This is a genomic window from Pseudomonas sp. NFACC46-3 (assembly GCF_900114515.1).
GTDB lineage: Bacteria > Pseudomonadota > Gammaproteobacteria > Pseudomonadales > Pseudomonadaceae > Aquipseudomonas > Aquipseudomonas fluorescens_Q.
Window position 1 is genome coordinate 38,428 of the sequence record NZ_FOTH01000004.1, and the last position, 54,610, is coordinate 93,037.

44 protein-coding genes and 2 pseudogenes are annotated in these 54,610 nt (G+C 60.3%); 22 read left to right on the forward strand and 24 right to left on the reverse strand.

Annotated elements, in window-relative coordinates:
* Positions 1-3,707 (reverse strand): retention module-containing protein (locus BM300_RS07005; protein WP_139232344.1); only part of this gene is annotated, 3,707 nt, incomplete at its 3' end.
* A 455-nt stretch (positions 3,708-4,162) separates the two neighbouring features.
* On the opposite strand from BM300_RS07005, the gene BM300_RS07010 reads away from it, so the two are divergent.
* The 3 genes from BM300_RS07010 to BM300_RS07020 all read left to right on the forward strand — a co-directional run bounded on the left by BM300_RS07010 (position 4,163) and on the right by BM300_RS07020 (position 9,320).
* Positions 4,163-5,521: a TolC family outer membrane protein gene (locus tag BM300_RS07010; RefSeq protein ID WP_092462404.1), complete on the forward strand. Its 1,359-nt coding sequence runs from the start codon at positions 4,163-4,165 to the stop codon at positions 5,519-5,521.
* Between the two features lie 30 nt (positions 5,522-5,551).
* Entirely contained in the window at positions 5,552-7,711 is a 2,160-nt protein-coding gene (locus BM300_RS07015; protein WP_092462468.1) for a type I secretion system permease/ATPase, read from the forward strand.
* A gap of 244 nt (positions 7,712-7,955) precedes the next feature.
* The gene (locus BM300_RS07020; RefSeq protein ID WP_072341479.1) at positions 7,956-9,320 is read left to right on the forward strand and encodes an HlyD family type I secretion periplasmic adaptor subunit; all 1,365 of its coding nucleotides are present in this window, start codon (positions 7,956-7,958) and stop codon (positions 9,318-9,320) included.
* Positions 9,321-9,505: 185 nt separating this feature from the next.
* Here BM300_RS07020 and BM300_RS07025 read toward each other — a convergent pair whose 3' ends face one another.
* Both BM300_RS07025 and BM300_RS07030 read right to left on the reverse strand, forming a co-directional pair.
* Positions 9,506-10,102, reverse strand: coding sequence for a tRNA-uridine aminocarboxypropyltransferase (locus BM300_RS07025; protein ID WP_092224821.1), 597 nt, complete (start codon positions 10,100-10,102; stop codon positions 9,506-9,508).
* Positions 10,103-10,104: 2 nt separating this feature from the next.
* Positions 10,105-10,998 (reverse strand): LysR family transcriptional regulator, encoded by an 894-nt coding sequence (locus BM300_RS07030; RefSeq protein ID WP_003184133.1) that lies wholly within the window; start codon positions 10,996-10,998, stop codon positions 10,105-10,107.
* Between the two features lie 332 nt (positions 10,999-11,330).
* Here BM300_RS07030 and speB point away from each other — a divergent pair, with 332 nt between their 5' ends.
* From speB to BM300_RS07050, 4 genes are all read left to right on the forward strand, one after another.
* A complete protein-coding gene (speB, locus tag BM300_RS07035; protein WP_003198979.1) occupies positions 11,331-12,281 on the forward strand; it encodes an agmatinase in 951 nt (316 codons plus the stop codon).
* Positions 12,282-12,290: 9 nt separating this feature from the next.
* A complete protein-coding gene (locus BM300_RS07040) occupies positions 12,291-12,716 on the forward strand; it encodes a YybH family protein (RefSeq protein ID WP_092224823.1) in 426 nt (141 codons plus the stop codon).
* Positions 12,717-12,767: 51 nt separating this feature from the next.
* A complete protein-coding gene (locus BM300_RS07045) occupies positions 12,768-14,282 on the forward strand; it encodes a purine-cytosine permease family protein (protein ID WP_256572705.1) in 1,515 nt (504 codons plus the stop codon).
* Positions 14,283-14,476: 194 nt separating this feature from the next.
* The gene (locus BM300_RS07050; protein ID WP_092462406.1) at positions 14,477-15,865 is read left to right on the forward strand and encodes a sodium:solute symporter family protein; all 1,389 of its coding nucleotides are present in this window, start codon (positions 14,477-14,479) and stop codon (positions 15,863-15,865) included.
* Between the two features lie 252 nt (positions 15,866-16,117).
* Here BM300_RS07050 and BM300_RS31330 read toward each other — a convergent pair whose 3' ends face one another.
* Both BM300_RS31330 and BM300_RS07055 read right to left on the reverse strand, forming a co-directional pair.
* Positions 16,118-16,246: a PA1414 family protein gene (locus tag BM300_RS31330; protein WP_256222727.1), complete on the reverse strand. Its 129-nt coding sequence runs from the start codon at positions 16,244-16,246 to the stop codon at positions 16,118-16,120.
* Between the two features lie 139 nt (positions 16,247-16,385).
* Entirely contained in the window at positions 16,386-17,279 is an 894-nt protein-coding gene (locus BM300_RS07055; RefSeq protein ID WP_063322451.1) for a putrescine utilization regulator PtrR, read from the reverse strand.
* A 103-nt stretch (positions 17,280-17,382) separates the two neighbouring features.
* Between BM300_RS07055 and BM300_RS07060 the strand changes: the two genes are divergently transcribed.
* A complete protein-coding gene (locus BM300_RS07060) occupies positions 17,383-18,555 on the forward strand; it encodes an MFS transporter (RefSeq protein ID WP_092462408.1) in 1,173 nt (390 codons plus the stop codon).
* On the opposite strand, the gene BM300_RS07065 is transcribed toward BM300_RS07060, so the two are convergent.
* Positions 18,556-20,010 (reverse strand): NCS1 family nucleobase:cation symporter-1, encoded by a 1,455-nt coding sequence (locus BM300_RS07065; protein WP_092462410.1) that lies wholly within the window; start codon positions 20,008-20,010, stop codon positions 18,556-18,558.
* Between the two features lie 389 nt (positions 20,011-20,399).
* On the reverse strand, positions 20,400-21,236 hold the full coding sequence (locus BM300_RS07070; protein WP_060738695.1) for a CvfB family protein: 837 nt from the start codon (positions 21,234-21,236) through the stop codon (positions 20,400-20,402).
* A 339-nt stretch (positions 21,237-21,575) separates the two neighbouring features.
* On the opposite strand from BM300_RS07070, the gene BM300_RS07075 reads away from it, so the two are divergent.
* From BM300_RS07075 to BM300_RS07085, 3 genes are all read left to right on the forward strand, one after another.
* Positions 21,576-21,764, forward strand: a complete 189-nt coding sequence (locus BM300_RS07075; RefSeq protein WP_018607615.1) for a hypothetical protein — start codon at positions 21,576-21,578, stop codon at positions 21,762-21,764.
* Between the two features lie 189 nt (positions 21,765-21,953).
* The gene (locus BM300_RS07080; RefSeq protein ID WP_092462412.1) at positions 21,954-22,670 is read left to right on the forward strand and encodes a TorF family putative porin; all 717 of its coding nucleotides are present in this window, start codon (positions 21,954-21,956) and stop codon (positions 22,668-22,670) included.
* Positions 22,671-22,752: 82 nt separating this feature from the next.
* Complete coding sequence (locus BM300_RS07085; protein WP_092150986.1) at positions 22,753-23,619, forward strand: DUF6279 family lipoprotein; 867 nt, start codon at positions 22,753-22,755, stop codon at positions 23,617-23,619.
* Positions 23,620-23,681: 62 nt separating this feature from the next.
* Here the strand turns inward: BM300_RS07085 and BM300_RS07090 are convergent, their stop codons facing one another.
* Positions 23,682-24,074, reverse strand: a complete 393-nt coding sequence (locus tag BM300_RS07090; protein WP_063322456.1) for a hypothetical protein — start codon at positions 24,072-24,074, stop codon at positions 23,682-23,684.
* A gap of 187 nt (positions 24,075-24,261) precedes the next feature.
* Here BM300_RS07090 and BM300_RS07095 point away from each other — a divergent pair, with 187 nt between their 5' ends.
* The 3 genes from BM300_RS07095 to BM300_RS07105 all read left to right on the forward strand — a co-directional run bounded on the left by BM300_RS07095 (position 24,262) and on the right by BM300_RS07105 (position 25,880).
* Positions 24,262-24,993: a DUF899 domain-containing protein gene (locus tag BM300_RS07095; protein ID WP_092462414.1), complete on the forward strand. Its 732-nt coding sequence runs from the start codon at positions 24,262-24,264 to the stop codon at positions 24,991-24,993.
* 262 nt (positions 24,994-25,255) lie between these two features.
* Positions 25,256-25,528, forward strand: a complete 273-nt coding sequence (locus BM300_RS07100; RefSeq protein WP_092347161.1) for a hypothetical protein — start codon at positions 25,256-25,258, stop codon at positions 25,526-25,528.
* Positions 25,529-25,580: 52 nt separating this feature from the next.
* On the forward strand, positions 25,581-25,880 hold the full coding sequence (locus tag BM300_RS07105) for an addiction module antidote protein (RefSeq protein WP_092462416.1): 300 nt from the start codon (positions 25,581-25,583) through the stop codon (positions 25,878-25,880).
* Between the two features lie 123 nt (positions 25,881-26,003).
* Here BM300_RS07105 and BM300_RS07110 read toward each other — a convergent pair whose 3' ends face one another.
* Together BM300_RS07110 and BM300_RS07115 are read right to left on the reverse strand one after the other, a co-directional pair.
* Positions 26,004-26,291: a HigA family addiction module antitoxin gene (locus tag BM300_RS07110; protein ID WP_092462470.1), complete on the reverse strand. Its 288-nt coding sequence runs from the start codon at positions 26,289-26,291 to the stop codon at positions 26,004-26,006.
* Between the two features lie 24 nt (positions 26,292-26,315).
* Positions 26,316-26,546 (reverse strand): annotated as a pseudogene (locus BM300_RS07115) (BrnA antitoxin family protein); the annotation flags it as partial.
* Positions 26,547-26,988: 442 nt separating this feature from the next.
* On the opposite strand from BM300_RS07115, the pseudogene BM300_RS07120 reads away from it, so the two are divergent.
* Positions 26,989-27,250 (forward strand): annotated as a pseudogene (locus BM300_RS07120) (hypothetical protein).
* Between the two features lie 240 nt (positions 27,251-27,490).
* On the opposite strand, the gene BM300_RS07125 reads toward BM300_RS07120, so the two are convergent.
* Positions 27,491-29,995 carry a glycoside hydrolase gene (locus BM300_RS07125; protein WP_092347134.1) on the reverse strand — a complete coding sequence of 835 codons (2,505 nt, stop codon included), beginning with the start codon at positions 29,993-29,995 and terminating at the stop codon, positions 27,491-27,493.
* Between the two features lie 366 nt (positions 29,996-30,361).
* Between BM300_RS07125 and BM300_RS07130 the strand changes: the two genes are divergently transcribed.
* Positions 30,362-30,637, forward strand: coding sequence for a hypothetical protein (locus BM300_RS07130; RefSeq protein ID WP_092150995.1), 276 nt, complete (start codon positions 30,362-30,364; stop codon positions 30,635-30,637).
* A gap of 244 nt (positions 30,638-30,881) precedes the next feature.
* Here BM300_RS07130 and BM300_RS31020 read toward each other — a convergent pair whose 3' ends face one another.
* Both BM300_RS31020 and BM300_RS07140 read right to left on the reverse strand, forming a co-directional pair.
* Positions 30,882-31,043 carry a hypothetical protein gene (locus tag BM300_RS31020; RefSeq protein WP_170862028.1) on the reverse strand — a complete coding sequence of 54 codons (162 nt, stop codon included), beginning with the start codon at positions 31,041-31,043 and terminating at the stop codon, positions 30,882-30,884.
* Positions 31,044-31,274: 231 nt separating this feature from the next.
* Complete coding sequence (locus BM300_RS07140; protein ID WP_063322464.1) at positions 31,275-32,621, reverse strand: DEAD/DEAH box helicase; 1,347 nt, start codon at positions 32,619-32,621, stop codon at positions 31,275-31,277.
* A gap of 193 nt (positions 32,622-32,814) precedes the next feature.
* Here BM300_RS07140 and BM300_RS07145 point away from each other — a divergent pair, with 193 nt between their 5' ends.
* Complete coding sequence (locus BM300_RS07145) at positions 32,815-34,113, forward strand: mechanosensitive ion channel family protein (protein ID WP_092413515.1); 1,299 nt, start codon at positions 32,815-32,817, stop codon at positions 34,111-34,113.
* A gap of 126 nt (positions 34,114-34,239) precedes the next feature.
* Here the strand turns inward: BM300_RS07145 and BM300_RS07150 are convergent, their stop codons facing one another.
* From BM300_RS07150 to BM300_RS07165, 4 genes are all read right to left on the reverse strand, one after another.
* Positions 34,240-35,106: a carboxylate/amino acid/amine transporter gene (locus tag BM300_RS07150; protein ID WP_092150847.1), complete on the reverse strand. Its 867-nt coding sequence runs from the start codon at positions 35,104-35,106 to the stop codon at positions 34,240-34,242.
* A gap of 137 nt (positions 35,107-35,243) precedes the next feature.
* A complete protein-coding gene (locus BM300_RS07155; protein ID WP_092224839.1) occupies positions 35,244-37,112 on the reverse strand; it encodes an ATP-binding protein in 1,869 nt (622 codons plus the stop codon).
* A 307-nt stretch (positions 37,113-37,419) separates the two neighbouring features.
* Positions 37,420-38,019, reverse strand: coding sequence for an FMN-dependent NADH-azoreductase (locus BM300_RS07160; RefSeq protein ID WP_018607593.1), 600 nt, complete (start codon positions 38,017-38,019; stop codon positions 37,420-37,422).
* Positions 38,020-38,169: 150 nt separating this feature from the next.
* Positions 38,170-38,484 (reverse strand): 3-phosphoglycerate kinase, encoded by a 315-nt coding sequence (locus BM300_RS07165; protein WP_092347128.1) that lies wholly within the window; start codon positions 38,482-38,484, stop codon positions 38,170-38,172.
* 50 nt (positions 38,485-38,534) lie between these two features.
* On the opposite strand from BM300_RS07165, the gene BM300_RS07170 reads away from it, so the two are divergent.
* The 5 genes from BM300_RS07170 to aqpZ all read left to right on the forward strand — a co-directional run bounded on the left by BM300_RS07170 (position 38,535) and on the right by aqpZ (position 43,874).
* A complete protein-coding gene (locus tag BM300_RS07170) occupies positions 38,535-39,458 on the forward strand; it encodes a PA3225 family LysR-type transcriptional regulator (RefSeq protein ID WP_060738713.1) in 924 nt (307 codons plus the stop codon).
* Between the two features lie 14 nt (positions 39,459-39,472).
* A complete protein-coding gene (locus tag BM300_RS07175) occupies positions 39,473-40,276 on the forward strand; it encodes an alpha/beta fold hydrolase (protein WP_092224841.1) in 804 nt (267 codons plus the stop codon).
* 4 nt (positions 40,277-40,280) lie between these two features.
* The gene (locus BM300_RS07180) at positions 40,281-40,844 is read left to right on the forward strand and encodes a peptidylprolyl isomerase (RefSeq protein WP_092150838.1); all 564 of its coding nucleotides are present in this window, start codon (positions 40,281-40,283) and stop codon (positions 40,842-40,844) included.
* Between the two features lie 85 nt (positions 40,845-40,929).
* Positions 40,930-42,762 (forward strand): ABC transporter ATP-binding protein, encoded by a 1,833-nt coding sequence (locus BM300_RS07185; RefSeq protein ID WP_092462420.1) that lies wholly within the window; start codon positions 40,930-40,932, stop codon positions 42,760-42,762.
* A 422-nt stretch (positions 42,763-43,184) separates the two neighbouring features.
* Positions 43,185-43,874, forward strand: a complete 690-nt coding sequence (gene aqpZ, locus BM300_RS07190; RefSeq protein WP_092150831.1) for an aquaporin Z — start codon at positions 43,185-43,187, stop codon at positions 43,872-43,874.
* Between the two features lie 17 nt (positions 43,875-43,891).
* On the opposite strand, the gene BM300_RS07195 is transcribed toward aqpZ, so the two are convergent.
* The 7 genes from BM300_RS07195 to hrpA form a co-directional block, all read right to left on the reverse strand.
* Positions 43,892-45,016, reverse strand: coding sequence for a GNAT family N-acetyltransferase (locus BM300_RS07195; RefSeq protein WP_063322474.1), 1,125 nt, complete (start codon positions 45,014-45,016; stop codon positions 43,892-43,894).
* Between the two features lie 180 nt (positions 45,017-45,196).
* Positions 45,197-46,249, reverse strand: coding sequence for an RHS repeat-associated core domain-containing protein (locus tag BM300_RS07200; protein ID WP_256575805.1), 1,053 nt, complete (start codon positions 46,247-46,249; stop codon positions 45,197-45,199).
* A gap of 198 nt (positions 46,250-46,447) precedes the next feature.
* On the reverse strand, positions 46,448-47,758 hold the full coding sequence (locus BM300_RS07205) for an OprO/OprP family phosphate-selective porin (RefSeq protein WP_092347116.1): 1,311 nt from the start codon (positions 47,756-47,758) through the stop codon (positions 46,448-46,450).
* 222 nt (positions 47,759-47,980) lie between these two features.
* Positions 47,981-48,217 carry an anti-sigma factor family protein gene (locus BM300_RS07210; RefSeq protein WP_063322478.1) on the reverse strand — a complete coding sequence of 79 codons (237 nt, stop codon included), beginning with the start codon at positions 48,215-48,217 and terminating at the stop codon, positions 47,981-47,983.
* The gene (locus tag BM300_RS07215) at positions 48,211-48,822 is read right to left on the reverse strand and encodes an RNA polymerase sigma factor (protein WP_072341392.1); all 612 of its coding nucleotides are present in this window, start codon (positions 48,820-48,822) and stop codon (positions 48,211-48,213) included. Before BM300_RS07215 ends, BM300_RS07210 begins: the two co-directional genes overlap by 7 nt.
* 197 nt (positions 48,823-49,019) lie before the next feature.
* Complete coding sequence (locus BM300_RS07220) at positions 49,020-50,141, reverse strand: beta-ketoacyl-ACP synthase III (RefSeq protein ID WP_092413497.1); 1,122 nt, start codon at positions 50,139-50,141, stop codon at positions 49,020-49,022.
* 248 nt (positions 50,142-50,389) lie between these two features.
* Positions 50,390-54,301, reverse strand: a complete 3,912-nt coding sequence (gene hrpA, locus BM300_RS07225; protein WP_092462424.1) for an ATP-dependent RNA helicase HrpA — start codon at positions 54,299-54,301, stop codon at positions 50,390-50,392.
* Between the last annotated feature and the right edge of the window lie 309 nt (positions 54,302-54,610).

Sequence of the window (54,610 nt, forward strand, 5' to 3'; positions counted from 1 at the left end):
GCGCCCACGGCACCGCTGATCGAGCCGACAAGGCTGCCGCTGGCGGTTTCACTGGTGGCATTCGGGGCGCTGCCCGTGACAGTCCCGGGGGCCAGGTCCTGGCCGTCCTGGTTCAGGTCGAGGGCTTTTTCGTAGACGCTGATTTCATGGTCGGGTGTGGCGACGAGGCAGATATCGTGGACATCGATGGTGATGGTGGTAGTGCTTTCGTCGCCATCGGCATCACGCACGGTGTAGGTGAACACATCGGTCGCGCCCGGGGCGCTGACGGTGTTCGGGTTGCTGTGATAGACGGCGTTGCCATTGGCATCCAGGGTCAGGTAGCCGTAGGTGCCGTTGATCTGGGTGTTCAAGCCGCCAATCGCCGGAGTCGAGGTGTCGTTGCCCGCACGCACACCGATCACGGCACCACTCGCAGCCGGTCCGTCGGCACCACCTTCGTCGTTGTTCAGGACGTTGCCACTGACCGTCCCACCCTCATCCACCGAGGCGGAATCAGCATGAGCGGTTGGCAAGTCGTCGACGATATTCACGTCCAGATTGTCGTTGGCCGTGGTGCCATTATCGTCGGTGACCACTACGGCGAATTGCTCGCTAACGCTATTGGCACCGTTGGCGTTGGGATGGGTTTCATTGTCCAGCAAGGTGTAGCTATAGCTCACCACACCGGTGCTGGCGTTGTAGCCAGTGATGGTGAGCGTGTTGCCCAGCGCAGTGGTAATCGATTGCGGGAAACCCGCCGCCACGCCGCCGATAACCACATTGATGCCGCCCACACTCAAGGTCTGCACACCGTCCAACGCAGTCACGGTGAACGTGCCGTTTTGAGTCAAGGCCGATGCGTCCGGGCTGCTGCCGTCGCTGAGGTTTTTCTCCTGCAACGACAGCTCACCGCCGTCGGTGTCGAGGCCGGTGATGACTACCGGGTCGTCGTTGTTGTGCACTTGCAGCACCAGGTTCGCGGTGCTGGTGTCGCCATCGGCGTCGGTCAGCGTGTAGGTGAAGGTTTCACTGCCGTTGCCGCCGCCATTCAAGCCTTTGAAATCGGCATCGGCGGTGTTGAGGGTGTAGGTGTAGGAACCGTCGGCGTTGAGCACCAAGGTGCCGTAAGTACCGGTGAACGTGCCGGGCGTGATGGGGCCGGACGCCACGTGATCCGCACCTTGGGTGTCGTTGGGCAATACGTTGCCGGTCAGGGTGACCAGGGTTTCCGAGGCCGTACTGGCGTTGCTGTCGTCCACGGCCTTGGGCAAGTCGTCGACGATGTTCACGTCCAGGTTGCCGTTGGCCGTGGTGCCGTTATCGTCGGTGACCACTACGGCGAATTGCTCGCTAACGCTGTTGGCGCCGTTGGCGTTGGGATGGGCTTCGTTGTCCAGCAGCGTGTAGCTATAGCTGACCACACCAGTGCTGGCGTTGTAGCCGGTGATGGTCAACGTATTACCCAGCGCAGTGGTAATCGATTGCGGGAAACCCGCCGCCACGCCGCCGATAACCACATTGATGCCGCCCACGCTCAGGGTCTGCACACCGTCCAACGCGGTCACGGTGAACGTGCCGTTTTGAGTCAAGGCCGATGCGTCCGGGCTGCTGCCGTCGCTGAGGTTTTTCTCCTGCAACGACAGCTCACCACCTTCGGTGTCGAGGCCGGTGATGACTACCGGGTCGTCGTTGTTGTGCACTTGCAGCACCAGGTTCGCGGTGCTGGTGTCGCCATCGGCGTCGGTCAGGGTGTAGGTGAAGGTTTCACTGCCGCTACCGCCGCCATGCAAGCCTTTGAAATCGGCGTCAGCGGTGTTGAGGGTGTAGGTGTAGGAACCGTCGGCGTTGAGCACCAGGGTGCCGTAGGTGCCGGTAAAAGTGCCGGGCGTGATGGGGCCGGACGCCACATGATCCGCACCTTGGGTGTCGTTGGGCAATACGTTGCCGGTCAGGGTGACCAGGGTTTCCGAGGCCGTACTGGCGTTGCTGTCGTCCACGGCCTTGGGCAAGTCATCGACGATGTTCACGTCCAGGTTGCCGTTGGCCGTGGTGCCGTTATCGTCGGTGGCGACTACGGCGAATTGCTCATTAAGGCTGTTGGCGCCGTTGGCGTTTGGATGGGTTTCATTGTCCAGCAAGGTGTAGCTGTAGCTGACCACGCCCGTGCTGGCGTTGTAGCCGGTGATGGTCAGCGTGTTGCCCAACGCAGTGGTAATCGATTGTGGGAAACCCGCCGCCACGCCGCCGGTGACGACGTTGATTCCACCCACACTCAAGGTCTGCACACCGTCCAGCGCGGTCACGGTAAAGGTGCCGCTTTGAGTCAGCGCCGATGCATCCGGACTGCTACCGTCGCTGAGATTTTTTTCCTGCAGCGATAGCTCACCACCCTCGGCATCAAGGCCCACCAACACCACAGGGTCGTCGTTGTTGTGCACTTGCAGCACCAGGTTCGCGGTGCTGGTGTCGCCATCGGCGTCGGTCAGCGTGTAAGTGAACGTCTCAGTGCCGCTGCCCCCGCCGTGCAACGCGACGAATTGCGGGTCGCTGGTGTTCAGGGTGTAGGTGTACGTGCCGTTGGGGTTGAGCACCAGGGTGCCGTAGGTGCCGGTGAACGTGCCGCCGATGATCGGCCCGCTGTCGGGACCGGTGGGGATCCGGTCGGCGCCCTGATGGTCGTTGGGCAATACGTTGCCGGTGAGGGTCACCAGGGTTTCCGACGCCGTGTTGGCGTGGCTGTCGTCGATCGCCTGGGGTACGTCATCGGTGATGTTGACGTCCAGGGTGCCGGTGGCCGTGTCGCCGTCGGTGTCGACGGCCACTACCGGGAACTGCTCGGTAATGTTGTTGGCACCACCGCCGGCAGGATGGGTTTCATTGTCCGTCAGGGTGTAGGTGTAACTGACCACTCCTGTGGCCGGGTCATAGCCAGTGATAGTCAACGTGTTGCCCAGCGCCGACGTGATGGTTTGCGGGAAGCCCGTGGGCACGCCGCCTGTGATCACGTTGATGCCGCCGATGCTCAGGCTGCTCAGCCCGTCAGGCGCGGAAACCGTGAAGGTGCCGCTTTGCACCAACGCCCCCGGATTGCTGGCCGAACCATCGGCCAGATTGGCCTCGTTGGTGGTCAGTTCGCCGCCCTCGACATTGACCCCGTCGAGGGTCACCGGGTTATCCGGTGTCACCGGCGGCACGGTTGCATCGTCGCCCGTGTTGTCCGGATCACCGGCCAGGCGCAGTTGTGGAAACTCGGGAATCCCGTTGAACCCGGCCGTCGGAAAACCGATCTGCGGATCGACCTCCCCGCCAACTTCTTCCAGCAGCACAAAACTGTGCCCACCGCCCACGCCCCCCGGGTTGCCACCCTCGGGGCCGGCGGCCGTGGCTTCACCGGTCTGGGTCGGGTCGGCACCGGCGGCGATGGCTTGCTGCAGCTTTTGCACATCGGTCAGTTGCGCGTTACTCGGTGTCGCCGCGTCAGGCGTGTCGACATGCGGCGCATGGTTGGCGAGCAACTGCGGAGTCAGGGTCAGGTTGCTTTCGCGGCCCAGGGTCAACGTCTGGCCGTTCTGCATACGAACAGCCACCGCCCCTTCGGCACCGGTGACCAGGTGTTCGCCGGCATAAAGCCGATCGCCTTCGACCAGAGGCCGCCGCAGGCCACCGGCCGCTTCTGCGAATACTTGCCCGACTATTTTGCTGACGATTCCGATGAGCGCTGCCATGTGCATTTCCTCCGTTGCCGACCGCAATCGGCACGTGTCTGGGTGAAGAATCCGTCCTCAGGTTTGGCAATCCAGAAAGCTGGAAAATCTGCCAGCTTTCGTGAAAGCAGAAGGTGCTGGCAATTCGCCAAAACGACAAAAAACCGTCACCAAAACCCACTTCACAGATCGCTCTTTCGACACTTCTTCACATCGTTTAAAAATTTGCATGGAACTTTTATTGACGCCTAAAAGCCGTCGCAACCCGCAAACTAAAAGGCTTTCGCTCTGAACAATGTGCCGGTTTTTTTCAAGCTCATAAGTTTTTTTCGGAATAAGCCTTATGAGAAATTCTTCTTAGGTTTTGCTCAGGATGTTCTTAGCTGTGTTGTTACAAGGTTGAAACGGTTTTGATCTTTAATACGTCAATATTTTGGCGACAAGCGAAGCACTACAGACCTCAGGAGATGCACCCCATGCGCGTTCTAACCCCCCTCTGCAGCGCGGTTTTACTGGCCATGGCCTGCTCTTCTCAGGCGCAGGCAATGTCCTTGACCGAGGCGATCCAGAGCACCATTGCCACTCACCCAGAGCTGGCACAACGGGTGGACAGCCGTCTGTCGGCCAATGAAGACGTCAAGGTCGCCCGAGGGGGCTTTTTCCCATCGGTGGATTTGAATGCCGGTTACGGTCGTGGCTATAGCGACAACACCAACACCCGGGCCTTGGGCAACCACCACACCAACATCCTCACCTATACCCAATCGGAGCTGCGCCTGCGGCAGATGATCTTCGACGGGTTCAACACTGCCAATGAAGTGGACCGCACCCAGGGCGTGGTCAACTCCCGAGCCTATTACGCCCAGGGCACCGCCCAGGATCTGGCGCTACGCACCATCGAGGTCTACCTGGAAGTGCTCAAGCGCCGCGAGCTGGTGACCCTGGCCAAGAACAACCTGCAGGCGCACCTGCGGGTCAACGACCAGATCGGCCTGCGCACCGAGCGTGGGGTGGGCAGTACGGCCGACTCCGACCAGTCCAATGCCCGTCGGGCCCTGGCGGAAAACAACTACGACACCGCCCAGGTCGACTTGGCCGACGCCGAGGCCAACTTCTACAGCGTGGTCGGACGCATGCCCGATGAGCTGGAGACACCGCCCTCGACCAAAGGCGAAATCCCCGCCGACCTGCGCGAAGCCCAGCAAAGCATGGTGGATAACAACCCCTACCTGAAATCGGCCCAGGCCGACATACAGTCCGCCGAAAGCCAGTACGAAGTGGCGAAGTCGCCGTTCTATCCACGCTTCGACGCCGAGGCGGCGGTGGGCGCCAACAACAACCTCGGCGGCGAAGAAGGCCACGACAACAACTGGCGGGTCGGCGTGGTGATGAACTACAACCTGTTCCGCGGTGGCAGCGACAAGGCGCGGTTGGCGTCCAACGCCCACCAGATCAACCAGGCCATGGACATCCGCAACAACGCCCTGCGCCAGCTCAACGAAGATACGCGCCTGGCCTGGAACGCGATGCTCAACGCCCGCAAACAGACCCCCACCGCCCGCGAGTACGCCGACACCACCGCCCGTGTGCGCGCCGCATACCAGGATCAGTTCGGTCTCGGCCAGCGCACCCTGCTCGACCTGCTCGACAGCGAAAACGAGCTGTACAACGCCAACCGTCGCTACACCGAAGTGCGTTACACCGAGGAATACTCGATGTACCGGGTGCTGGCGAACATGGGCCTGCTGTTGCACAAACAACGGATCGTGCTGCCGGCCGATGCGGTCGCGCAGACCGAAGTCAAGAACCAGGCACGGCTGCCGGAACTGAAGTAGCCCCCTCGAAAAAAAATGGGAGCGAACACTGTGACCAGCATGGAACCCACAACCCCTGGCGTCGATCCGCGCCTGAACTTCGATGATCCCTTGCTGGACGGCCTGTTGATCCTCTGCAAACTCCATGGCGCGACGGTCAGCCGCGCCAGCCTCAGCGCCGGGCTCCCTATGGCGCACCAACGCTTGAGCCTGGACCTGCTGCCCCGCGCAGCAGCCCGGGCAAGCTTGCAGGCGCGGCTGTTGCGTCGTGAGCTGGCGGACATCTCCCCCCTGAACCTGCCGGTGATGCTGATCCTGGCGGGGGGCCGCTGTGCGGTATTGCGGCGCTGGGGCGAGGACGGCAAGGCACTGATCCTGCCCAGCGAAGCCGATGGCGGCGAGCAGTGGGTCAGCCGCGAGGAATTGACCACCGATTACAGCGGCCAGGCGCTATTCGCCCGGCCGCGCCATGAACTCGAAGACCTGCGCGCGCCCCTGGTGCCGCGGGTCGAGGCGTGGTTTCGCGACACCTTGAAACTGTCGCGCTGGCTGTACAGCGACGCGATCCTGGCGAGTTTCCTGATCAACCTGCTAGGCCTGATGGTGCCGCTGTTCGTCATGCAGACCTACGACCGCGTGGTGCCGAACCAGGCCACGTCGACCTTGTGGGTGCTGGCCGTGGGGCTGTTGATCGGCACCGGTTTCGAACTGGTGTTGCGGGTGGTGCGCGCCCATCTGCTGGACACCGCCGGCAAGAAAACCGACGTGATTCTCTCCGCCACCCTGTTCGAGCGCATCACCGGCATGGCGATGAAGGCCAAGCCCGTGACCATCGGCGGCTTCGCCCAGAGCATCCACGACTTCCAGGGCCTGCGCGAATTCCTCACGGCGGTGACCCTCACCAGCCTGATCGACCTGCCCTTCGCCCTGCTGATGCTGGTGGTGATCGGCCTGTTGGGCGGCTGGCTGGTGGTGATTCCAGTGGTGGCGTTTCCAATCACCATTGTCTTCGCGATGATCATCCAGGTGCGCCTGCGCGACACCGTGCAAAAAAGCCTGGCCCTCGGCGCCCAGCGCCAGGCTCTGCTGATCGAAACCCTCGGCGGCCTGGAAACCCTCAAGGCCTGCAGCGCCGAGAGCGAGCGCCAGCATCAGTGGGAAAGCACCCACGGCGCCCTCACCCGCCTGGACAGCCACGCGCGCAACCTCTCGGCTCTGGCGACCAACGGCACGTTGTTCCTGCAACAACTGGCCGGCATGGCGACCATCGTCGCCGGGGTCTACAGCATCATCGCCGGCAACCTCAGCGTCGGCGCGCTGGTGGCGACCTACATGCTCGGCAGCCGGGTGCTCGCCCCGCTCGGGCAGATCGCCGGGCTGATCACCCGTTACCAGCAAGCCCAGCTCACCATGCGCAGCACCGATGCCCTGATGGCGCTGCCCCAGGAACGCGATGCCAAACAACGGCCGCTGGATCGCACCCAGTTGCAGGGCGCGCTGGACGTCAGCGGCGTGACCTTCCACTACAACGGCCAGAGCAGCCCAGCACTGGCGAACATCAGCTTCAGCCTCAAGCCCGGCGAACGGGTCGGGATCATCGGTCGCAGTGGCTCGGGCAAGAGCACCCTGGCGCGCCTGGTGATGGGTTTCTATGCGCCGGAGGAAGGCCAGTTGCTGCTCGACGGCCTGGACCTGCGGCAACTGGACGTCGCCGACCTGCGCCAACAGATCGGCTACGTTGCCCATGACCTGCCGCTGCTGGCCGGTAGCCTGCGGGACAATCTCACCTTGGGCGCCCGTTACATCAGCGACGCGCGCATGTTGGAAGTGGCGGAACTGACCGGTGTCACCGAACTGGCGCGCCAACATCCCCAAGGTTTCGACCGCCCGGTGGGCGAGCGCGGGCAGTTGCTTTCCGGTGGTCAGCGCCAAGCCGTGCTGCTGGCCCGGGCCTTGCTGCTCGACCCGCCGATCCTGCTGCTGGACGAACCCACCAGCGCCATGGACAACAGCAGCGAAGACGTCCTGCGGCAAAAACTCCACACCCATGTACAGGGCAAGACCGTGCTGCTGGTCACCCACCGCACCTCGATGCTGAGCCTAGTGGACCGCTTGGTGGTGTTGGACAACGGACGGATCGTGGCGGATGGACCGAAGGAAGCAGTCATCGATGCGTTGCGCAAGGGACGGGTGGGGACGGCGGCGGTTTAACAGCCCCCACAACACCTGTGGCGAGGGAGCTTGCTCCCGCTGGGCTGCGAAGCAGCCCCCAAGCCATTCACCCGATTGTGTCAGACGGACCGCCTCGACAGGTTTTACGACGGCTTCGCCGCCGAGCGGGAGCAAGCTCCCTCGCCACAAAAAGCAGCGCCCAGCTCTCTTCTAAAAGCAGCACCCGCTCTTTTCTAAAAAGCAGCGACCGGCTCCACTTCACTTAACCGACGGGTACCGCTCCATGTCAGCCCAAACACCGGATTCAACCGCTCGAAGCTACTTCGGCAGTTTCAGCAAAAGCGCCGAAAGCGAGTTCATGCCAGAAACCGCCGGCGCCACGCTGCAGGATTCGCCCCGGCGCTCGCGGGTCACCGTGTGGCTGGCCGCCGGGTTGATCGTCACCGGGTTGGTCTGGGCGAAGTTGGCGGTGTTGCAGGAAGTCACCACCGGTGAAGGCAAGGCGATTCCGTCGAGCAAGATCCAGGTGATCCAGAACCTGGAGGGCGGCATCGTCACCGAGATTTTCGTCCGTGAAGGCCAGATGGTGAACAAGGGCGACACCCTGCTGCGCCTGGATGACACCCGATATCAGTCGAACAAGGGCGAGAGCGAAGCCGACCGCTATGCCTTGACCGCCCAGGTCGAGCGTCTGTCGGCCGAGGCCGAGGGCCGGCCGTTCAATCTTTCGGCCGAGGTGATCGCCAAGGCCCCGCAAGTGGCCGAGGACGAGCGCTCACTGTACGAACAACGCCAGCGGCGCCTGGCCAGTGAACAACGGACCCTGACCGAACAGCTGCGGCAGAAGACCCAGGAGCTGGCGGAGTTTCGCTCCAAGCAAGGCCAGTTCAGCTCGGCCCTGGCCTTGCTGCAAGAAGAAATGAACATGTCCGCCCCGCTGGTGCGCACCGGGGCGGTATCACCGGTGGAGATCCTGCGGCTCAAACGCAGCGCGGTGGAAATCCGCGGCTCGCTCAACGCCACCACCCTGGCCATTCCCCGAGCCGAATCGGCGATCAACGAGATCAAGAGCAAGATCGACGAATCGGAACAGACCTTTCGCTCCGAAGCAGCCAAGGACCTCAACGAGAAACGCACCGAACTGTCGAAAATCACCGCATCGAGCATCGCCATCGACGACCGCGTGACACGCACTACGGTGGTCTCGCCCGTGCATGGGGTGATCAAGCAACTGAAGGTCAACACCATCGGCGGCGTCGTGCAGCCAGGCAACGACATGGTGGAAATCGTGCCCCTGGAAGACAACCTGCTGATCGAAGCCAAGGTCCGCCCCCAGGACGTGGCGTTCCTGCACCCGGGCCAGAAAGCCATGGTCAAGTTCAGCGCCTACGACTACACCATCTACGGCGGGCTGAGCGCCAAGCTCGAACTGATCGGCGCCGACACCATCACCGACGACAAGGGCAACAGCTTCTACCTGATCCAGGTGCGCACCGACAAAAACCATTTGGGCGGGGATGCCAAACCCTTGCTGATCATTCCGGGAATGGTGGCGACAGTGGATATCATTACCGGCGAGAAAAGTGTCCTGGATTACCTGCTCAAGCCGGTGTTGAAAGCGCGGACCGAGGCGATGCGCGAGCGCTGATCTGGATTTGACTCGCCTGTTTGGTCCGGGGACATGGTTAACCCCTGTGGCGAGGGAGCTTGCTCCCGCTGGGCTGCGAAGCATCCCCAAGACCATTCACCTCGCTGTATCAGACAGACCGCGCCAGTAGGTTTTACGACGGCTGCGCCGCCGAGCGGGAGCAAGCTCCCTCGCCACAGGGGCCTCTAAACCTCTCCATGGTTCTTCTGGTAAGTCTCCTCCCCCATCGCCGCAATCTGCCCCTCGATCAGCGCTTCGAACGGCCTCAACAACGCCTCGAAACTCGCCGGCGCCTCCAGCGTCTGCAACGCCTGGACAATCGCCTCCACCGTCGACAACGCCCCCGGCCCGGGCGCCTTGCGCAAGCGATAACGGGACACCCCACCTTCGGCCAGGGTCACCCTCGGCAGCGCCGCCAACAAGGGATTGAGGTGCAGCAACTTGCGCGCCTTGCGCCAGGTGCCATCGGGAACGACCAACAGCAGCGGCTCATCGGACAGGACATAGGCTTGCAACGGCTGCGCCTCGTCGCCGGGAAACAGCAAGCGCGCCTGATACCCCGGTTGATTGAGCAACCGGGGCAAATCCTCGAACACCTCACCCACGATCAACTCGGCATTATTGAGTCCCAATGCCGCCAGCCGGGCGGTATTCAAAGCATGGTTCACTTCACTGGGATGCTGCAACAGCAAGACGCGGGTGCGGCTGTCGAGGCTGGGGATCAGCGAGCACAGGCAATGGCTTTGCGGCCTGTGGCAACGCGGACAATGGATTCTGGACATGGTCAGGCCTGATTCAGTTGAGCTTTGAGCAAATCGCGGAAGGTCTGGATCAGCGGCTCGCGGCTACGACCACGGCGTACGATCATCGAAAACGGCGCCTGATAACCAAAGGTCGCCGGCAGCAGCACGCGCAAGTCGCCCTTGTCGACCCAGGCCTGGGCGTAGTGCTCGGGCAGGTAACCGACGTAGGCGCCGGACAACACCAGGATCAACTGCGCCTCCATGCTCTCCACCGTCGCCGCGCTGTGCTTGAAACCGTGGCGGGCCAGTTCGGCCTGGCTCCAGTATCCGCGCCCGACCATGCGTTGCTGGGTGATGACCTGCTCGGGGATGCGCCGCTCGTTGAACAACGGGTGGCGGTTGCTGCAGTACAACCAGTGCTGCTCACGGTACAGCGGCATGTAGACCAGCCCGCTCATGCGCGTGGAAAACGCACCGATGGCCAGGTCCAGGCGATTATCCTGCACGCCCAGTTGCAACTCATAAGGGCTCATGACCGACAGGTGCAAATGCACCGCCGGATGCTCCTGGCTGTAGGCGCCAATGGCTTCGGCAAACGGCAGGGCCTTGTCGCTGACAGTGGAATCGATCACCCCCAGGTTCAAGGTGCCGCGCAGCTCACCCTTGAGCGCGGCGGCGTACTGCTCGAACCCTTCGAGCTCGCCCAGCAGGCGCAAGGTTTCCTGATGGAACAGCTCGCCCTTGCTGGTCAGACTGAAGCCCCCCCGGCCGCGATGACACAACACCAGGCCCAAGGCCGATTCCAGTTGGCTCATGTAGGTGCTGATGGCCGACGTGGACAGGTTGAGCTCGTGCTGGGCATTGGCGAACCCTTGGTGCCGGACCACGCTGACAAAAATGCGCAGCAGTTTCAGGTCGGGTAGAGCGTTGGCCATTGGGGGCTCCATACAATCGAGTCAATGCAAACTTTGTGGCGAGGGGATTCATCCCCGCTGGGCTGCGAAGCAGCCCCAATACCATTTTCCTGACACACCGAGCTTTCAGGTTTTAGGGCCGCTTCGCGCCCCAGCGGGGATAAATCCCCTCGCCACAGGGGCCACTATTTCCCAATCCAAACAGGGGGACCGTGCTGCCGCGAAGTCTATCGCCCCGCCCGCCATTAGTTTAGAAAAATCTGAACTAAGTATTTGCCCCCAGCGATTCTTCACGGCAACGGCTTTTCGCAGAATCGGCCCCTGATAAGTAAAACAACGATGAGGCCCTACCCGTGGACAAGATTCTTCACCAACCACTGGGCGGCAACGAAATGCCGCGCTTCGGCGGCATCGCCACCATGATGCGACTCCCCCATTTGCAAACCGCTGCCGGCCTGGACGCTGCGTTCGTCGGCGTGCCGCTGGACATCGGCACCTCCCTGCGCGCCGGCACTCGTTTCGGGCCGCGGGAGATCCGCGCCGAATCCGTGATGATCCGCCCCTACAACATGGCCACTGGCGCCGCGCCGTTCGACTCGCTGTCGGTGGCCGACATCGGCGACGTGCCGATCAACACCTTCAACCTGCTGGACGCGGTGCGGATCATCGAGGAGTCTTACCACAAGATCCTCGAACACAACGTCATCCCCCTGACCCTGGGCGGCGACCACACCATCACCCTGCCGATCCTGCGGGCGATCCACAAGAAACACGGCAAGGTCGGCCTGGTGCATATCGACGCCCACGCCGATGTGAACGACCACATGTTCGGCGAGAAAATCGCCCATGGCACCACCTTCCGCCGCGCCGTGGAAGAAGGCCTGCTCGATTGCGACCGCGTGGTGCAAATCGGCCTGCGGGCCCAGGGCTACACCGCCGACGATTTCAACTGGAGTCGCAACCAGGGTTTCCGCGTGGTCCAGGCCGAAGAGTGCTGGCACAAATCCCTGGCACCGCTGATGGCTGAAGTGCGTGAGAAAGTCGGTGGCGGCCCGGTGTACCTGAGCTTTGATATCGACGGCATCGACCCGGCCTGGGCCCCTGGCACCGGCACCCCGGAAATCGGCGGGCTGACCACCATCCAGGCGATCGAAATCGTGCGCGGCTGCCAGGGCCTCGACCTGGTGGGTTGCGATCTGGTAGAAGTCTCGCCGCCGTACGACACCACCGGCAACACCTCGCTGCTGGGCGCCAACTTGCTGTACGAGATGCTCTGCGTACTGCCTGGCGTGGTTCATCGCTGAGGTTCGGTCATGAACGATCGAGATCAGGTTCTCAAGGCCGCCGCCGAATTGGTGTCGGCCTTCGCCCGCAATGACCGCGACGCCTACTTTGGCGCGTTCACAGGCGATGCGAGCTTCGTGTTCTACACCCTCGAACAGCCCCTGCTGTCACGCGATGCCTACCAGGCGTTGTGGGATCGCTGGCGGTCCGAGGATGGCTTCGAGGTGCTCAATTGCACCTCGAGCAACGCCTTCGTCAGCCTGCAAGGGGACGTGGCGATTTTCATCCATGACGTGGCCACCGAGCTGCGCATGCAAGGGGAGCGACACTTTAGCCAGGAGCGCGAAACCATCCTGTTCCGCAAACAGGAAGGCCGCGCACAAGAACAACAGGGCCTATGGCTGGCCTGCCATGAACATTTGTCCGCCATGCCGGAAGGGCTGCCACCCCCTTAGCCAAACAGGCGACGCTCACACACGATGAGCGCGCCTTGATGATCGGAGCAGATCATGAATAACAATAACGATAAAAGCCTTACGCAAATTGAAACCAACGGGGTCGAACAGATCCCGGACCACCAGCGAACCGCCGGCCCGGGGGACTTGTTTCGCCTGATCTTCGGTGGCGCCAATACCTTTGCCACCGCCGTGCTCGGCAGTTTCCCGGTGCTGTTCGGCCTGTCATTCCAGGCCGGTGTCTGGGCGATTGTGCTAGGGGTGTTGGTGGGGTCGATCATCCTCGCCCCCATGGGCCTGTTCGGCCCGCTCAACGGCACCAACAACGCGGTTTCTTCCGGTGCGCACTTCGGCGTGCACGGGCGGATCGTCGGCTCGTTCCTCTCGTTGCTGACCGCCATCGCGTTCTTCTCGCTGTCGGTGTGGAGTTCGGGGGACGCGTTGATCGGCGGCGCCAAGCGGCTGATCGGCGTGCCGGAAACCGACCTGAGCCTGGGCCTGGCCTACGGCCTGTTTGCCCTGCTGGTGTTGACGGTGTGCATCTACGGCTTCCGCTTCATGCTGTGGGTCAACCGCATCGCCGTATGGGCCGCCAGCCTGCTGTTTTTGCTGGGTATCCTGGCTTTCGCACCGACCTTCGACAGCCAGTTCGCCGGCACCGTCAGCCTCGGCCAACCGGGCTTCTGGGCGGCGTTTATCGGCGCGGCGCTGGTGGCCATGAGCAACCCGATTTCCTTCGGTGCGTTCCTGGGTGACTGGTCGCGCTACATCCCCCGCAACACGCCCAAGCGCCGCATCATGCTGGCCGTGATCGCTGCGCAGCTGGCGACGTTGATCCCGTTCCTGTTCGGCCTCGCCACCGCCACCATCGTGGCGATCAAGGCGCCGGACTACATCGCGGCCAACAACTACGTGGGCGGCCTGCTGGCGGTTTCGCCGAGCTGGTTCTTCCTGCCGGTGTGCCTGATCGCGGTGATCGGCGGCATGTCCACCGGCACCACGTCGCTGTATGGCACCGGGCTGGACATGTCCAGCGTGTTTCCACGAGTGCTGTCGCGGGTCAAGGCGACGCTGCTGATCGGCGTGCTGTCGATTGCGTTCATCTTCATCGGGCGCTTCGCGGCGAACCTGGTGCAGAGCGTCTCGACCTTCGCCGTGCTGATCATCACCTGCACCACACCGTGGATGGTGATCATGATCATCGGCCTGTTGGTGCGCCGCGGCTTCTACTGCCCGGACGACCTGCAAGTGTTCACCCGCGGCGAAACCGGCGGGCGCTACTGGTTCAGCCATGGCTGGAACTGGCGCGGCCTCGGGGCGTGGATTCCCAGCGCATTGGTGGGGTTGTGCTTCGTCAACCTGCCGGGGCAGTTCGTCGGGCCGCTGGGGGAATTGGCCGGCGGGATCGACATCAGCCTGCCGGTGACCCTGGGGTTGGCCTCGGTGGTGTACTTGGTGCTGCTTGGGTTATTCCCGGAACCGGCGGCGGTGTACGGGCCGGATGATCCGCGGAGCAAAGGCTCTTCGGTGTCAATCGATAGCCCCTCCCTCAGGCAGACCGTCTGACCCGAGCCAACAAACCCCCTGTGGCGAGGGAGCTTGCTCCCGCTCGACTGCGCAGCAGTCGCTATCAAGGGCTGCTTCGCAGCCCAGCGGGAGCAAGCTCCCTCGCCACACAAGCACGTTCGCACTGAGGGCGCGGTGCCAGGGAGGGCATCACCCCGACTTCCTATAAAAAAGACAATCGGAGACACGCCATCATGGCTTTGGACTTAATCGTCGTTCTTCTCTACGCCACTGGCATGATCGCCCTCGGCTGGTACGGCATGCGCCGCGCTAAAACCCGTGACGACTACCTGGTCGCCGGGCGCAATCTCGGCCCGGGCTTTTACCTGGGCACCATGGCCGCCACCGTCCTGGGCGGCGCGTCCACCATTGGCACCGTGCGCCTGGGCTACGTCTACGGTATTTCCGGATTCTGGCTGTGCGGCGCCATCGGCCTGGGCATCGTCGGCCTGAGCCTGTTCCTCGCCAAGCCGTTGCTCAAGCTCAAGATCTACACCGTGACCCAGGTGCTGGAGCGCCGCTACAACCCGGCCGCGCGCCAGGCCAGTGCGCTGATCATGCTGGTTTACGCACTGATGATCGGCGCCACCTCGACCATCGCCATCGGCACCGTGATGCAGGTGCTGTTCGGCTTGCCGTTCTGGGTGTCGATCCTGGTGGGCGGTGGCGTGGTGGTGCTGTACTCCACCATCGGCGGCATGTGGTCGCTGACCCTCACCGACATCGTGCAATTCCTGATCATGACCGTTGGCCTGGTGTTCCTGCTGATGCCGATGTCCATCGTCGATGCCGGTGGCTGGGATGCGATGGTGGCGGCATTGCCGGCCAGTTACTTCGATTTCACCGCGATTGGCGGGGACACCATCCTCACCTACTTCCTGATCTACTTCTTCGGCATCTTCATCGGCCAGGACATCTGGCAGCGGGTGTTTACCGCCCGCAGCGAAGGCGTGGCCAAAGTGGCCGGCACCGCCGCCGGCCTGTACTGCGTGCTGTACGGCCTGGCCGGTGCGTTGATCGGCATGGCGGCCAAGGTATTGCTGCCGGACCTGGAAAACGTCAACAACGCCTTCGCCAGCATCGTCCAGACCAGCCTGCCCAACGGCATTCGCGGCCTGGTGATCGCCGCGGCCCTGGCAGCCTTGATGTCCACCGCCGCAGCGGGCCTGCTCGCGGCGTCCACCACGGTGGTCCAGGACTTGCTGCCCCGTCTGCGCCAGGGCCGTGAAAGCGGCAGTGGCGACGTCCACGAAAACCGCATCGCGACCCTGCTGATGGGCGCGGTAGTCCTGGTGATCGCCCTGGTGGTCAGCGACGTCATCAGCGCCCTGACCCTGGCCTACAACCTGCTGGTGGGCGGCATGCTGATCCCGCTGATCGGCGCCATCTACTGGAAACGCGCCACCACCGCCGGCGCGATCACCAGCATGTCGCTGGGCTTCCTGACCGCGCTGTTCTTCATGCTCAGGGATGGCCTGGACGCCAACACGCCGATCTACTACAGCCTGAGCGTGGCGCTGGTGAGTTTTGTGCTGGTGAGCTTGTTGTCGCCACGGTCGAGTGCGGTGGCCAAGGTGGTTTGATCGACAACTGAATCAAGCCGAATGCACCTGTGGCGAGGGGATTTATCCCCGCTGGGGCGCGAAGCGCGCCCAAAGCCAGGCGCCTCGGTGTGTCAGAAAGGGCTGAGGAGGCTGATTTGGGTCTGCTTCGCAGCCCAGCGGGAGCAAGCTCCCTCGCCACAGGGTTCACATCGCCAATAAAAAGATCGCAGTTCCGGGCCATCTCAATTGAAATGGTCCGGAACTGCGATCTCTCCAAATTCTGCGGTGTAGTTACCGGCGGCGCGGTTGGCGGCGGCGTTGCTCGTCATCGGTGCGGATCGGTATCGGTTGCATCGGTGGCTCGATCAGGCCAAGCGCGACACCCAGGTCATGAAGCCAATTCTGGATTTTCTCTTTCATCGTGGTGCCCCCTCAGGGTGGTACGAGCGGCAAATTACTGTGGCCCCTTCGCACTGATAATAGTCCGATGTTCTACGCAATGCTCGTCTCAGTTTGCAATGATCTGTTACTGAATTGATCCAAATCCACCTCCCGGAGTTCAAGCCGATTGCGCCGTCGTCATGGGCGTTCGCGGCCAGGCCTGTTGTTGCAATTCAATCCAAGCGTTGAGGTTGGCCCCGACCATGCCTTTGCGCCACATCAGCCAAGTGGTGGCACTGGCGAACGGCTCGGCCAGCGAATGCACCGATACCCGCTCGCGGCCCGGCAGGCTGGCCAGCATCGACTCGGACATCAACGCCACCCCGGACCCGGCGATCACACACGCCAGCATCCCCTGGTAAGACTCGATTTCCATCGCCCGGCCCATGGTCGCGTGATCATGGGCAAACCAGGCCTCTAATCGCATCCGGTACGAACAACCACGCCGGAACGTGAACACCGCGCGGCCCTGCACATCCAGGGCACTGCGAACCGGCGGATGATCGGCCTCGGTAATCAGCACCAACCGCTCGTCGCACAACGGCACGCCATCCAACCCCGCGAGCTCCAGCGGGCCGTCCACCAGCGCCGCGTCGAGCCGGTTGGTGAGCAGGCCTTCAAGCAGCTCGCCACTGGGCCCCGATTGCACTTGCAGGTTCACCGCCGGATACGCCCGGTGATAAGCCGCCAGCAGGTCCGGCAAATGCGTCGCCGCCGTGCTGTACATCGTGCCCAGCAGGAAGTCCCCGGCCGGCTGCCCGCCCTGCACGGCGGCATGGGCCTCGTCGTGCAAGGCGAACAGCTTGGCCGCGTAGTCCAGCAGGACTTTTCCTGCCGGCGACAACTGCAAACGCTGACGCTCCCGCAGGAAAAGGTCCACGCCCAGTTGCTCTTCAAGCTGCTTGAGCCGGGTCGACAGGTTCGACGGCACCCGGTGCAGGCGCTCGGCGGCCCGGGTGATGGAACCTTCCTCGGCCACGGCCTGGAAAATCCGCAGTTGGCTGAACTCCATGACCCTCTCCAAAAAAGAACAAGTTACTCACTATTATTCATTTTTAATGAAAGTCAATCAGTCCTAGCCTGACGGTCATTCGCCCCGACACCGGAGAACGACCATGTCACCTCTTATTCGCCTGCTCGGCAGTTTCATCGCGCTGATGATGGCCATGGGCATTGGCCGCTTCGCCTTGACGCCCCAGTTACCTCATTTGATCGGCGAAGGTCAGGTCAACTTGACCGCCGCCGGTCTGATTGCCGCCGCCAACTACCTGGGGTATTTCCTTGGCGCGCTGGACGCCATGTTCGCCCGTCGTCCGGAACAGGTGCGGCGGCGGTTGCTCGGCGGCCTGTGGCTGTGCGTGCTGCTGACCCTGGCGTCGTTCTGGGCCTGGGGCTTCTGGCCGCACCTGGCGTTGCGCTTCGGCACCGGCGTGGCGAGCGCCTGGGTGATGGTGATGATCACCGCCCTGAGCCAACCCTTGGCCGCGGCGGTGGAACGGCCACGGCTCGGTGCCTTGGTGTTTGCCGGCCCGGGCCTGGGGATTTTCCTGACCGGCCTGCTTGCCCTCGGCTCGAACCTACTGGGCCAGACCTCCGCCACCCTGTGGCTGGTGTATGCCGGCGTGGCCTTGGCGATGTTGCTGGCGATCTTGCCGATCCTGCCGCAGCCGGCAGCCGCAGCACCTGTCGCAGGGCCGACCGCCCCTTCGCCGAACACCGGCATCGCTCGACTGGGCGTGGTGTACGCCCTGTACGGCGTGGGCTACATCATTCCGGCGACGTTCCTGTCGCAAATGGCCTCGGCGCAGTTCCACGGCCAATGGCTGGCCGATCTGTTCTGGCCCTGCTTCGGCCTGGCCGCCGCCAGCGGCGTGTTGCTGGTCAGCCGGCGGCGGCCGAACCCGAACACCACCGGCCGCTGGCTGATCGGCACGCTCTGGCTGCAAGCCGCCGGGGTATTTGCCTGCCTGCTGGGCAGCGGGCCGGGGCTGGCGCTGGGGGTGATCCTCTGTGGCACGCCGTTCCTGGCCTGCATGCAACTGGTGATGCTGCGCTCCCGGGAACTGGCGCCCCACGCCACCCAGCGCAACGCTGGCCTGTTGACCGCCTGCTTTGCCGTGGGCCAGCTCAGCGGCCCCCTGTTGGCGGCGCTGAGCAGCCATTTCAGCGGCGGCCTGCAACCGGCACTGATCATTGCCGGCAGCGGCCTGGTGCTGGCCGGTGGCCTGTTGCTGCGGCCCGCCAGCCGGGGCGCGGCGAACCCTTGCGCCCAGACCGCCCTGCGTTGATCAGGCCTGGCCGGCCGGGCTGAACGCCTTGCTCGACTGCGTGGCCGGCTCGCGTCGCGCCAAGGCGAAATACAACACCCCGCCGAGGAAGCAACCGGTAAACCAGGCAAAATTGGCCATCGATTGCAGCATCGGCGTGAAGGTGATCGCCACCCCCATCAGCGTCGCCGGAATCAACGCCTTCACCGCCGTCCAGTTGATGCCGCCGCTGTAGTAATAACGCCCGCTCGGCCCGTCATTGAACAGCGCATCGACGTCGATCTGCTGTTTTTTGATCAGGTAGTAATCCACCAGCAGAATCCCGAACAGCGGGCCGATAAACGCCGCCAACACGTCCAGGGTGTAGTGGATCACTTCAGGGTTATTGAACAGGTTCCACGGCGTGATGAAAATCGAGGCCAGCGCCGCGATCATGCCACCAGCGCGCCAGCTGATTTTGCTGGGAGCGACGTTGGCGAAGTCGAAGGCCGGCGAGACGAAGTTGGCGACAATGTTGATGCCGATGGTCGCCGTCACGAAGGCAAAGGCCCCCAGCAAGACCGCCACGTCGTTGTCGATGCGCGCCACGGTGGCAATCGGGTCGTGGAGCATTTCACCGAACACCGGCAAGGTCCCGGAAACAATCACCACGGTGACCAGGGAGAACGCCAGGAAATTCACCGGTAATCCCCAGAAATTACCCCGGCGCACGTCAGACATGCTCCGGCAGTAGCGACTGAAATCGCCGAAATTCAGGGTCGGACCGGAAAAGTACGACACCACCAGTGCCGTCGCCACGATCACTTGGCCGAACGCCTGCCAACCGGACAAGGACTTTTCCGCCAGGGTGAAGCTGATGTTGCTCCAACCGGCCTTCCACACGATCCAGCCGGCCAACAAGAACATCACGGCGTACACCACCGGCCCCGCCCAATCGATGAAACGACGGATCGAATCCATACCGGTCCAGAACACCAGCGCCTGGACGAACCACAAGCTGAGGAAACCGAACCAACCCAGGTAGGACAAACCGGCAAAATGCGGCGTCGCGTAGACCTCCATCGAAGGAAAAAACCGCAGCACCACGATAATCAGCGCGCTGGAGGCCAGGTAAGTCTGAATGCCGTACCAGGCCACGGCGATCAAACCGCGAATGACCGCAGGAATATTCGCCCCGAACACCCCGAACGCCAGTCGGCAGATCACCGGGTACGGCACCGCCGCCTGTTGGCTCGGCTTGGCGACCAGGTTGGCGATCAACTGCACGATGCAGATCCCGCTGAGCAAGGCGATAAGCACCTGCCAACTCGCCAGGCCCAAGGCGAACAGACTGGCGGCGAAGACATAACCGCCCACGCTGTGCACATCACTCATCCAGAACGCGAAGATGTTGTACCAATTCCATTTCTGCGGCAGTGGGCCCAGGTCCTCGTTGTAAAGGCGGGGGCTGTAGCCATTGGGCAATTGCTCGGACATTGCGGGGCTCCTTTGAGTACCGCCGTGCCCCCGTATCGACCTGCTCACCATACTGCGCACGGGAGCCGGCATGGTTTGTATACGCGTTTCCACGCAGAATGCGTGCCATAGGCGCTGGATGTTAGACAAACCGGGGTGTGTGGCGCAGAGAAACACCACGCAGGAACAGGCATACGCCCACGAACAGGGCGCAGGTGCATGCTAAAGGTGCAAGATTTTGTATACAGCGAAGATCAACCTGTGGCGAGGGAGCTTGCTCCCGCTGGGGCGCGAAGCGGCCCCTTCGAACATGCTACCTCGGTGTCTTAGCTTGGATTGAGTGCAGCTGGTTTGGGGCTGCTTCGCAGCCCAGCGGGAGCAAGCTCCCTCGCCACAGGAATTGTGTGCAGTTAGCTCAATTCAATGCGATCGGCATGAATGACAATCTGCCCATTCTTGTACAGCGCACCAATGGCCTTCTTGAAGTTGCCCTTGCTCACGCCAAACAGGCTGCTGATCAGCGCCGGGTCGCTCTTGTCGCTGACCGCCAGGGTGCCGTTGTTCTCTCGCAACTTGGCGAGAATCTTGGCGTTCAGGCTAGTGGCAGCTTCCTGGCCCACCGGCTGCAGGCTCAGGCTGATCTTGCCGTCTGGGCGAATCTCCTTGATGAAACCTTTTTCCTGCATGCCCGCGCGCATGAACTTGAAGATTTCGTTCTTGTGGATCAAGCCCCAGTGCTTGTTATTGATGATCGCCTTGAACCCCATGTCGGTGGCTTCGGCGACCAGCAAATCCACTTCCTGGCCCGGCGTATAGTTGGCCGGGGTCTTGTCCAGATAGCGATCCAGGCGTGCCGTGGCGGTGATGCGACGGGTGTGCTTGTCGAGGTAGACGTGCACCACGCAGTATTCGCCGGCGGTCATTTGGCGCTTTTCTTCGGAATACGGCAGCAACAGGTCCTTGGGCAGGCCCCAGTCCAGGAACACGCCGATGCTGTTGACCTCAACCACTTTCAGGCTGGCGAACTCACCGACCTGCACTTTTGGTTTTTCGGTGGTGGCGATCAGTTTGTCGTCGCTGTCCAGATAAATAAAAACATTGAGCCAGTCTTCATCTTCGCTGGGAATATCCTTGGGGATATAACGGTTGGGCAGCAGAATTTCGCCGTCCGCCCCGCCATCCAGATATAAACCGAAGTTAGTGTGTTTAACCACTTGCAAACTGTTGTAGCGCCCGACTAAAGCCATTTCCAATACCCTCATTGCGTGGGCGGCATTCTACCCGGTTTTGCGGCGCGATTCGTGGCCGCCGGCAAGGTTTGCCTGGAAGGCCCGGCACAACCGTTGATTTTCCTGGGTTTGCGTCCGAAGCACAGCCATTCGTCAGGCCGGAGACGGTGCATGCCGTCCTTTCTCGACACTACATTCTTCACACGGTTGTTATTTAAAACAGAGGCTTAGGGCAATTATTGCCGGATAACGGCTGATTATTCCCATCACGCTGGCGATAATTCAGAAGGATATTTGCCAAGCAATTGTCAAGTATTTCCTGTACGATGCCTGGCCCAATTAATTATCTACAGGTTAATGGCCGTCATGCGCGTAAAAGCATCCAACAGCAAAGCAAAGCCAGCTCCAGCCGTTGAAACCAGCGAGTCGATCAACGACCAGATCGCTGCGTTCCTCAAGTCCGGCGGCGAGATCCAACAAATTGCCAAAGGCGTCAGCGGCCAGACATTCGGCCCGTCCAAGCAGATCAGCCTGGGCAAGAAGTAACCTGCGCGTCACCTGGTCCCAAAGCGCTTTGAGTTTCGAAGCGCTTGGACTGGAACCCTCCCCGCCCTATCCATTTCCCATGAATCGACGAACGGCCTTCGCAGCCGAGCATTCGCCGGTATGCTTTCACCTCTCTAGCCCAAGCGTTTCAGCTTAGTTCCTGCTCCTCGCTATTTCATGGAGTGAAGCATGCGTATTCCTATTGTTGCGCTGGCGATCAGCCTGCTGACGTGCTCCCTCGTCCAGGGGCAGGTGTTCCAACGCGAACTCGGCGACTTCGATCTCAAACTGGGCACCACTCCCAGCCGTAGCATGGCCGAGGGCCTGGTCACGCCGTCGAGCACCGGCTCGTTTCATGGTGGGTTGGACCTGAGCCATGACAGCGGCTGGTACGTTGGCCAGTGGTCACCCAGCGCCGGCCTGACATCGTCCGCCGACCTTGAGGTCGATTCCTACATGGGCTTTAAACACCCCTTCGACCAGACCCTGGGCTACGAAGTCGGCCTGATCCACTACAGCTACCCCACCGTCGATACCCTCGACAGCCAGGAGTTCTACGGCGGCCTGACCGTGCTCGGCAGCCGTTTCGGCGCGGCCCTGAGCAACGATCCGGACAAACAGAACAGCACGCTGTTCGCCGACCTGGGCGGCAACGTGCCGTTCGGCATTGGCATCAGCGCCAAATACACCACCCACCAGCTCAATACGCCAGTCTCGGTCGAGAACGGTTATGTCGGCAGCTTCAGCGACTGGTCGTTGAAAATTTCCCGTCCGTGGAAGGGCCTCGACCTGGACCTGATCTACAGCGACTCAAGCCTCAGCGGCAGCAGTTGCTCGGCGTACTCGGGCCACAACAGCGAGTGCGACAGCCTGCTGACCCTCAAGATGGCCCACCCTTTTTACTAAGCGTTACGCATTTAATCGGCTGAACTGCCGCGCGTCTGCGATGCTCAAACAAAGCACCTACGCCCTTCGCAAGGACTCGCTCATGCCGCGCTGGTTGACCCGCACTGCCATGTTCATCGCCCTGTTGCTGACGCTCACCGCCTGCAGCCGCATCGGCCTGGCCTACCGCAACCTCGACCTGATCATCCCCTGGACCCTCAATGATTACCTGGACATCAGAGGCGAGCAAAAAGACTGGTTCAACGAACGCCTCAAGGACCACCTGACCTGGCATTGCACAACCCAATTGCCCGACTACCTCGACTGGCTGGATCGCCTCAAGACCATGGTGAAAACTGACCAGGTAACCGACGAAGCCTTGCAACAACGTACCCAAGAAGCCAAGGCCGCCATCGCCGAAACCGCACGGCAAATCACTCCCTCGGCCATCGAACTGCTGCAAGGCCTGAACGACGACCAAGTCGATGACATGGATGCCGCCTTCGTCAAGGATCAGCGCAAACGCCAGCAGCAGTACCTCAAGCCGACGTTGCAGGAACAGATCCAGGAACGCAGCGACCGCATGGTCAAACGCTTGGACGACTGGCTCGGCCCGCTCAACGAAGCCCAGCACCAACGGGTGATGGCCTGGTCCACCGCCTTGGGTGACCAGAACCAGCAATGGATCGCCAACCGCGCCCACTGGCAAAACCAGTTCAGCGAAGCCGTGGCCCAGCGCCACAGTCCTGACTTCCCGAAACGCATCGAGCAACTGCTGGTCAATCGGGAAAGTCTCTGGACCCCGGCCTATCGCGAGGCCTTCAGCAAAACCGAAGCCCAGGCCCGCAGCCTGCTGGTGGACCTGATGGCCGAAAGCACCCCGCCCCAGCGCGAACGGCTGCTGAAGAAAATCGACGGGGTGAAGAAGGATTTCACTGACTTGAAGTGCCTGAAAGCAGCACGATCTTAAAACCACTGAAGATCCAATGTGGGAGCGAGCTTGCTCGCTCCCACAAGGTTTGTACCTGGTTCCTAGGCAATCTGCGCCTTGGACGCCAAATCATCAAACGTAAACTCATCCAGCGCATCGTCCTGCTCATCCAGCACCTGGCGCGGATGATCATTGCCCGGAATGCTGCTGTCGATCAGGCTCAACAACCGCGAGCCACGGGGCGTCAGCACGAAGTTCTCGCCGTTACCGCCCTCTTCTTCCGGCCGCGGCTCGATATAGCCACGCTCCAGCAGTAACTTTTCATACTCCCCGGCGACCGCTTTCAGATGATCGAGGTTCTCGATTTCCTCACCCGCCGCCGCCTTCTGAGCTGCGTATTCCTCCGCATAAGGCCGAGGCGTAAAACTGTGGCCGGCGCCGTTCTGCACTTCGTGCAACAACTTTTCGATCAAGTCCCAGTTATAAGTCGTCATCCTGGTCCATCCTCTGAAGAGTGAGATGCCTACCTAGGTTGTGACCGAGGTGCTGCGCCGCCGTTCAGCCAGGTTTCCGGGTGGTCACTGCCTTGAGCCGACCAACGGCCTGTCGAATTCATCGAAGGCCAAACGACCAGTTGCTGAAACGCCCACTAAGTAGCTCTGCCATGCAGGAGAAATCACCATGAACGTAGAGAATCATCCGGTCGTCTCGCGGGAAGAGTGGCTCGCCGCCCGCCGCCAACACCTGGCCCACGAAAAAGCCTTCACCCGCGAACGAGACAAACTCAGCGCCGAACGCCGCGCCCTGCCCTGGGTAAAAATCGACAAACCCTACCGCTTCCAAGGCCCCCACGGTGAACTGAGCCTGGCCGACCTGTTCGGCGGCCGCAGCCAACTGATCATCTACCACTTCATGTTCGGCCCCGGCTGGACAGAAGGCTGCCAGGGCTGCTCATTCCTCTCCGACCACATCGACGGCGCCAACCAACACCTGGCCCACCACGACGTGGCCGTGGTCGCCGTCTCCCGCGCCCCCTTCGCCGAGTTCCAGCCGTTCAAGCGCCGCATGGGCTGGACCTTCGACTGGGTCTCGTCCAACGGCTGCGACTTCAACTACGACTTCGGCGTCAGCTTCAAAGCCGAAGACACCGCCGGTGGAAAAGCCACCTACAACTACGAAAAAACCGACACCACCGAAGGCGAACTCCCCGGCCTGAGCGTCTTCTACCGCAACGAAGCCGGCGACATCTTCCACACCTACTCCACCTACGCCCGCGGCCTCGACATTCTGGTCGGCACCTACAACTACCTCGACCTGACGCCCAAGGGCCGCAACGAAGACGAAATCATGGACTGGGTGCGCCATCACGATAAATACGACGAGGCCAAGCCACACAGCTGCTGCCATGGCTGATACGTCCACTGGCCCAGTCGAGCACGGTCCCCGTGGCGAGGGAGCTTGCTCCCGCTCGACTGCGCAGCAGTCGCCTGCGTCGCCTGACCCGCCGCAGTGCCAAAGCCGACTGAAGCAAGGCCAAAGGTCCTACACAAAGCTCGGAAAGTGATGTCTTGTGGCTCGGGAACGGGGCGGCCTATAGTCCCTCGTCGCCCTAAAAGGCGACCGGGTTTGGCGACCCGACTTACAGGGAGGCTCATTAATTTTCGAGGCTCTGACTATGACTAGATACATGCCCATCACTGGCATCGACTGCATCCCCGCCGTCCTCCTCATCGACGCCGAAGCACCGCTCGACGTTCTCTTCGAAACTGCCGACTACCGCATTCGCACCGTGACCCAACTGCTGGAGAACATCGCGTTCCGTTCAGATATCAGCTCCGATACGGTGGTGCTTTCGGACTTTTGCAAGATGCTGACGATAGCGTTGCGTGATGGGTGTGATGTGATGGATGTGATTGGGAGGCGGTTACGGGCGCAGGCTGCTGAATAATGAAAACGGGCGACCTTTGAGTCGCCCGTTTCAAATGTATGGAGAGTACAAAATGACTGAGACTTTTACAGAATTTGACCCCGCAGAGTACCTCAGTACTTCCGAAGCCATCGCGGAGTTCATGAGCGACGCTCTGGAAACCGGCGATGCAAGTTACATCGCCAAAGCGATGGGGGTAGTCGCGCGAGCTAAGGGGATGACCGAATTGGCCAGGGAAACGGGCCTGTCGCGCGAACAGCTATACCGTTCCTTCAGCGAGCACGGTAATCCCACTCTGAAAACACTCCTGGCGGTCATGAAGGCACTTGGTGTCGAGATGACGGCTCGGCCACACACGCACACTGCGTCGTAGTCCTAACGGAAAAGAAAAGGGGACAAAGAAACACGAAAAGGGGACCAGACTGCGATTAAAAAGACAGGCCGATCTCGATTAGTCTGTCTCAAATCCCCAACTCCGGCGATGTCTGGGGACGACTCAGGCGAAAGCGAGCTTTCTTACCTGCAACAAATCAACATGCTGACGAGCCACCCACAGATCATAAGCATCCTGCATCGCCAGCCAACTCTCCGGCGAGCGGCCAAGCGCTACAGACAACCGCAATGCCATTTCAGGCGAAACGCGGCTAGTGCCCTTCAAGACACGACTCAGTGCCAAGGGCGCTACATCGAGTTTTTCTGCCAACTCACGACCGCTGATGCCGTTCGGCTCCAGATAAATCTCGGTAATGAATTCCCCGGGGTGGGGAGGATTGTGCATATTCATCAGTGGTACTCCTCGTAGTCCAGGACGGGCCTGTGTGTAATGGCGAAGAAGCTGATTGATGCGTGCCTGATAACCCGCGCCCTGCCCCTTGAACCACTCGACCACATCGGCATCAAGGCGAATAGTCACCGCCTGTCTTACCGGTACACGCAGCTTGGCGCGACGGAAGAAGCCCTCACCCAGTTCGGGGATATCGCTGGTATCGATGTCCACGTCGTTCAACTTGGCCAAGCACTCCCAGTCAGTTTTCGACATAACGATGACCTCCTGCTTAGTGGCTTTTCGGGAGGAGATGATGCGGATCACATCGCCCCGCAGTTCGGTGTACACGACCATGCCAATCATCGCTTTGATCAAGCCGATGGTTCGACGCAGGGTGCCTCTTCACCAAAGACTACTGTCGAAACCGCCCCTCTGAAATCAGACGCATCCCGTAAAAAAGTACGAAAGATCCTGCACAGACGTGGAAACCTCCTGCGAAACAGACGGACAGAATTACAGCAGGTCGTAGTGAAGGAAACGGGGACTTGCTCCGCTATCGTGATGAAGTATGAAGACGCTAAGCCACACCGCTGCTGATACGGCTAAAACCCAATCCTTAGGCCGAGTACCGCTCCGTGGCGAGGGAGCTTGCTCCCGCTCGACTGCGAAGCAGTCGCCTGCTTTGCCTGACCTTTCGCAGCGCCAAAGCCGACCGCTGCAAGGCCAAAGGTCCTACACAAAGCTCGGAAACTGCATCCCCGCTACCCTGCTCATCGACACCGAAGCCCCGCTCGACGTCCTTTTCGAAACGGCTGGTTACCGCATTCGCACCGTGACCCAATTGCTGGAAAACATCGAGTTCCGTTCGGATATCAGTGCCTATACGATGGTGCTTTCCGACTTCTGCAAAATGCTGACGATAGCCCTGCGCGATGGGTGTGATTGGGAGGCGGTTACGGGCCCAGGCTGTTGAATAATGAAAACGGGCGAGCTTTGAGTCGCCCGTTTCAAATGTATGGAGAGTACAAATTGATTGAGACTTTTACAGAATTTGCCCCCGCAGAATACCCGGCGGGAGCACGCGCCCTCGCCAAAGGGGCTGTGCCGAATTCAGGTTGGGCTTCATAAAAAACCGGACTCAACGTCCGGTTCTTTATGAAAGAGCTAGGAATTCGCCTCGGAAAGCAGGGATATCCTGCTGAGCATTGGTTTGACGACTACTTACTTGCCTCCTCAACGGCTGCCGTATTCTGAGGACCGAAAGAATATTTCAGGGCCCGTGCCTTCATGGTGCGCGGATCAGGTAAGCCTACGGTCTCTGGGCCCGCAAAACCGGTGACACCTTTGCTGAGCGTGGGATTGATCGCATCGAACAGGAAGCTGAAACCTTGTTTGAGCGAGCTCTGGGCGATGCCGTGACATCCCATGCAACCGCCCATGGTCAGGCCTTGGGTGCTGTGGTCGTAATCCGGTACCTTGATGTTCAGCTGGTTGCGCGCATTGATCAGGGTGTTGTTCTTCGGGATGGGGAATACGTTGCTCCCACGAAACAGCTGAATCCCCGGCTGGCTGCTTTCGACCATGATATTGGCCAGGTAGTAATCCGGATCGGTTTGAGTGCTCGACGGGATGGCTTGAACGCCTTTGAGCCGATAATGCTTCCAGACCGAATTGTTGAATTCGCCGCTGCCGTCCATCAACTGCTTGACCTGGTTGTTCACCGCCGCGACTTCGACATCCATGGTGAGCGGTTGCACGACCCGGATCGGGCCGGCCTGCCCTTCAGGGATCCCGTTACTGCCGGAGTAGACCGGCGGATCAAGGCTCGCGTTTGCGACTGCGCCCGCTTTTGGCAGGGAAACCGTATAGGTCTTGTTGCCGTCAGAGAAAGTGGCGGTCGGGGGGTTGTTTATATCGAAACCGGGGTAATCAATCTTGTTGTAGTTGGCAATGTAGTAGAGCCCGGTCGGTGATTTACCGTCGGGCAGCGTCAGGGCATCTTCGTGCTCGAACGTGGCGAAAATGAAGGTCGGGTAGTTGGACGTCTTATGGATTATATGTAAGGCGACCAGTGCGTAGTCTTCGTTCTGCGCCACCGGGTCACTGTCGAGGCCCTTATAGGTCACCACCGTCGCCGTGTGGTAACGCGCGCGATTTTGAACCGGGATGTCTGCCAGCTTGCGCCATGTCGCCTTGACCTCCACCGCGCCGTCGGGCAGCACTACATTCGTATCCGGGAACCTGGTCAGGCCTTTCGCATACTCGTAAACGACGGGGTTCGCCTTGGCCTCGAACAGGATCTGGCTGTCGTTTGAAGGGGCATAATCTCTCCCTGTCTTCGCCACATTTGGCGGATTGACCGGGAAGAAAATAGCGTTTTGTCCTATTTGGGTCGCCTCATCCAGATTGTTGTAATGATTAAAGGTGGCGCCAGGCGCCAAACGAATACCCTGGGGAAATTGTATATAGCTGTATTGCGGGTCAGAACCAAACGGGCGCGTCGGACCACCTGCGGTGTTTTTTTGTGGTCCCGCGGGAAACAACTCAGTACGGTGCGCGAAGGTTTGCCATAACAAGGGGCTGGGAGACTTTGGCACCTTGCCCGAATCAGCAAAACTGCTGGCGGGATTGCCGACGCCGCGGTTAGCGGGCAATGGTGCGGCAGCTGTATTGTTCAGTGCGAAAAAGCTGCGCCAGGCGAACGTTGCATAGTCGCTATGGCTGAGGCCTGTGGCCAGGTCCGAGGGCAGTTGCGGGTTGCGCACGGTTAGATCGCTTGCGGTAATGCCATAGGAAACGCCCAAAACCGAGGGAAAGTTATCAAGCCCACTCGCAGCGAAATACGGATTCCAGTTAACCCCATCGCTGGAGTAAAAAGTTTTTGTATTGTTGCTGACAAACACACGATCGTTGATCATCGCCGCACTGTTCAGGAAAAGTTTACTGTTTATACCTTTCAGCTCTTGCCTCTCTCCCCACTGGCCGCGACGGTTGTAAGTGCGTGCGTACATGAGGCGATTTTCCACCGTGTAATAGACCCAAATCTTACCGCTATAGACGATAGGCACCACTTTGGTCAGAGGCGTGTCAGTGCTTTCCTGGAACGCTGGAGTTTCCCGGCCAAACAGAAGACCATCATTCGAAGTGACGTAATAAACAGTTTTAGCATTACCGTCACCTTTGTGATAAAAAATGAATAATTGACCGTTATACACAACGGGGCTGTTAACGCCGGCCATAGGGCTGGTATTGATAGTTTGAATATCGGTCCAACTGACGCCGTCTGTAGAGCTGGTGGTCCTCAAGCGTTGCTGAGGATCGGCAAAGGTCAGCACTAGCTTCTGCTTAAATACAGTCACTGAAATATCCCCACCCCATCGGTAGCCATTCACTGGGATAGTTTTAGCAGGGGACCAGTTTTTCCCATCTGTCGAATAGGAAGAATAGATATGCTCTGAATCATAATTATTGGACCAGAACATATAAATTTTTCCCTTGAACGACTGCACCGCGGGTATAAATCCCGCTGGGAGGCCGAATCCCACCAGGCTCGTCGAGGAAGGAATACCGTTTGAGGCGTCGGGCTTGTCAAAGACATCGACTTTTATTCCCACACCTTGTTGCGGTGTGGCGATGATCAGACTTTCCGCATAGGCCGATGAGAGCGCAAACAAACCCCACAGACACAACATCAGCCGACTGAATATCGCTCTAAGACTCATAGGTTTCATTCCTTTGAATTAACGGCTACCACAGGCCGTGGATACGTCCTGACAGGCGTAGTTGTTCTATTGTTCAATGCGAGCTGAACTGGATGTTCTGGAAGTCATTGACTGCATTGCGACAGACATATTGTTAGCCTCCTAGCTAATAAAGCACTTACATCCTGTGTGAAGCAGCGACCCGGCGTTGCAGGCATAGGGCTACCAGTCGCCTTTCTCCATGGTAGACGACGGTTTAATATCGGCTAGGGAAATTCTGAAAAAAGGCACCCTGCCAAGCGGCAGCCAGCATGGCGGCTAATGAACTTTCCACCCAATACCGGCCTCAACCCATTACCTGCCCAACAAGGAATATGAGGCCCAGCCATGAAAACCCTCTTGAAACTCACCCTCGCAGCCACCCTCACCTGCGCCCTGCCCGCCTGGGCCACTTGCACGCCAGAGCAAGCGACCGCCAAGCGCGAACAATTGGCAAATGAAGTGACCAAGCTCACCGAACAGAACCCGGCCAAGGCCAAGGAAATCAACGACGAGTTGCAGGCCATGGACCTGGAGACGGCCAGCAAGGATGTGCCGGACAAGTGCCAGTTGATCGATAAGCGTCTGCAAGAGTTGAAGGATGCGGAGAAGAAGGCCGGGTGATTGCCCTAGTCTGAGCACCGCTTCGCTTTTGTGGCGAGGGAGCTTGCTCCCGCTGGGGTGCGAAGCGCCCCCCAAAAACAAGTCTCACCGCGCAATAATGGGTGAACACGCAACTTTGGGGCTGCTGCGCAGCCCAGCGGGAGCAAGCTCCCTCGCCACAGGTTCTGCATCGAACTTAAGGTCGAGTTTCACCCATAAAAAACCGGACCTTGGGTCCGGTTTTTCATGAAGCACTACCGCCGCTTCACTCAGCCGCAGGCGCTTCTGGCTTGCGGCGCTTGAGCGGGGCCATGCCGTCCTTGCTGACCAGCGACGGGGCGTCGGCCTTCGGGCGGTTGGCGGTCTTGCGCTTGGTCGGGGCCTTGGCGCAGAAAAGAAAGCTGGGTGAGTGCCCTAGTCTGAGCACCGCTTCGCTTTTGTGGCGAGGGAGCTTGCTCCCGCTGGGGTGCGAAGCGCCCCCCCCCCAAAAACAAGTCTCGCCGCGCAATAATGGGTGAACACGCAACTTTGGGGCTGCTGCGCAGCCCAGCGGGAGCAAGCTCCCTCGCCACAGGGTTCGGCATCGAACTTAAGGTCGAGTTTCACCCATAAAAAACCGGACCTTGGGTCCGGTTTTTCATGAGGCACTAGCGCCGCTTCACTCCGCCGCAGGCGCTTCTGGCTTGCGGCGCTTGAGCGGGGCCATGCCGTCCTTGCTGACCAGCGACGGGGCGTCGGCCTTCGGGCGGTTGGCGGTCTTGCGCTTGGTCGGGGCCTTGGCGCCGGTTTTCTTCTTGTCGCCCTTGGCGTCGACCTTTTTCTTCTTCACGCCAACGGCCTTGCCCGAGGCCTTGACCTTCTTCGGTCCGCCGTAGGTGCCTTTGACTTCCTTGATGGTGCGGCGCTCGAAGCTCTGCTTGAGGTAGCGCTCGATGCTCGACATCAGGTTCCAGTCGCCATGGCAGATCAACGAGATCGCCAGGCCGTCGTTGCCGGCGCGGCCGGTACGACCGATGCGGTGCACGTATTCGTCGCCGCTGCGGGGCATGTCGAAGTTGATGACCATGTCCAGGCCTTCCACGTCCAGGCCGCGGGCGGCGACGTCGGTGGCGACGAGGATTTTCACGCCGCCCTGCTTGAGGCGGTCGATGGCCAGCTTGCGGTCCTTCTGGTCTTTCTCGCCGTGCAGTACGAACGCCTTGTATTCCTGAGCCACCAGGCGGCCGTAGATGCGGTCGGCCATGGCCCGGGTGTTAGTGAATACGATGGCTTTTTCGTAGGTTTCGTTGGCCAGCAACCAGTTCACGATCTGCTCTTTGTGCTGGTTGTGATCAGCGGTGATGATCTGCTGGCGGGTGGTGGAGTTCAGTTGGCTGACCGCGTTGAGCTGCAAGTGCTCAGGGTTGTTCAGCACCTTGGCGATCATCTCGCGCAGGCCCGAGCCGCCAGTGGTGGCAGAGAACAGCATGGTCTGCTGGCGATTGACGCATTCGTCCACCAGGCGCTGCACGTCTTCGGCAAAACCCATGTCGAGCATGCGGTCGGCTTCGTCCAGCACCAGTACTTCGACTTCCTTGAGGTCAAGGTTGCCGGCGTTCAGTTGCTCGATCATCCGCCCCGGCGTGCCGATCAGGATGTCCGGCACCTTGCGCAGCATGGCGGCCTGGACCTTGAAATCTTCGCCGCCGGTGATCAGGCCGGACTTGATGAAAGTGAACTGCGAGAAGCGCTCCACTTCCTTCAGGGTTTGCTGGGCCAGCTCACGGGTCGGCAGCAGGATCAGGGTCTTGATGCTGACGCGCACCTTGGCCGGGCCGATCAGGCGGTTGAGGATCGGCAGCACGAACGCGGCGGTCTTGCCGCTGCCGGTTTGCGCCGTCACCCGCAGGTCACGCCCCTGGAGCGCGAGCGGAATAGCCGCTGCCTGCACCGGCGTTGGCTCGACAAATTTAAGCTCGGCCACGGCTTTGAGCAGGCGTTCGTGCAGGGCGAATTGGGAAAACACGGGTGCTACCTCGAAGAAATGCAAAAAAACAGCTGCATAGGGTAACGGTTTCGAGCGCGAAGGCCGAGTTTCTTTATACAAACGGCGGCAAATCAGTGCATTTTTATCAGCCGTTATTGCATCAACGGTCACTTGACCGGGCTTAAATGCTCTAATCGTCCCGTCGCGTCTTTATAGAAGAACCGTTTCGTCCATGGACATCAAACAACTCTGGGTCAACCTCCAAGACCTCTGGGGTGCCCTTGACCAGCACCCGCTCCTGCATTCCAGCCTCGCCCTGATGTTGCTGCTGGTCATCGCCCTGGTGCTTGGCCGTGTGGCGCGCTACCTGATCCTGCACGCCGCCAAGTTGCTGGGGCGCCAACCAGCCTTGAACTGGGTCAACGACCTGCGCCAGAACAAGGTCTTCCATCGCCTGGCGCAGATGACGCCGTCGCTGATCATCCAGTTCGGCCTGCACCTGGTGCCGGAACTGAGCAAGACCAGCCTGGTTTTCCTCGGCAATGTCGCCCTGGCTTTCACCATTTTGTTCCTGGTGCTGGCTCTCAGTGCCTTGCTCAGCGCCCTGCTGGACGTCTATGCGCGCACCGAGCACGCCCGTACCCGCTCGATCAAAGGCTATGTGCAACTGACGAAGATGGTGCTGTATGTATTCGGCGCGATCATCATCGTCGCCACCCTGATCGACCGTTCGCCGCTGTTACTGCTGTCGGGCCTGGGAGCGATGTCGGCGGTGATCCTGCTGGTCTACAAGGACACCCTGCTGTCGTTCGTCGCCAGCGTGCAGCTGACCAGCAACGACATGTTGCGGGTCGGCGACTGGATCGAGATGCCCCAGGTCGGCGCCGACGGTGATGTGGTGGACATCACGCTGCACACGGTCAAGGTGCAGAATTTCGACAAGACCATCGTCTCGATCCCGACCTGGCGACTGATGTCCGAGTCGTTCAAGAACTGGCGTGGCATGCAGCAATCCGGCGGGCGGCGGATCAAGCGCAGCCTGTTCATCGACGCCAGCGGCGTGCGTTTCCTGCATGACGAGGAAGAACAACGCCTGACCCAGGTGCGCCTGCTGACCGACTACATCGGCCGCAAGCAGGCCGAACTCAAGGCCTGGAACGAGGCCCAGGGCAACGTCGCGGCGATGTCGGCCAACCGTCGGCGGATGACCAACCTGGGCACCTTCCGCGCTTATGCACTGGCGTATTTGAAAAGCCACGCGGAGATCCAGCCGAACATGACCTGCATGGTCCGGCAGTTGCAGACCACCGCCCAAGGCATCCCGCTGGAAATCTACTGCTTCACCCGCACCACCGCGTGGACCGACTACGAGCGTATCCAGGGGGATATTTTCGATTACCTGCTGGCGGTGATGCCGGAGTTTGGGTTGAACCTGTATCAGCAGCCCAGCGGCACGGATTTGCGTTCAGGGTTGTTGCCGGCGGTGCTGGGGGCGAGTTCCATTTCAGAACCGCAAAAGCAGGTGGTCTGAACCCACCACAGATCCCCTGTGGTAGATCCCCTAATGTGGGAGCGAGCTTGCTAGCGATAGCGGTGTATCAGAAACATAGATGCTGACTGACACTCCGCCATCGCGAGCAAGCTCCCACAGGGGTTTTCAGCGTGCAGGTAGCGGTTGGCGGATCCCCAACCGACTGATCCACACCGCCGCCAATATCACCGATCCCCCCAACAGCAACCGCCCCAACGCCTCGTGCTGGTTCCAGATGAGCAGGTTCACCAGCAGCCCCACCGGCACATGCAGGTTGTTCATCACCGCCAGCGTCCCGCCATTGACCAGGCACGCGCCTTTGTTCCACCAGTACAGCCCCAGCGCGGTGGAGACCAGGCCGAGGAACACCAACACGCCCCATTGCAGCGGCGCTTCAGGCCAGAAGTTGGCCTTGCCGAACAGCAGGAAAGCCGGCAACGCCACCATCAGCGCCCCAACATAGAAATAACCGAAACGCCGGTAATGCGGCAGGTCGCTCGGGTGGCGGGCCACCAGATGCTTGTACAGCACCTGCCCGGCTGCATAGGTGAAGTTGGCCAGTTGCAGCAGCAAGAAGCCCATGAAGAAATCCGGGTTGATCCGGTCGTAGCGAATCACCGCCGCCCCCGCCACGGCCACCAGCGCCGCGATCAGCGCCCAGGGGTTGAAGCGACGGTTCAGCGCGTCTTCGATCAAGGTCACGTGCAGGGGCGTCAGGATGGTGAAAAGCAGCACCTCGGGCACCGTCAGCACTCGGAAGCTCAGATACAGGCAGACGTAGGTCACGCCAAACTGCAAGGCACCGATCAACAACATGCCGCGCATGAACGCCGGCTCCACCTGGCGCCAGCGCGTCAGCGGAATGAACACCAGCCCGGCCAGCAACACCCGCACCAGCACCGCGAAATAACTGTCCACATGCCCAGCCAGGTACTCGCCGATCAGGCTGAAGGAAAACGCCTGGATCAATGTCACAAAAAGTAGATAGCCCATACCGCCCTCGTTTCGAATGGCGGCGAAGATAGCGCTTCTGAACGGTGGGAGCGAGCTTGCTCACGATGGCGGCGTGTCAGTCAGCATCTGTATTTCTGACCCTCCGCCATCGCGAGCAAGCTCCCACAGATACTCCACTAACTTGAAAGTTCATCCACGACCCAAGGAGTGGCCTGACGCTGGTGCCGATGGCTGGCGGCACGCTGGAGCACTCGGGTCAGCGCCTGGAAGTTTGCCGGTTTGGTCAGGACGTCATCGGCACCCCCGGCCCTGAAACGCTCTATCTCGCTGGAAAAAACACTCGCGGTGAAAGCAACGATGTAGCAAGTATCGCCCTGGGGTAACTCGCGAATTCTACGCACAGCCTCCATCCCATCCATCACGGGCATGTTGATATCCATCAGAATGATCTCTGGCGTCGAAGCCATGCAACGATTGACCGCTTCCAGGCCATCTGACGCAAGGTCGGGTGTATAACCCAACTCTTGTAGCATCGCCATGGCCACTTTCTGACTCACCGGATGGTTCTCCACCAGAAGGATATCGAGCGGATAATCCTCGGCAAAAGACGAGTCGAAGCCAACCGCCGCCTGATCATCCTTGATGGGTATTTCCGAGACTGAAAAAAGCGCCAGGGGTAGAGAGAAGGAGAATGTCGAGCCTAAACCTGGCTGACTGGTGAACGTTAAAGTCCCCTGCTGCGCCTCGAGCAGGTTCTTGCAGATAGAAAGACCCAACCCGCTCCCAGTGAAGCGTTGGCTAGCCGCCTCTTTAAACTGCACAAAGGGTTTGAACAGATTGTCTTGCCGTTCCGTGGGGATACCGATGCCGGTATCGCGTATGGAGAAGTCGAGCCACGCTTGAGAGCCGTAACCGCTGGTGGTGACCAGGAGCGATATTTTTCCGGCTTCGGTAAATTTGACCGCATTGCCCAGCAAGTTGATCAATATCTGGCGAAGGCAATCCATATCGGTCTTGACCAAAGGCGGTACGTCTGGGGAAAACTGCGCCTCCAGCACGATGGGTTTGTCCTGGATATTTTGCCGGATGAGTTCCATACAGGATGAAACCAGTGCTCTCACTTCGAAAACACGAGGTTTCAATTCAAGTTTGCCCGCTTCGATTTTGGCGAGATCGAGAATGTTATCGATAAGAGACAGCAGGGTCCGTCCACTGGAATGAATCGTTGTGAGAAGACGGCGTTGCTCGGGATCCAGGGCGGACCGGGCCAATAATTCGGTGGCGCCAATGACACCGTACATCGGGGTGCGAATTTCATGACTCATGGTTGCCAGAAAGCTGGTTTTTGAACGATCAGCGTCTTCGGCGGCATTTTTAGCCTGATTCAATACCTGCTCATTGACTCGCAGTTGCTGAAGATGAGCGCGCATGCGTAAAAGGAGGAAAGCGAGAAATACCAGGATGGCCAGGATGATGTGGTACAGCGAGTCATGATTAAGTTGTTGGTAGTAGTCCGCCAAGGTAACTTCCGCCCCGACAACATACACCGTACCGTCTTGTGATTTTAAGGGGACAAAGACCGCGCGAAAATCACCCCAATGATCCGAGTAGTCGATCCAGGTTGGCTCGGTACGCTCAAAACTATCGAGTAAAGCCTGGCTGGCATCGGGATAAGGATCGAAAAAACGCACGAAATTCTTCTCTTGAATTTCTTCTTTCGATGCGCTGGAACTGATCAGGTAGGCCTTTGCACCTCGCTTGATCACGCTATAGACAAACGCAGTGCCCATGGACTCGTTGAAGCCGGAGAGGCGCTGAATGGTATCCCAGTCCTGCGCTTGCGATTTGGATTGCTTATCGACCAGATTGTCATGGTAACGGTCGCCGAGGATCGCCGAAGCCCCCAGCGCGGCATGCAGCAATTTATTATTAATGTTGTCAGTAAGGACGCTTTGCGTCTCGACATAGAGGTAGTAGATATAGCCACCTGCCCCTATGAGATAGGCTAGAAATAAGGCCCATGTTTGCCGTTTGATTTTTAACATATCACAGCCTCCCTACTGTAAATCGGCGCATAAATTACCACAGCCAGACGTCGACAGACTTGCCCAATCCGAGTGAGTTTGCCGCCTGCCTATCTCCCAGCCCTCAAAAGCTTGAGGGGCCGTTCATGTCAGGTAGTGGTTATTTCTATTTCCCCCCCCCAAAAAAAAAGCCCGATCTCGCTAAAGCGTTCAATCGGGCTGATGCACTCAGGAGCAATAAGTGCAAAGGGAGGTTCGATGCGCAAAACGATTTGAAGGGAAGCGCCAGGCCACTAGACCACCTGGCGATTATCCGAGGATTAACGGATCAGGCGACCTGGGACAGTTTGGCGTTGGCCTGATTCAGGCCCTTCTCCTGGAAGTCGCCACCCAGGTTCATGCCTTCGGCATGGATGAAGGTCACGTCGTGGATCCCGATGAAGCCCATGACCTGGCGCAAGTAGGGTTCTTGATGGTCAGTGCTGCCGCCGGCATGAATGCCACCACGGGCGGTCAGCACGAAGGCGCGCTTGTCGGCCAGCAGGCCTTGAGGTCCGGTGGGGGTGTATTTGAACGTCACGCCGGCACGCAGCACATGGTCGAGCCAGGCTTTCAGTGTGCTGGGGATGGCGAAGTTGTACATCGGTGCAGCCATTACCAGCACGTCCGCGGCCAGCAGTTCATCGGTCAGTTGGTTGGAGCGCTCCAGCGAGGCGTTTTCAACGTCGCTGCGCTGCTCGGCCGGCTTCATCCAGCCACCCAGCAGATTGGCATCCAGGTGCGGCACCGGATTGATGGCCAGGTCGCGAACGCTGATTTCGTCGGCCGGGTGTGCCGCTTTCCACTGGCTGATAAAGGTCTGGGTCAGTTGACGGGACACCGAGTCTTGCTGGCGGGCACTGCTTTCGATGATCAGAACGCGGGACATGGCTTGTAGGCTCCATCTGAGAATGTTGTCAGTCGATGGAGTGAAGGTTAAACGCGATCATATCGATGAAAAAGCGCAAATAACTGCTGTAAAGCATCGATAAATTCGTTTATAAGCGGAGCAAGCAATATTGCCTGCCTCACTGCCGGGCTATTTCGGCTGACAGGTCAGCTTGATGCGCAGCTTGATGATGTTGCGGTTGAACTTGGTCGTGGCGTTCTTGAACTTGCCGGCGGCGACTTCGATCTTGCGGGTGCGAGGTGCTTCCGGGCCATTGCTGAAGACTACGGTACAAGCCGCGTCGGTGTTGCCGTAGTTGTTGACCTGGATGGAACCGATATCGGCATCGGTGTCATAGGCGTTGTAGTCGATGCTCAGGCCGTTGAGGTGTTTTTCCACATCGATCGGGTAGGCAAACGCAGTCAGTGGCAGCAGGGCCAGCACCACACAACAGATTTTCTTCATTCGGCAGTCTCCACCAAGGGACTGCCAGCTTAGGACAAGAGGAGCTCGATATGAAAGCGCCCCGCGTAACCCTTGATCAATGGCGCACCTTGCAGGCCGTGGTCGACCACGGCGGCTTCGCCCAGGCCGCTGAAGTGCTGCATCGCTCCCAGTCGTCAGTGAGCTACACCGTGGCCCGCATGCAGGATCAGCTCGGCGTACCGTTGCTGCGCATCGATGGGCGCAAGGCCGTGCTGACCGAAGCCGGCGGCGTACTGCTGCGCCGTTCCCGGCAACTGGTGAAACAGGCCAGCCAACTGGAAGACCTGGCCCACCACATGGAGCAAGGCTGGGAAGCGGAAGTGCGCCTGGTGGTCGACGCGGCCTACCCCAACGCCCGCCTCGTTCGCGCCTTGACGGCGTTCATGCCACAAAGCCGTGGCTGCCGGGTGCGGCTGCGCGAAGAAGTGTTGTCGGGTGTCGAAGAAGTGCTGCTCGAAGGCGTGGCCGACCTGGCCATCAGCGGCTTCAGCATTCCCGGTTACCTGGGGGCGGAGTTGAGCGACGTAGAGTTCATCGCGGTGGCCCATCCCGAGCATGCCCTGCACCGCCTCAACCGCGAACTGAACTTCCAGGACCTGGAAAGCCAGTTGCAAGTGGTCATCCGCGACTCCGGCCGCCAACAGCCCCGCGACGTCGGCTGGCTCGGCGCCGAACAGCGCTGGACCGTGGGCAGCCTGGCCACCGCCGCGAGTTTCGTCGGCAGCGGCCTGGGTTTCGCCTGGCTGCCCCGGCACATGATCGAACGGGAACTCAAGGAAGGCGTGCTCAAGCGTCTACCCTTGGAACAGGGAGGCAGCCGCAACTCGACCTTCTATCTTTTCTCAAACAAGGAAAAACCCCTGGGCCCGGCCACGCAGATCCTGATCGAATTGCTGCGCACCTTCGACACCGCGCCGCTGGATGCTCCGTTCGCCGCCCCTGAACAAGCCTGACAAGGACTTCGCCGATGGCCTATTTTGAACATGAAGGTTGCAACCTGCACTATGAGGAATACGGCCACGGTACGCCCTTGCTGATGGTCCACGGCCTGGGCTCGAGCACCCGCGACTGGGAAAAGCAGATCCCGGTGCTGTCCGCCCGCTACCACCTGATCGTGGTGGATGTGCGCGGTCACGGTCGCTCCGACAAGCCGCGCGAGCGCTACAGCATCGAAGGGTTCAGCGCCGACCTGGTCGCCCTGGTCGAACACTTGGACCTCGGCCCGGTGCATCTGGTGGGTTGGTCCATGGGCGGCATGATCTGCTTTCAGCTGGCGGTGGACCAACCCAACCTGGTCAGGAGCCTGTGCATCGTCAACAGTGCTCCCGAAGTCAAAGTCCGCACGCCCGATGACTGCTGGCAATGGTTCAAGCGCTGGAGCCTGATGCGCATCCTCAGCCTGGAGACCATCGGCAAGGCCCTCGGCGCCAAGTTATTCCCCAAGCCCGAACAAACCGAGTTACGCCTGGAAATGGCTCGGCGCTGGGCAAAGAACGACAAACGTGCTTATCTCGCCAGCTTCGATGCGATCGTGGGATGGGGCGTGCAGGAACGACTGTCGCAGGTCGCCTGTCCAACCCTGGTCATTTGCGCCGACCATGACTACACCCCGGTGGCACTGAAAGAAGCCTACGTCAGGCTACTGCCCGATGCACGGCTGGTGGTCATCGCCGATTCGCGGCACGCCACCCCGCTGGATCAACCCGAACGCTTCAACCAAACCCTGCTCGACTTTTTGACCGCAACCGATTCCACCACTCAGGATCACTGACCCCATGCTGAAAAAAATCGCCCTTGCCGCCGGCACCGTATTGTTTGCCGCCAACCTGATGGCTGCGACTCCCGCCAAGGCACCCCATGTATTGCTGGAAACCACCAACGGCCAGATCGAAATCGAACTGGACCCGGTCAAGGCCCCCATCAGCACCAAAAACTTCCTTGAGTACGTGGACAGTGGCTTCTACACCAATACGATTTTCCACCGAGTGATCCCGGGCTTCATGGCCCAGGGCGGTGGGTTCACTCAAACCATGCAACAAAAAGACACCAAGGCCCCAATCAAGAACGAAGCCAGCAATGGCCTGCACAACGTTCGTGGCACCTTGTCGATGGCCCGCACATCCAACCCGGACTCGGCCACCAGCCAGTTCTTCATCAACGTGGCCGACAACGCCTTCCTCGATCCGGGCCGTGACGCCGGTTACGCAGTGTTCGCCAAGGTGGTCAAGGGCATGGACGTGGTGGACATCATCGTCAACTCCCAGACCACGACCAAACAAGGCATGCAAAACGTGCCGATCGACCCTGTGCTCATCAAGTCGGCCAAGCGCATCGACTGAAGCGGCACACGGCAAGCCTGGGCGGCGCGGGTCATCCCGCACCGCCCATTAGCAAAAAGGAGAGCCCCTGCCAGGGCATTTACAGATGGTTTTTCGCCGTTTCGAAACACTGATCGATATCTTCCGCGACGCCCCGAGCTCGGCCCCGCCGAACCGCGTCCTGCCCTTCTACACCTATTACCTGAAACAGGTCTGGCCCAGCTTCGTCGTGCTGCTGGTGGTGGGCCTGATCGGCGCGCTGATCGAAGTGGCACTGTTCAGCTACCTGAGCCGCATCATCGACCTGACCCAGGGCGCGCCGAATGTGGACTTCTTCAAGGTCCATGGCCTGGAACTGGCCTGGATGGCGGTGGTGGCGCTGGTCTTTCGGCCGATCTTCGTGGCCCTGCATGACTTGCTCGTGCACCAGACCCTGAGCCCCGGCATGACCAGCCTGATCCGCTGGCAGAACCACAGCTACGTGCTCAAGCAGAGCCTGAATTTCTTCCAGAACGACTTCGCCGGGCGCATCGCCCAGCGCATCATGCAGACCGGCAACTCCCTGCGCGACTCGGCGGTACAAGCCGTGGACGCCCTGTGGCACGTGCTGATCTACGCCATCAGTTCCCTGGTGCTGTTCGCCGAAGCCGACTGGCGCCTGATGATCCCGCTGCTGATGTGGATCGCCGCCTACATTGGCGCACTCTGTTACTTCGTGCCAAGGGTCAAGGAGCGCTCGGTGGTGTCGTCCGATGCCCGCTCCAAACTCATGGGCCGGATCGTCGACGGCTACACCAACATCACCACCCTCAAGCTGTTCGCCCACACCAACTTCGAGCAGCAGTACGCCCGCGAAGCGATCCAGGAACAGACCGAAAAAGCCCAGTTGGCCGGTCGCGTGGTGACCAGCATGGACGTGGTCATCACCAGCATGAACGGGCTGCTGATCGTCGGCACCACCGGGCTGGCGCTGTGGCTCTGGACTCAGTCGCTGATCAGCGTGGGCGCCATTGCCCTGGCGACCGGGCTGGTGATCCGCATCGTCAACATGTCCGGTTGGATCATGTGGGTGGTCAACGGCATCTTCGAGAACATCGGCATGGTCCAGGACGGCCTGCAGACCATCGCCCAGCCAGTCAGCGTCACCGACTGCGACCAGGCCAAGCCCCTGGCGGTCGCTCGCGGCGAGGTGCGTTTCGAGCACGTGGATTTCCACTATGGCAAGAAAAGCGGCGTGATCGGCGACCTCAACCTGATCATCAAGCCCGGGGAAAAAATCGGCCTGATCGGCCCGTCCGGCGCGGGTAAATCCACCTTGGTCAACCTGCTGCTGCGTCTTTATGACGTGCAAGGCGGGCGCATCCTCATCGACGGCCAGGACATCGCCGAGGTCGGCCAGGAAAGCTTGCGCGAGCGCATCGGCATGATCACCCAGGACACCTCGCTGCTGCACCGCTCGATTCGTGACAACCTGCTTTACGGCAAGCCAGACGCCACCGATGCGCAACTCTGGGAAGCCGTGCGCAAGGCCCGGGCCGATGAGTTCATTCCATTGTTGTCGGATGCCGAAGGTCGTACCGGTTTCGACGCCCATGTGGGTGAGCGCGGCGTGAAGCTGTCCGGCGGCCAGCGCCAGCGCATCGCCATTGCCCGGGTGCTGCTAAAGGACGCGCCGATCCTGATCATGGACGAAGCGACGTCAGCACTGGACTCGGAAGTCGAAGCGGCGATCCAGGAAAGCCTCGAGACCCTGATGCAAGGCAAGACCGTGATCGCCATCGCCCACCGCCTCTCGACCATCGCCCGCATGGACCGCCTGGTCGTGCTGGAAAACGGTCGCATCGCCGAAACCGGCAGCCATGCGGAACTGCTGGCCCATGGTGGGTTGTATGCGCGGTTGTGGCAGCACCAGACGGGTGGGTTCGTGGGGATCGACTGAATCAACCAGACACCACCGAACCCTGTGGCGAGGGAGCTTGCTCCCGCTGGGGTGCGAAGCGCCCCTGAAAATCTGAGCGTCACCCCATAGAGCCGGGTGGAACTCAGCCTTGTTGGGGCTGCTGCGCAGCCCAGCGGGAGCAAGCTCCCTCGCCACAGGGTCTTTGCTTAAACAGTAGGGCCAGTGCAGCCCCAAGGCCTTTCTGAAAAAATCTGTCCAGAATCCATTTAGCCCATATAGCAACGACATACTCCCCGCCGACCACGGCCAAAACCGCCCCAGTCCATGACTCTGGCGGTTTTTTTGTGCCGCTGGATTTGTCGATAAACCCTGCTGTACTCAGCCCAGGTTCTGGAGATGAGCCTGTCGTAATGCTGCAGGATGCATAACCGATTATCACGACTGTTTTTTCAAGGATGCTTATGTCTTTACTCAAACGTTCAACGACTGAGTTGTTGGGTACGTTCTGGCTGGTGTTGGGCGGCTGCGGCAGCGCGGTATTGGCTGCCTCCGGGATTGGCGTGCTGGGGGTTGCCCTGGCATTCGGCCTGACGGTGTTGACCATGGCGTTCGCCATCGGTCATATCTCCGGCTGCCACCTGAACCCGGCCGTGTCGGTGGGTTTGTACGTGGGCGGGCGGTTTCCAGCCAGGGAATTGCCGGCCTACATCATCGCCCAGGTCATCGGCGGTGTGCTGGCCGCGGCGCTGATCTACTTCATCGCCAGCGGCAAAGAAGGCTTTGACCTGACCGCGTCCGGCCTGGCGTCGAACGGTTACGGCGAGCATTCACCCGGTGGGTATTCGTTGGCGGCCGGTTTTGTGACCGAGCTGGTCATGACGGCGATGTTCATCCTGATCATCCTCGGCGCCACCGATAAACGTGCCCCGGCCGGGCTGGCACCGATTGCCATCGGCCTGGCCCTGACGCTCATTCACCTGATCTCGATTCCAGTCACCAACACGTCCGTCAACCCGGCCCGCAGTACCGGTCCGGCGCTGATCGTCGGCGGCTGGGCCATCGAGCAACTGTGGCTGTTCTGGGTAGCACCGCTGCTGGGTGCTGTCATTGGTGGTGTCTCTTACCGCTGGCTGGGCAACGAAGACAGCTGAGTCACACCCGCGAAAAATCAGCACTGCCGATAAGGCAGTGCTGTTTTCGCCTCTTCGGCATAGGCCAGCACCCCCTCTTGCTCGCGCACGAGGAAATCCGCCACGGCCGCTTTCAACCCCGGATGCCGCAGGTAATGCCACGAACGGGTAATCACCGGTTCGAACCCGCGAATCAATTTGTGCTCGCCCTGGGCCCCGGCATCGAAACGCTGCAAGCCATGGGCAATCGCGTAGTCCATGCCCTGATAGAAACAGGTCTCGAAATGCAGGCGATCAAATTCCGCCAGGCAGCCCCAGTAACGCCCGTAGAAACTGTCGCCGCCCACCAGGCTGAACGCCATCGCCACCGGCCGTGAACCTTGCTTGGCCAAGACCACGCGAATGGCCTCAGGCATGCGCTCGGCCAGCAGGCTGAAGAACGCCCGGGTCAGGTACGGCGCCTGCCGCCGCACCGCGTAGGTGTTGGCGTAACAGGCGTAGACAAAGTCCCACTGGGCCTCGTCCAGTTGCTGGCCTTCGAGCCATTCGAACTCGATGCCCTGCCCCGCCACCTGTTCACGCTCCTTGCGCATCTGCTTGCGCTTGCGCGAACTGAGGGCATCGAGAAAATCCTGGAAGTCCCGATAACCACGATTTTGCCAGTGGTACTGGCAGCCAATCCGCTGCAGCCAACCCTCCTGCCCGGCCAGCGCCGCGTCGGTGAAGGCATCGGTGAAGTTGATGTGGGCACTGGAAAGCCCTTCGATCTCAAGATAACCCGGCAAGCTGCCCAGCAGCTCCAGACCATCCTCGACCCGCGCCGCCAGCAGTCGCGGACCGCTGACCGGACTGAACGGCACCGCCGTCAGCAACTTCGGGTAATACTCGATCCCGGCCCGGGCGCAGGCATCGGCCCAGGCGTGATCGAATACGTATTCACCGTAGGAATGCCACTTGCGGTAACTGGGCAAGGCTGCGAGCAGGCGTCCGTCTTCGATGTGCAGCAGATGCTCAGGCTGCCAGCCAGATTGCGGGCCGAGGCTGGCACTGTCTTCCAGGGTGCTCAGGAAGGCGTGGCGCAGGAATGGTTGGTTGGCGGGTACCAGGGCGTCCCATTCTTGCGGCGCAATGGCGGACAGGCTGTCCAAGACGTGAAGCGGCATGCGGTTCCTCGATATCCAGACAATGGATGGAGCGAGTATCGCCGATCCGGACGGTAGGAACGAGAAGCAGGATACTTTTTTACGGGCTTGGGTGATGAGTGATCCGAAATAGGATATTGGCGGTACTACTCGACACCTTGCAGTTCGAAAAAATCAGTTATTAGAGGTCGCCCCCTTTACTTATTCGCGAATATTCTTCATTTCCGCCGCTGTTCTGACTCTATCTTCCACACTGGCTAAATGTTCAGCGCGCTCCTGCCCTGGTATGTTTTTCATCATCTTATCGTACACTTCTGCGAGCGCCTCGAGTTTTTTTGCCCCACGCCGCGTAATTCCAACCTCACCTTTGTGGCGTAGAGCGAATTCATAATTCTTCAATGCAGATATTGTTTTTCCGCGAAAAAAATCTTGCTCACTGATCATGTTACTCACAATCTCCGGACTGACTTCCAGATCACTAATTTCAATAAATTTAGCCTCATATTTTCTAACCATCACGTCAAAATAAGCCACGTTTTTTTGGGCATTCAAAACATCTTCAGACCCAATAACTCTTAAACTCGGAGGCTTGACTCTGTGCTTAGTCAAGGTAAAAATCCCGGATGTAGTTTCGCCCACAGAAAACGCTGCTGGCTTTCTAAAAAAACGCGATACAGCTCCTATAAAACCATGCCCCGTCGGGTCTACATTATTAATTGGATCCCCCACACAATACATGTACGCATTCAATCCCCCCTTACCGAAGGGACTCAAGTTATCCGGGCTGTGAAACCTCATCAACTGAGGATTGAAGACACGGTAGCCCTTGCCCAGCAAATACCAGCCGGTCTGCCTTTCGCGCCGCTCGCCGTTGTAACCCAAATGACTATTCGCCGAGCTGCCTTCAACCCGATGGCCATAGGGTGAATACGCAATACTCGTGAGTCCCTGCCGAGTAACTTCACCCATCACGCTGTTCTTATCATCGCCCATCAGCAATATGGGACCGGCATCACCACCGGTTTGGCACTCGGCGAGCACCATGCCCTCTGCACGCACGAAGGTTGTGCTGACAGTCCCGCTGACCTCGCTCGCCAGCTCATCGTTTCGGTAGAACCGATGCTCTTTGCCCGCGGACGTAGTGCGCCCGATCAAGCTATCGAGTGCGTCATAGTGAAATCGGGTGGTCGGTTCATCGGGCGAGGCACCGAAGTTGGTAATGGGGTGATTGGACCCAAGATCTGAATCCGCCATGGTCGACTCTCCAGATGAGCTATGGTGGCCTGAGGAAGTAAGCACGCTTTCTAGATACGGCGAAACTGTCAGGGTTGACAGGTGGCCACCCATACAGCGCTTACCCAAACGCGGCTCAAAAAAAAACCCCGCCAGAGGCGGGGTTCAAAGGAGCGCTTTAACGGATGAAGTCAGAGCGGTATATCAAGCCAGTGCGGTTTAGAACACGTACTGGGCGCGCATCACAAAACCGTCGCCATCGTCATCGCCATTGGCGTTGGTCACTTTGTCGGTCTTGGCCTTGATGTAGGCGGCGGAGATTTTCACCGCTTCGTTGGCGTACCAGTTCACGCCCAGGTTGTGCACCTTGGCTTCGGCATCGCCCACGTCGCGGGTCGCCGAGGCAGTGGTGATGTTGTCGTCTTCGACGGTCAGGCTGTCGAAGCGATAGAACACTTCCCAGGCGCCGATGGATTTGTTCTGAGGTTTGATCGCGTCAAACTTGCCGACTTTATAACCACGGGACTCGCCGGTGAGGGTGTACGCGCCCTGTACGTAGAAGCCATGGCCTTTGATGTCTTCGAAACCATCGGCATCAGCCTTGGTCTTGCGAGTGATGTATTCGCCCTGGATCGACGCAGGCCCCATGGCGAAAGCGGCTTCCAGGCCGAAGGCGGTGTCGCGGTCGTACGAACCGGCTGGCGAGTTGTTCGCGCCGCCCAGTACCGGACGGTTGCCGTTAGGGCCGGCGTCGTTGCCACCCATGGTTTCAACGCCACGCATGCCCAGGCGGGAGCGATAACGCGCATCGAAGACGGTGTCGGAGACGTCGCGCGAAGCCACGTTCACACCGAAGTGCAGCACGTTGCCAGCATCGTGCATTGGCGCGAATACGAAGCGACCGTTGACTTGCTTGACGCTGTCGCCGTCGGTGTCGTCGGTGTCTTTGCTGAATACACCGGCCGAGGCATAGAACGAATCGGCGAAGGTGCTGGAGGCTTGCAGGCCCAGGCCGTTCTGATGGCTGTTCGTCCAGTCGATCAGGTCGTAAGCGGCGTTACGCTCAGGTGCAGTGACCCACTTGGAGCTGGTGGCTTTTTCCAGGCCGAAGTCGGGGTCGAAGCGACCCACCTTGATCGAAACCGGCTTGAAGCCGTTGTAGGCCAGGGACGCTTCGTCGAAGTAGCCGTTATCGGAGTCGCCACTGTTGTGGGACATGTCGTAGTTGATGGTGTAGGCCCAATCCGTGTACAGCACGCCGGACAGTTCCAGGAACGCGCGGCGGATGTAAGCGGCATCGGCCGAGTTGCCGTTGTCGGTGTAGATACCATCGAACTGGCTGTAGTCAGCCTGCAGACGACCACCGAGCTTGAAGCTGAACTCTTTGTCAGTGGTAGCGACCTCAAGGCCGCCCTTGGTTTTGACCACGATATCGGCGCCGTCGGTGGTGACGGTGCCGGCGAAAGCCTGGGCGGTTACTGCCATTGCCAGTGCGCTGGCGGCAACACCTGCGAAGTGCTTGCGGATCATCGAAGAATTCCCCTGTTGGTAGTCTATGCGTTAGAAAACACGCGGAACTGGGCCCGCTGGTGTTGGGAGGGGATCTTGGCGACGGGTTGTGTCAGGCGAGTTGCTATCACATAAAGATTTTATGACAGCGGAACTTTTTACTTCGAAAGGGAATAACTGAGAAGCAGCTGCAAGGGGTGAGCTGCAAGCGGCAAGTTAGAGCAGTCGCAGGTGCATACGGAACTAGGGGTGGTGACGTTTACGTTCAGCCGCGAGTTTTTCGGCGAGGTGATCCAGGTCGGGAATGGGGGCTTCAGGAAGCTTTTTGAGGGTCGCCTGCATTAGCCGCATCTGGCGGATAAAACGCCGGCAGTTGGGGCAGAACATCAGGTGATGACGCACCATCAGGCGTTCACGAAAACTTAACTGGCCGTCGAGATAATCGCTGGAGCGCGCCACTTGTTCCTTGCAGGTCAGCATTCGCCGGTTTCCTCGAAATGTTCAACGGTCGCGAAGACTTTCAGCCGGGCGCGATGCAACAGCACTCGCACATTGGAGAGCGAAATATCCAGAAGATTACAGATTTCTTCCAGCTCCAGCCCCTGGCGTTCCCGCAGGTTCAGCACGCTGCCTTGCAGTTCCGACAGGCTGAGCAATGTGTGCTCCAGGCAATCGCGTAATTCCGCCATCGTGAGCAGCGCCTCAGGCGTGTCCTGGTGCCAGGCGAACGGCGCCAACAGCCAATGACCGTCGGCGGCGAAACGATCATCGCCGAGGGTGCCATGGGGTGACGGCAGATCGTCGAGCAACACCTCCCGACGGTTCTGTTTGTAGCGCCCTTTGGCAGCGTTGGCGGTGATGGTCAGCAGCCAGGTCTTGAGGCTGGAACGTCCCTGGAAACCACTGAGATTACGCACCACCGACAGCCACGCGTCCTGCACCACCTCATCGACATGGCGGCTGCCGACGATGGCATAGGCCACGGCGCGCATCGGGCTCTGGTAGGCGCTGACCAGCTCCTTATAGGCCTGCTGCTCACCGGCCAGGAGGCGTTGGAGCAGAAGGGTGTCATCGGTGACCGTCATTCAACGCCCCATTGCCTGGAAGACTGATGATTTTTCTGTTTGTGGCGAGGGAGCTTGCTCCCGCTGGGTTGCGAAGCGGCCCCAAGATTCTGCGGTCGCTGCGCAACCGAGCGGGAGCAAGCTCCCTCGCCACACAAAAGCTGAACCAGCCCAGATAGAAACTGAAAAGGCACAGATCAAAGCTGAGCCAGACCAGATCAATGCTTACGCAAAATTACACTGCCAATCGAATACCCAGCGCCGAACGAACTGAGCACAGCGACCGAACCGCTGGGCAAGTCATCCTGGTATTTGTGAAAAGCAATCACCGAGCCCGCCGAACTGGTGTTGGCGTAGCGGTCGAGGATCACTGGCGCTTCCTCTTCGGTGGCTTCGCGCCCCAGCAGTTTGCGCACGATCAGGTGGTTCATGCTCAGGTTGGCCTGGTGCAGCCAGAAGCGCTTCACCTCGCCGACGTTCAGCTGGTTTTCTTCCAGGTGGGCACCGATCAGCTCGGCCACCATCGGGCAGACGTCGCGGAACACCTTGCGGCCTTCCTGGACAAACAGCTTGTCACGGCTACCGATGCCTTCTTCGGCGGCGCGGTTGAGGAAGCCGAAGTTGTTGCGAATGTTGTTGGAGAACTTGGTCAACAGCTTGGTGCTGACCACGTCGAACTGGTACGGCGAGGTCGCCAGGTCCGCCCGCTCGATGATCACGGCGGTGGCCGCGTCGCCGAAGATGAAGTGGCTGTCGCGATCACGGAAGTTCAGGTGGCCGGTGCACACTTCCGGGTTGACCATCAGGATTGCCCGGGCCTGGCCCAGTTGCACGCTGTTGGCTGCTGCCTGGATGCCGAAAGTGGCTGAGGAACAAGCCACGTTCATGTCGAAACCGAAACCTTCGATGCCCAGGGCTTCCTGGACTTCGATGGCGATGGCCGGGTAGGCACGCTGCAGGTTGGAACAGGCGACGATGACCCCGTCGATGTCGGCGGCCGTGCGGCCGGCGCGCTCCAGGGCCTGTTTCGCAGCGCCGATGGCCATCTCGCAGAGCACCGACCACTCGTCGTTGGAGCGCTCGGGCAACCGTGGGGTCATGCGTTGCGGATCAAGAATGCCCTCCTTGTCCATGACAAAGCGGCTCTTGATGCCGGAGGCCTTTTCGATGAACGCGGCGTTGGATTCGGTCAACGCCTCGACTTCACCGCGCGCGATGGCATCGGCGTTGTCGGCGTTGAATTGCGCGACATAGGTATTGAAAGATTGCACCAGCTCTTCATTGGAGATGCTGTTGGCCGGGGTGTACAGGCCGGTGCCGCTGATGACGACGTTATGCATGGTCGTGTCTCTGATCTGTTCAGGCAGAAAGCATTGGCACCGACGTACCAATACACAAAGGGACTTTTCCCATCCGGGGAAGCAGCCCTGGCATCGCTTTATTCCGATCCGCCCGAGGCATTGAAGCTCAAAACCACGGGACCGGCATTTATAGCCGCGAAGTTTGCCATAAACGCTGGCGTTTGGCCCATTCTCCCTCACTTACTACATAAAACCTGTGGGTTACGGGCCTGCCCGTGATTCTGCGATCAGCCCTCCACCAGGCTCCACTGCTTGCCCAGGCGCTTGTCGGAAATCGGCACCTTGGTCCCCAGTTGCTGGGCGAACAGCGACACCCGGTATTCCTCCAGCCACCAGCGGTACAGTTCCAGTTGCGGATCGCGCTTGCCTTCCTGGGCGTGCTTGCTGGCGCGGGCCTGGTATTGGGCCCAGAGGTTCGACAGCTCGCCGCTCCAGACCCGGTCTTTCTGCACCTGGCTACCGAGCTTCTCGAAGCGTTGCTCGATGGCCTTGAGGTAGCGCGGCAGCTCCTTGAGCCACTGATGTGGGGTTTCGCGCACGAACCCCGGGTACACCAGGTGGCTGAGTTGCTGCTTGATATCGTTCAGCGCCACGGCCTGGGCCAGGTCGATCTTGCCCTTGAAGCGTTTTTGCAGGCCATGCCAGAGCTTGAGGATGTCCAGGGTCAGTTTCGCCAGACGTTCGGCATGCTCGGTCCAGCCGCCGCGCTTGCGCTCGGCCAGGGAGGCCAGTGCGGCACCGTCGCGGGGCAGGCTCGCTTCGCCTTCGAGCACACAACTGTCGAGGCTGGCGAGCAGGATGTCTTCCACCAGGCCGTCGATGCGGCCCAAGTCGCGGTACAGCAGGCCCAGCTCCGTCAGCCCCGGCAGCTTGCCACGCAGGAACTTGGCCGATTCGGCCAATTGCTGCATGAGCAAGCGTTGCAAGGCGCGGCGATGCTGGAACTCGGCTTCGGCCGGGGTCGGGAAGCGGCCTTCCTTGACCACGCCGCCCTCTTCCACCAGCGCCGGATAGACCGTCATCGACAGCCCGGCGATCTTCTGCTGGGTTTTCTCGGCCACCGGCGCGAAGATTTTCGCCTCCACCGGCACCTGGCTTTTCGCCGTTTGCGGTACGGCCAAGGCGGCCTGGCTGGCCTCGGCAAAGCGCGCCGTCAGCTCGGCCAAGTCCCGGCCCTCACCGAGGAACTTGCCCTGGCCGTCGACGATTTCCAGGTTCATGCGCAGATGGCTTTCCACCTGCTGCGCGGCTTCCGCCCAGGCTTCGTCGCTGACCCGCGCGCCGGTCATGCGCAACAACTCACGGCCCAGGGCTTGCGGCAACGAACCTTCGGCGAAGGTGATGCGTTGCAGCGCCGCCTTGACGAAGTCGGGCACCGGCACGAAGTTCTTGCGCAAGGCCTTGGGCAGGTTGCGCACCAGGGCGATGCACTTGGCTTCGATCACCCCTGGCACCAGCCACTCCAGGCGCTCCGGCGGTAGCATCGGCAGCAGTGGCGCCGGCACTCGCAACGTCACGCCGTCGCGTGGGTGGTTGGGCTCGAAGTGATAGCTCAGCGGCAAGGTCAGGTCGCCGACGCGCAAGGTGTCGGGGTAATGCGCGGCGGTGACTTCGCTGGCTTCGCGGGCCAACACGTCTTCTTCGCGCATGATCAGCAGTTGCGGGTCTTTCTGGCTGTTGATCCGGTACCAGCTGTCGAACGTCGCGGTCTGGTGGATCTCGGCCGGCAAGCGCGCGTCGTAGAAGGCAAACAGGGTTTCCTCGTCCGCCAGGATGTCGCGGCGACGGGCCTTGGCTTCCAGCTCGTCGAGTTGCTCCAGCAACCGGGTATTGGCACTCAGGCACTTGGCTTTGGACTGGATCTCGCCGCGCACCAGCGCCTCGCGGATGAACAGCTCCCGTGACACCACCGGGTCCACCGGCCCGTAATGCACTGGCCGTCGACCAACGACGATGAGCCCGAACAGGGTGATTTGCTCATAGGCCACCACCTGTCCGCGCTTCTTCTCCCAATGGGGTTCGAAGTGGTTTTTCTTGATCAGGTGCCCGGCCAGCGGCTCGATCCAGTCCGGTTCGATCTTGGCAACCATGCGCGCATACAGCTTGGTGGTTTCCACCAGTTCGGCGGTCATCAGCCATTGCGGACGCTTCTTGCCCAGGCCCGAAGACGGATGGACCCAGAACCGCCGCTGGCGGGCGCCGAGGTAGTCGCCCTCTTCGGTTTTCTGGCCGATCTGGCTCAACAGGCCCGAAAGCACCGCTTTGTGCAGTTTCGGGTAATCGGCCGGTTCTTTATTGAGGCTCAACTGCATGTCGCGGCAGATCAGGCTCAACTGACGATGGGAATCGCGCCACTCGCGCAGGCGCAGGTAGTTGAGGAAGTTCTTGCGGCACCAATTGCGCAGCGGGCTGGCGGTCAGGGCCTGGCGCTGCTCTTCGAAACCGCGCCACAGGTTGACCAGCCCGGCGAAGTCCGAATCCGCGTCCTTCCACTGGGCGTGGGCCTGGTCCGCCGCCTGTTGGCGCTCCGGCGGACGCTCGCGCGGATCCTGGATCGACATGGCACTGGCGACGATTAACACTTCCTGCAAACTGCCCAGCTTCGCCGCTTCCAACAGCATGCGGCCCATGCGCGGGTCCACCGGCAGGCGCGCCAACTGGCGACCGAGCGGGGTCAATTGGCTGTTGCGGTCCACCGCCGACAATTCCTGCAGCAGGTTGAAACCGTCACTGATGGCCTTGCCATCCGGCGGCTCGATGAACGGGAAATCAGTGATCTCGCCGAGGCGCAGGTGCAGCATCTGCAGGATCACCGCCGCCAGGTTGGTGCGCAGGATTTCCGGGTCAGTGAACTCCGGCCGTCCAAGAAAATCTTCTTCGCTGTACAACCGCACGCAAATCCCCGGCTCGACCCGCCCACAGCGCCCCTTGCGCTGGTTGGCGCTGGCCTGGGAAATGGCTTCGATGGGCAGGCGCTGGACCTTGGCGCGATAGCTGTAGCGGCTGATGCGCGCGGTGCCGCTGTCGATCACGTAGCGGATGCCCGGCACGGTCAGCGAGGTTTCGGCGACGTTGGTCGCCAGCACCACGCGACGGCCCGGGTGGGACTGGAAGATCCGCTGCTGTTCGGCCGGCGACAGTCGCGCATACAGCGGCAGGATCTCGGTGTGCTTGAGCTGGGCCTTGCGCAGCATCTCCGCGGCGTCGCGAATCTCCCGCTCGCCCGGCAGGAACACCAGCACGTCCCCAGGGCTGCGGCGCTCGCTGCGCTCGTAGGCGGCGATTTCATCAAGGGTGGCGAGGATCGCCTGGTCGACAGTCAAGTCATCCTCGACCCGGTTGCCTTCCTCGTCCTGCTCCAGGGTCAGCGGGCGATACCAGGTTTCCACCGGGAAGGTGCGGCCCGAGACTTCCACGATCGGCGCATCATCGAAATGCTTGGAGAAGCGCTCCAGGTCGATGGTCGCCGAGGTGATGATGACTTTCAGGTCCGGACGGCGTGGCAGCAGGGTCTTGAGGTAGCCCAGCAGGAAGTCGATGTTCAGGCTGCGTTCGTGGGCTTCGTCGACGATGATCGTGTCGTAGCGCTCGAGGTAGCGGTCGTTCTGGGTCTCGGCCAGCAGGATGCCGTCGGTCATCAGCTTGATCAGGGTGTTGGCGTCGCTCTGGTCCTCGAAGCGCACCTGATAACCCACCAGCGCCCCCAACGGCGTGGCCAGTTCTTCGGCAACACGGCTTGCGACGCTGCGGGCGGCGATCCGGCGCGGTTGGGTGTGGCCGATCAAGCCGTGCTGGCCGCGACCGATTTCCAGGCAGATCTTGGGCAACTGCGTGGTTTTCCCCGAACCGGTCTCGCCGGCAATGATCAGCACCTGGTGCTTGAGCAGCGCGTCCTTGATTTCGTCGCGCTTGGCGGCGATCGGTAGATTGTCGTCGTAGCGGATCACCGGCAGGCTGGCCTTGCGCGCCAACACCTGGTCGCACGACGCCTGCATGCGCGCCACCCACTGGGCCAGCTTGGCCTCGTCGGGTTTCTTGCGCAGCTCGAGCAACTGGCGCCGCAACCGGTGACGGTCGGCGAGCATGGCGTGGTCGAGGTTTTTCAGCAGCTTGTCGATAGCGGGGGCTTGGTCAGTCATCAGGTACGCAAGGGTCTTCGGTTTGTGCAGGGGGGCGATTGTCGCAGATTTGCGGCCATTGCGCCGAACGCGCAAAGCAGCCCACCGCCACACCCTTGTGGGAGCGAGCTTGCTCACGATGGTGGTGGTTCAGCCTGCATTAGATGTTGACTGAGATACCGCTATCGCGAGCAAGCTCGCTCCCACGGGAGATTTTCGTCAAGGCTGCTTTTGTGGCGAGGGAGCTTGCTCCCGCTGGGCTGCGCAGCAGCCCCTCTCAAGCTCACTCAATCAACCTGATCCACCGCGTCGCCGGGTTCTAGGGCCGCT

Coding starts and splice junctions, on each gene's coding strand:
- BM300_RS07070 (WP_060738695.1), bottom strand. CDS start 21,236: ATGGCTTTAGTCGGGCGCTACAACAGTTTGCAAGTGGTTAAACACACT.
- BM300_RS07220 (WP_092413497.1), bottom strand. CDS start 50,141: ATGCATAACGTCGTCATCAGCGGCACCGGCCTGTACACCCCGGCCAAC.
- BM300_RS07075 (WP_018607615.1), top strand. CDS start 21,576: ATGGCCGTCATGCGCGTAAAAGCATCCAACAGCAAAGCAAAGCCAGCT.
- BM300_RS07195 (WP_063322474.1), bottom strand. CDS start 45,016: ATGCCGCTTCACGTCTTGGACAGCCTGTCCGCCATTGCGCCGCAAGAA.
- BM300_RS07170 (WP_060738713.1), top strand. CDS start 38,535: ATGAAAGCGCCCCGCGTAACCCTTGATCAATGGCGCACCTTGCAGGCC.
- BM300_RS07030 (WP_003184133.1), bottom strand. CDS start 10,998: ATGGCCAACGCTCTACCCGACCTGAAACTGCTGCGCATTTTTGTCAGC.
- BM300_RS07025 (WP_092224821.1), bottom strand. CDS start 10,102: ATGTCCAGAATCCATTGTCCGCGTTGCCACAGGCCGCAAAGCCATTGC.
- BM300_RS07065 (WP_092462410.1), bottom strand. CDS start 20,010: ATGTCCGAGCAATTGCCCAATGGCTACAGCCCCCGCCTTTACAACGAG.
- BM300_RS07150 (WP_092150847.1), bottom strand. CDS start 35,106: ATGGGCTATCTACTTTTTGTGACATTGATCCAGGCGTTTTCCTTCAGC.
- BM300_RS07105 (WP_092462416.1), top strand. CDS start 25,581: ATGACTGAGACTTTTACAGAATTTGACCCCGCAGAGTACCTCAGTACT.
- BM300_RS07040 (WP_092224823.1), top strand. CDS start 12,291: ATGAACGATCGAGATCAGGTTCTCAAGGCCGCCGCCGAATTGGTGTCG.
- BM300_RS07130 (WP_092150995.1), top strand. CDS start 30,362: ATGAAAACCCTCTTGAAACTCACCCTCGCAGCCACCCTCACCTGCGCC.
- hrpA (WP_092462424.1), bottom strand. CDS start 54,301: ATGACTGACCAAGCCCCCGCTATCGACAAGCTGCTGAAAAACCTCGAC.
- BM300_RS07155 (WP_092224839.1), bottom strand. CDS start 37,112: ATGTTAAAAATCAAACGGCAAACATGGGCCTTATTTCTAGCCTATCTC.
- aqpZ (WP_092150831.1), top strand. CDS start 43,185: ATGTCTTTACTCAAACGTTCAACGACTGAGTTGTTGGGTACGTTCTGG.
- BM300_RS31330 (WP_256222727.1), bottom strand. CDS start 16,246: ATGAAAGAGAAAATCCAGAATTGGCTTCATGACCTGGGTGTCGCGCTT.
- BM300_RS07175 (WP_092224841.1), top strand. CDS start 39,473: ATGGCCTATTTTGAACATGAAGGTTGCAACCTGCACTATGAGGAATAC.
- BM300_RS07050 (WP_092462406.1), top strand. CDS start 14,477: ATGGCTTTGGACTTAATCGTCGTTCTTCTCTACGCCACTGGCATGATC.
- BM300_RS07010 (WP_092462404.1), top strand. CDS start 4,163: ATGCGCGTTCTAACCCCCCTCTGCAGCGCGGTTTTACTGGCCATGGCC.
- BM300_RS07210 (WP_063322478.1), bottom strand. CDS start 48,217: ATGCTGACCTGCAAGGAACAAGTGGCGCGCTCCAGCGATTATCTCGAC.
- BM300_RS07085 (WP_092150986.1), top strand. CDS start 22,753: ATGCCGCGCTGGTTGACCCGCACTGCCATGTTCATCGCCCTGTTGCTG.
- BM300_RS07060 (WP_092462408.1), top strand. CDS start 17,383: ATGTCACCTCTTATTCGCCTGCTCGGCAGTTTCATCGCGCTGATGATG.
- BM300_RS07185 (WP_092462420.1), top strand. CDS start 40,930: ATGGTTTTTCGCCGTTTCGAAACACTGATCGATATCTTCCGCGACGCC.
- BM300_RS07100 (WP_092347161.1), top strand. CDS start 25,256: ATGACTAGATACATGCCCATCACTGGCATCGACTGCATCCCCGCCGTC.
- BM300_RS07180 (WP_092150838.1), top strand. CDS start 40,281: ATGCTGAAAAAAATCGCCCTTGCCGCCGGCACCGTATTGTTTGCCGCC.
- BM300_RS07200 (WP_256575805.1), bottom strand. CDS start 46,249: ATGGCGGATTCAGATCTTGGGTCCAATCACCCCATTACCAACTTCGGT.
- BM300_RS07160 (WP_018607593.1), bottom strand. CDS start 38,019: ATGTCCCGCGTTCTGATCATCGAAAGCAGTGCCCGCCAGCAAGACTCG.
- BM300_RS07020 (WP_072341479.1), top strand. CDS start 7,956: ATGTCAGCCCAAACACCGGATTCAACCGCTCGAAGCTACTTCGGCAGT.
- BM300_RS07055 (WP_063322451.1), bottom strand. CDS start 17,279: ATGGAGTTCAGCCAACTGCGGATTTTCCAGGCCGTGGCCGAGGAAGGT.
- BM300_RS07090 (WP_063322456.1), bottom strand. CDS start 24,074: ATGACGACTTATAACTGGGACTTGATCGAAAAGTTGTTGCACGAAGTG.
- BM300_RS07125 (WP_092347134.1), bottom strand. CDS start 29,995: ATGAGTCTTAGAGCGATATTCAGTCGGCTGATGTTGTGTCTGTGGGGT.
- BM300_RS07165 (WP_092347128.1), bottom strand. CDS start 38,484: ATGAAGAAAATCTGTTGTGTGGTGCTGGCCCTGCTGCCACTGACTGCG.
- BM300_RS07205 (WP_092347116.1), bottom strand. CDS start 47,758: ATGATCCGCAAGCACTTCGCAGGTGTTGCCGCCAGCGCACTGGCAATG.
- BM300_RS07110 (WP_092462470.1), bottom strand. CDS start 26,291: ATGAATATGCACAATCCTCCCCACCCCGGGGAATTCATTACCGAGATT.
- BM300_RS07095 (WP_092462414.1), top strand. CDS start 24,262: ATGAACGTAGAGAATCATCCGGTCGTCTCGCGGGAAGAGTGGCTCGCC.
- BM300_RS07145 (WP_092413515.1), top strand. CDS start 32,815: ATGGACATCAAACAACTCTGGGTCAACCTCCAAGACCTCTGGGGTGCC.
- BM300_RS07080 (WP_092462412.1), top strand. CDS start 21,954: ATGCGTATTCCTATTGTTGCGCTGGCGATCAGCCTGCTGACGTGCTCC.
- BM300_RS07215 (WP_072341392.1), bottom strand. CDS start 48,822: ATGACGGTCACCGATGACACCCTTCTGCTCCAACGCCTCCTGGCCGGT.